Annotated in this window: 54 protein-coding genes (2 of these 54 cut by a window edge); 29 read left to right on the forward strand and 25 right to left on the reverse strand. The window is 38.6% G+C overall.

From position 1 onward, the window contains the following. Nucleotides 1-378, forward strand: partial view of a hypothetical protein gene (locus tag LEP1GSC203_RS08680; RefSeq protein ID WP_002974013.1) — the 3' portion only. Its footprint begins 114 nt before the window's first position; the window shows 378 of its 492 coding nt (coding positions 115-492); its start codon lies off the left edge, out of view; its stop codon occupies nucleotides 376-378. Between the two features lie 48 nt (nucleotides 379-426). Then, nucleotides 427-1,524: a redox-regulated ATPase YchF gene (gene ychF, locus LEP1GSC203_RS08685; RefSeq protein ID WP_002974488.1), complete on the forward strand. Its 1,098-nt coding sequence runs from the start codon at nucleotides 427-429 to the stop codon at nucleotides 1,522-1,524. A 136-nt stretch (nucleotides 1,525-1,660) separates the two neighbouring features. Here the strand turns inward: ychF and LEP1GSC203_RS08690 are convergent, their stop codons facing one another. The 6 genes from LEP1GSC203_RS08690 to LEP1GSC203_RS08715 form a co-directional block, all read right to left on the reverse strand. Further along, on the reverse strand, nucleotides 1,661-2,194 hold the full coding sequence (locus LEP1GSC203_RS08690) for a hypothetical protein (protein ID WP_002973726.1): 534 nt from the start codon (nucleotides 2,192-2,194) through the stop codon (nucleotides 1,661-1,663). Between the two features lie 18 nt (nucleotides 2,195-2,212). Then, nucleotides 2,213-2,782: an RNA polymerase sigma factor gene (locus LEP1GSC203_RS08695; protein WP_002974383.1), complete on the reverse strand. Its 570-nt coding sequence runs from the start codon at nucleotides 2,780-2,782 to the stop codon at nucleotides 2,213-2,215. Then, complete coding sequence (locus LEP1GSC203_RS08700; protein ID WP_039937858.1) at nucleotides 2,779-3,648, reverse strand: hypothetical protein; 870 nt, start codon at nucleotides 3,646-3,648, stop codon at nucleotides 2,779-2,781. The genes LEP1GSC203_RS08695 and LEP1GSC203_RS08700 overlap by 4 nt, the downstream gene beginning before the upstream one ends. A 155-nt stretch (nucleotides 3,649-3,803) precedes the next feature. Next, nucleotides 3,804-5,141: a CHAT domain-containing protein gene (locus tag LEP1GSC203_RS08705; protein ID WP_002973613.1), complete on the reverse strand. Its 1,338-nt coding sequence runs from the start codon at nucleotides 5,139-5,141 to the stop codon at nucleotides 3,804-3,806. An 11-nt stretch (nucleotides 5,142-5,152) separates the two neighbouring features. After that, nucleotides 5,153-6,283 carry a cysteine desulfurase family protein gene (locus tag LEP1GSC203_RS08710; protein ID WP_002974487.1) on the reverse strand — a complete coding sequence of 377 codons (1,131 nt, stop codon included), beginning with the start codon at nucleotides 6,281-6,283 and terminating at the stop codon, nucleotides 5,153-5,155. Beyond that, entirely contained in the window at nucleotides 6,261-7,517 is a 1,257-nt protein-coding gene (locus tag LEP1GSC203_RS08715) for a hypothetical protein (RefSeq protein WP_002974285.1), read from the reverse strand. Before LEP1GSC203_RS08715 ends, LEP1GSC203_RS08710 begins: the two co-directional genes overlap by 23 nt. 38 nt (nucleotides 7,518-7,555) lie before the next feature. Here LEP1GSC203_RS08715 and LEP1GSC203_RS08720 point away from each other — a divergent pair, with 38 nt between their 5' ends. From LEP1GSC203_RS08720 to LEP1GSC203_RS08730, 3 genes are read left to right on the forward strand one after another with little or no spacing between them, the layout of a single operon-like run. Continuing rightward, nucleotides 7,556-9,556, forward strand: coding sequence for a tetratricopeptide repeat protein (locus tag LEP1GSC203_RS08720; protein ID WP_002974153.1), 2,001 nt, complete (start codon nucleotides 7,556-7,558; stop codon nucleotides 9,554-9,556). Beyond that, a complete protein-coding gene (locus LEP1GSC203_RS08725; RefSeq protein ID WP_002974309.1) occupies nucleotides 9,553-10,341 on the forward strand; it encodes a hypothetical protein in 789 nt (262 codons plus the stop codon). The genes LEP1GSC203_RS08720 and LEP1GSC203_RS08725 overlap by 4 nt, the downstream gene beginning before the upstream one ends. Beyond that, nucleotides 10,342-11,490 (forward strand): CapA family protein, encoded by a 1,149-nt coding sequence (locus LEP1GSC203_RS08730; protein ID WP_039937641.1) that lies wholly within the window; start codon nucleotides 10,342-10,344, stop codon nucleotides 11,488-11,490. It begins immediately after the preceding gene. Here the strand turns inward: LEP1GSC203_RS08730 and LEP1GSC203_RS08735 are convergent. Beyond that, nucleotides 11,445-12,227: a hypothetical protein gene (locus LEP1GSC203_RS08735; RefSeq protein WP_002974379.1), complete on the reverse strand. Its 783-nt coding sequence runs from the start codon at nucleotides 12,225-12,227 to the stop codon at nucleotides 11,445-11,447. The genes LEP1GSC203_RS08730 and LEP1GSC203_RS08735 overlap by 46 nt on opposite strands. A gap of 92 nt (nucleotides 12,228-12,319) precedes the next feature. On the opposite strand from LEP1GSC203_RS08735, the gene rpsF reads away from it, so the two are divergent. The 14 genes from rpsF (at nucleotide 12,320) to LEP1GSC203_RS08805 (ending at nucleotide 25,973) form a co-directional block, all read left to right on the forward strand. Continuing rightward, nucleotides 12,320-12,595: a 30S ribosomal protein S6 gene (rpsF, locus tag LEP1GSC203_RS08740; protein ID WP_002973803.1), complete on the forward strand. Its 276-nt coding sequence runs from the start codon at nucleotides 12,320-12,322 to the stop codon at nucleotides 12,593-12,595. Next, nucleotides 12,588-13,025, forward strand: a complete 438-nt coding sequence (locus LEP1GSC203_RS08745) for a single-stranded DNA-binding protein (protein ID WP_002973691.1) — start codon at nucleotides 12,588-12,590, stop codon at nucleotides 13,023-13,025. The genes rpsF and LEP1GSC203_RS08745 overlap by 8 nt, the downstream gene beginning before the upstream one ends. Nucleotides 13,026-13,088: 63 nt before the next feature. Then, the gene (gene rpsR, locus LEP1GSC203_RS08750; protein ID WP_232225885.1) at nucleotides 13,089-13,382 is read left to right on the forward strand and encodes a 30S ribosomal protein S18; all 294 of its coding nucleotides are present in this window, start codon (nucleotides 13,089-13,091) and stop codon (nucleotides 13,380-13,382) included. Nucleotides 13,383-13,391: 9 nt separating this feature from the next. Next, entirely contained in the window at nucleotides 13,392-13,838 is a 447-nt protein-coding gene (gene rplI, locus LEP1GSC203_RS08755) for a 50S ribosomal protein L9 (RefSeq protein ID WP_002973859.1), read from the forward strand. A 21-nt stretch (nucleotides 13,839-13,859) separates the two neighbouring features. Then, complete coding sequence (gene dnaB / locus LEP1GSC203_RS08760; RefSeq protein ID WP_039937644.1) at nucleotides 13,860-15,203, forward strand: replicative DNA helicase; 1,344 nt, start codon at nucleotides 13,860-13,862, stop codon at nucleotides 15,201-15,203. A gap of 12 nt (nucleotides 15,204-15,215) precedes the next feature. Next, nucleotides 15,216-17,021 (forward strand): aspartate--tRNA ligase, encoded by a 1,806-nt coding sequence (gene aspS / locus LEP1GSC203_RS08765; protein WP_002974537.1) that lies wholly within the window; start codon nucleotides 15,216-15,218, stop codon nucleotides 17,019-17,021. A 1-nt stretch (nucleotide 17,022) separates the two neighbouring features. Then, entirely contained in the window at nucleotides 17,023-18,030 is a 1,008-nt protein-coding gene (locus LEP1GSC203_RS08770; RefSeq protein WP_002974416.1) for a PhoH family protein, read from the forward strand. After that, nucleotides 18,027-20,393: an HD family phosphohydrolase gene (locus LEP1GSC203_RS08775; RefSeq protein WP_002973782.1), complete on the forward strand. Its 2,367-nt coding sequence runs from the start codon at nucleotides 18,027-18,029 to the stop codon at nucleotides 20,391-20,393. The genes LEP1GSC203_RS08770 and LEP1GSC203_RS08775 overlap by 4 nt, the downstream gene beginning before the upstream one ends. Beyond that, the gene (gene ybeY, locus LEP1GSC203_RS08780) at nucleotides 20,390-20,860 is read left to right on the forward strand and encodes an rRNA maturation RNase YbeY (RefSeq protein ID WP_002973669.1); all 471 of its coding nucleotides are present in this window, start codon (nucleotides 20,390-20,392) and stop codon (nucleotides 20,858-20,860) included. The genes LEP1GSC203_RS08775 and ybeY overlap by 4 nt, the downstream gene beginning before the upstream one ends. Further along, entirely contained in the window at nucleotides 20,861-21,610 is a 750-nt protein-coding gene (gene recO / locus LEP1GSC203_RS08785) for a DNA repair protein RecO (protein ID WP_002973991.1), read from the forward strand. After that, nucleotides 21,607-21,861: a hypothetical protein gene (locus tag LEP1GSC203_RS08790; RefSeq protein ID WP_002974464.1), complete on the forward strand. Its 255-nt coding sequence runs from the start codon at nucleotides 21,607-21,609 to the stop codon at nucleotides 21,859-21,861. Before recO ends, LEP1GSC203_RS08790 begins: the two co-directional genes overlap by 4 nt. A 3-nt stretch (nucleotides 21,862-21,864) precedes the next feature. After that, nucleotides 21,865-23,640, forward strand: a complete 1,776-nt coding sequence (gene argS / locus LEP1GSC203_RS08795; RefSeq protein WP_002974126.1) for an arginine--tRNA ligase — start codon at nucleotides 21,865-21,867, stop codon at nucleotides 23,638-23,640. A gap of 7 nt (nucleotides 23,641-23,647) precedes the next feature. Further along, nucleotides 23,648-24,904 carry a nicotinamide-nucleotide amidohydrolase family protein gene (locus LEP1GSC203_RS08800; RefSeq protein ID WP_002973745.1) on the forward strand — a complete coding sequence of 419 codons (1,257 nt, stop codon included), beginning with the start codon at nucleotides 23,648-23,650 and terminating at the stop codon, nucleotides 24,902-24,904. 1 nt (nucleotide 24,905) lies between these two features. Beyond that, a complete protein-coding gene (locus LEP1GSC203_RS08805) occupies nucleotides 24,906-25,973 on the forward strand; it encodes a hypothetical protein (protein WP_002973896.1) in 1,068 nt (355 codons plus the stop codon). A gap of 56 nt (nucleotides 25,974-26,029) precedes the next feature. On the opposite strand, the gene LEP1GSC203_RS08810 is transcribed toward LEP1GSC203_RS08805, so the two are convergent. Genes LEP1GSC203_RS08810 through gap form a run of 7 tightly spaced genes read right to left on the reverse strand, consistent with a single transcriptional unit; the run spans nucleotide 26,030 to nucleotide 32,108 of the window. Continuing rightward, nucleotides 26,030-27,043 carry a response regulator transcription factor gene (locus LEP1GSC203_RS08810; protein ID WP_002974077.1) on the reverse strand — a complete coding sequence of 338 codons (1,014 nt, stop codon included), beginning with the start codon at nucleotides 27,041-27,043 and terminating at the stop codon, nucleotides 26,030-26,032. Further along, complete coding sequence (locus LEP1GSC203_RS08815) at nucleotides 27,040-28,185, reverse strand: LIC_12097 family sensor histidine kinase (RefSeq protein WP_002973700.1); 1,146 nt, start codon at nucleotides 28,183-28,185, stop codon at nucleotides 27,040-27,042. Before LEP1GSC203_RS08815 ends, LEP1GSC203_RS08810 begins: the two co-directional genes overlap by 4 nt. Nucleotides 28,186-28,187: 2 nt before the next feature. Beyond that, a complete protein-coding gene (locus LEP1GSC203_RS08820) occupies nucleotides 28,188-28,856 on the reverse strand; it encodes an LIC_12096 family protein (RefSeq protein WP_002974312.1) in 669 nt (222 codons plus the stop codon). Next, a complete protein-coding gene (gene secG, locus LEP1GSC203_RS08825; RefSeq protein ID WP_002974121.1) occupies nucleotides 28,816-29,148 on the reverse strand; it encodes a preprotein translocase subunit SecG in 333 nt (110 codons plus the stop codon). Before secG ends, LEP1GSC203_RS08820 begins: the two co-directional genes overlap by 41 nt. Before the next feature lie 9 nt (nucleotides 29,149-29,157). Then, nucleotides 29,158-29,907: a triose-phosphate isomerase gene (gene tpiA / locus LEP1GSC203_RS08830; RefSeq protein WP_002974535.1), complete on the reverse strand. Its 750-nt coding sequence runs from the start codon at nucleotides 29,905-29,907 to the stop codon at nucleotides 29,158-29,160. Nucleotide 29,908: 1 nt separating this feature from the next. Further along, entirely contained in the window at nucleotides 29,909-31,099 is a 1,191-nt protein-coding gene (locus tag LEP1GSC203_RS08835; RefSeq protein ID WP_002974405.1) for a phosphoglycerate kinase, read from the reverse strand. A gap of 1 nt (nucleotide 31,100) precedes the next feature. Then, a complete protein-coding gene (gene gap, locus LEP1GSC203_RS08840; protein ID WP_002973650.1) occupies nucleotides 31,101-32,108 on the reverse strand; it encodes a type I glyceraldehyde-3-phosphate dehydrogenase in 1,008 nt (335 codons plus the stop codon). 139 nt (nucleotides 32,109-32,247) lie between these two features. Here gap and LEP1GSC203_RS08845 point away from each other — a divergent pair, with 139 nt between their 5' ends. Beyond that, nucleotides 32,248-33,945 carry a GAF domain-containing sensor histidine kinase gene (locus LEP1GSC203_RS08845; RefSeq protein ID WP_232225852.1) on the forward strand — a complete coding sequence of 566 codons (1,698 nt, stop codon included), beginning with the start codon at nucleotides 32,248-32,250 and terminating at the stop codon, nucleotides 33,943-33,945. On the opposite strand, the gene LEP1GSC203_RS08850 is transcribed toward LEP1GSC203_RS08845, so the two are convergent. The 5 genes from LEP1GSC203_RS08850 to LEP1GSC203_RS08870 are packed head-to-tail and all read right to left on the reverse strand — an operon-like array spanning nucleotide 33,942 to nucleotide 39,303. Further along, a complete protein-coding gene (locus LEP1GSC203_RS08850; protein ID WP_002973634.1) occupies nucleotides 33,942-34,448 on the reverse strand; it encodes a GDYXXLXY domain-containing protein in 507 nt (168 codons plus the stop codon). The two genes, LEP1GSC203_RS08845 and LEP1GSC203_RS08850, sit on opposite strands and share 4 nt — an antisense overlap. Beyond that, the gene (locus tag LEP1GSC203_RS08855) at nucleotides 34,445-35,383 is read right to left on the reverse strand and encodes a DUF4401 domain-containing protein (RefSeq protein WP_002973911.1); all 939 of its coding nucleotides are present in this window, start codon (nucleotides 35,381-35,383) and stop codon (nucleotides 34,445-34,447) included. Before LEP1GSC203_RS08855 ends, LEP1GSC203_RS08850 begins: the two co-directional genes overlap by 4 nt. Then, complete coding sequence (locus LEP1GSC203_RS08860) at nucleotides 35,383-36,291, reverse strand: DUF2157 domain-containing protein (protein WP_002973778.1); 909 nt, start codon at nucleotides 36,289-36,291, stop codon at nucleotides 35,383-35,385. The genes LEP1GSC203_RS08855 and LEP1GSC203_RS08860 overlap by 1 nt, the downstream gene beginning before the upstream one ends. Then, entirely contained in the window at nucleotides 36,285-36,815 is a 531-nt protein-coding gene (lepB, locus tag LEP1GSC203_RS08865; RefSeq protein ID WP_002973989.1) for a signal peptidase I, read from the reverse strand. The genes LEP1GSC203_RS08860 and lepB overlap by 7 nt, the downstream gene beginning before the upstream one ends. Continuing rightward, nucleotides 36,808-39,303 carry a methyl-accepting chemotaxis protein gene (locus tag LEP1GSC203_RS08870; RefSeq protein ID WP_039937649.1) on the reverse strand — a complete coding sequence of 832 codons (2,496 nt, stop codon included), beginning with the start codon at nucleotides 39,301-39,303 and terminating at the stop codon, nucleotides 36,808-36,810. Before LEP1GSC203_RS08870 ends, lepB begins: the two co-directional genes overlap by 8 nt. Before the next feature lie 74 nt (nucleotides 39,304-39,377). On the opposite strand from LEP1GSC203_RS08870, the gene uvrC reads away from it, so the two are divergent. Genes uvrC through LEP1GSC203_RS08890 form a run of 4 tightly spaced genes read left to right on the forward strand, consistent with a single transcriptional unit; the run spans nucleotide 39,378 to nucleotide 47,130 of the window. Beyond that, entirely contained in the window at nucleotides 39,378-41,219 is a 1,842-nt protein-coding gene (gene uvrC / locus LEP1GSC203_RS08875; RefSeq protein ID WP_002974376.1) for an excinuclease ABC subunit UvrC, read from the forward strand. A 36-nt stretch (nucleotides 41,220-41,255) separates the two neighbouring features. Next, entirely contained in the window at nucleotides 41,256-44,087 is a 2,832-nt protein-coding gene (locus LEP1GSC203_RS08880) for an LIC11755 family lipoprotein (protein WP_002973975.1), read from the forward strand. Further along, nucleotides 44,084-45,511 carry an LA_2168 family protein gene (locus LEP1GSC203_RS08885; RefSeq protein ID WP_002973644.1) on the forward strand — a complete coding sequence of 476 codons (1,428 nt, stop codon included), beginning with the start codon at nucleotides 44,084-44,086 and terminating at the stop codon, nucleotides 45,509-45,511. The genes LEP1GSC203_RS08880 and LEP1GSC203_RS08885 overlap by 4 nt, the downstream gene beginning before the upstream one ends. Next, nucleotides 45,508-47,130: a phospholipase D-like domain-containing protein gene (locus LEP1GSC203_RS08890; RefSeq protein ID WP_002974194.1), complete on the forward strand. Its 1,623-nt coding sequence runs from the start codon at nucleotides 45,508-45,510 to the stop codon at nucleotides 47,128-47,130. The genes LEP1GSC203_RS08885 and LEP1GSC203_RS08890 overlap by 4 nt, the downstream gene beginning before the upstream one ends. On the opposite strand, the gene LEP1GSC203_RS08895 is transcribed toward LEP1GSC203_RS08890, so the two are convergent. The 5 genes from LEP1GSC203_RS08895 to LEP1GSC203_RS08915 all read right to left on the reverse strand — a co-directional run bounded on the left by LEP1GSC203_RS08895 (nucleotide 47,131) and on the right by LEP1GSC203_RS08915 (nucleotide 51,143). Continuing rightward, entirely contained in the window at nucleotides 47,131-47,316 is a 186-nt protein-coding gene (locus tag LEP1GSC203_RS08895) for a hypothetical protein (RefSeq protein WP_002973852.1), read from the reverse strand. Nucleotides 47,317-47,359: 43 nt separating this feature from the next. Continuing rightward, nucleotides 47,360-48,601, reverse strand: a complete 1,242-nt coding sequence (locus LEP1GSC203_RS08900; RefSeq protein WP_039937654.1) for an MFS transporter — start codon at nucleotides 48,599-48,601, stop codon at nucleotides 47,360-47,362. A 59-nt stretch (nucleotides 48,602-48,660) separates the two neighbouring features. Next, nucleotides 48,661-49,644, reverse strand: coding sequence for an LBF_2017 N-terminal domain-containing protein (locus LEP1GSC203_RS08905; RefSeq protein WP_002974495.1), 984 nt, complete (start codon nucleotides 49,642-49,644; stop codon nucleotides 48,661-48,663). A 7-nt stretch (nucleotides 49,645-49,651) separates the two neighbouring features. Continuing rightward, complete coding sequence (locus tag LEP1GSC203_RS08910) at nucleotides 49,652-50,440, reverse strand: FecR domain-containing protein (protein ID WP_002974483.1); 789 nt, start codon at nucleotides 50,438-50,440, stop codon at nucleotides 49,652-49,654. A 148-nt stretch (nucleotides 50,441-50,588) separates the two neighbouring features. Next, complete coding sequence (locus tag LEP1GSC203_RS08915) at nucleotides 50,589-51,143, reverse strand: NUDIX hydrolase (protein ID WP_039937859.1); 555 nt, start codon at nucleotides 51,141-51,143, stop codon at nucleotides 50,589-50,591. A 120-nt stretch (nucleotides 51,144-51,263) separates the two neighbouring features. Between LEP1GSC203_RS08915 and LEP1GSC203_RS08920 the strand changes: the two genes are divergently transcribed. The 5 genes from LEP1GSC203_RS08920 to LEP1GSC203_RS08940 all read left to right on the forward strand — a co-directional run bounded on the left by LEP1GSC203_RS08920 (nucleotide 51,264) and on the right by LEP1GSC203_RS08940 (nucleotide 57,179). Next, nucleotides 51,264-51,863 carry a glutathione S-transferase family protein gene (locus LEP1GSC203_RS08920; protein WP_002974060.1) on the forward strand — a complete coding sequence of 200 codons (600 nt, stop codon included), beginning with the start codon at nucleotides 51,264-51,266 and terminating at the stop codon, nucleotides 51,861-51,863. Nucleotides 51,864-51,928: 65 nt separating this feature from the next. Beyond that, complete coding sequence (locus LEP1GSC203_RS08925; RefSeq protein WP_039937861.1) at nucleotides 51,929-53,944, forward strand: ATP-dependent helicase; 2,016 nt, start codon at nucleotides 51,929-51,931, stop codon at nucleotides 53,942-53,944. Then, complete coding sequence (locus LEP1GSC203_RS08930; RefSeq protein ID WP_002974130.1) at nucleotides 53,944-54,636, forward strand: LIC12587 family lipoprotein; 693 nt, start codon at nucleotides 53,944-53,946, stop codon at nucleotides 54,634-54,636. The genes LEP1GSC203_RS08925 and LEP1GSC203_RS08930 overlap by 1 nt, the downstream gene beginning before the upstream one ends. Before the next feature lie 63 nt (nucleotides 54,637-54,699). Further along, complete coding sequence (locus LEP1GSC203_RS08935; protein ID WP_002974346.1) at nucleotides 54,700-56,826, forward strand: LIC_12586 family protein; 2,127 nt, start codon at nucleotides 54,700-54,702, stop codon at nucleotides 56,824-56,826. Continuing rightward, nucleotides 56,811-57,179, forward strand: a complete 369-nt coding sequence (locus LEP1GSC203_RS08940) for a hypothetical protein (protein WP_002973569.1) — start codon at nucleotides 56,811-56,813, stop codon at nucleotides 57,177-57,179. Before LEP1GSC203_RS08935 ends, LEP1GSC203_RS08940 begins: the two co-directional genes overlap by 16 nt. Here LEP1GSC203_RS08940 and lpxB read toward each other — a convergent pair. Further along, on the reverse strand, nucleotides 57,153-57,671 hold the end of the coding sequence (lpxB, locus tag LEP1GSC203_RS08945; RefSeq protein WP_002974144.1) for a lipid-A-disaccharide synthase. It continues 693 nt past the right edge of the window; 519 of the gene's 1,212 nt are visible here — the last part of the coding sequence; its start codon lies beyond the right edge, outside the window; it ends in the stop codon at nucleotides 57,153-57,155. The genes LEP1GSC203_RS08940 and lpxB overlap by 27 nt on opposite strands.

Raw genomic sequence — 57,671 nt, forward strand, 5'->3', positions numbered from 1 at the left:
TTTAGTTCGAGTTATACGGCAAGTCCCCTCATTGTGGTAATCAACTATCTTGCCATCCTCACCAGTTTTTCTGGAATCATTACATTCAAATACTTTGAAATCCCCACTCTCCTTTTGGCTGTTTTTACAGAGGGAAAGTCAGCAGAGTTTTTCCAATTAGGCCCAGAGCAAAAACAACTCATTTGGCGAAAGGCAGGACGTGAAGATGTTTTGCCACCAGATCCTACCGCGGAGTTTATCAATACAAACCTACATTTGTATGATCGTTATCCTTGGAAACGAATCGGTAAAATTTACTCTGTGGGATATTTGGTTGTGATTCTCACATCCATTTTCTATTTAACTTCCGTATATCTCGAGACCGGATTTCAAAACTAAGAAAGCAATTTTCCTTGTCTTACGGTCTCTGGATAAAAACCTATCCGTATGGCTTTGAATTGTGGAATTGTAGGTCTCCCGAACGTCGGTAAGTCGACTATTTTTAATGCACTCACTAAGGCAGGAGCGCAAGCTGCCAACTATCCGTTTTGTACAATAGAACCCAACACTGGTGTTGTGGAAGTTCCGGATGAAAGGCTCAACCGTTTAGCGGAAGTTTACAAACCAAAACGAACGGTTCCCACAATGATAGAGTTTGTAGACATTGCAGGCCTTGTAAAAGGGGCAAGCCAAGGGGAAGGACTTGGAAACCAGTTTTTATCTCATATCCGGGAAGTGGATGCCATTTGCCATGTGGTACGTGCCTTCCAAGATGAAAACATCACACATGTTCACGGTAAGGTAGATCCTATCGAGGACATCACCGTCATCAATTATGAACTCATCCTTGCTGATTTAGATAGTTTAGAAAAACAACAACAACGTGTGGCAAAAACTGCAAAAACTGGAAACAAAGAAGCGACGGAAATTTTGGCTGTGATGGATAAAATCCTCGATGCATTAAAAAAAGGGAATCGAGCTTCTACAGTTGAACTTGGGGATGAAGAACAAAAAATTGCCAAAAAATTTAATCTAATTACCATAAAACCAGTGTTATATGTTGCAAATATCTTAGATACTGATATAAAAACGGCAGAAAACCCTCTTGTAAAAACTATTATTGATTTTGCTTCCAAAGAAGGAGCACCTGTCGTTGTGTTATGTGGTCGGTTTGAAGAAGAAATATCTGGCTTAGAAAAAGAAGACCAAATTGCCTTTTTGGAAGAAATTGGGGAAAAAGAATCAGGACTTTCCAGAATGATTCGTGCTTCTTACAAACTCCTCGGGCTTTTGACCTTTTTTACAGCGGGTGTGGAAGAAGTAAGGGCTTGGACCACCCACCAAGGAAGCACGGGGCCTGTAGCAGCAAGTGTCATTCATTCCGATTTTGAAAAAGGATACATCCGAGCCGAAGTCATGCGATATGAAGACATCGACCGTACCGGGGATGCCACCAAAGTCAAAGACGAAGGAAAACTCCGAGTAGAAGGGAAGGAATACATTGTCCAAGACGGGGATGTCATTTACTTCCGTGTAAACGCATAAAAAAAATCCCGACTTTCGCCGGGGTTTTGAAGTGTGAACTAGTTTGGAAAAGAAAGTATGTTCCTAAAAGTAGGAACGTTTCTTAGATTATTAATGGCTTCACACTCTCTGTTTATTGCATCCTATTAGAAAAAAATTACGATTGTAACATAAAATGATACCGGCCGATTTCTTTTCCGGATTCAAAAATGGCCAGCTCCGGACTTGAATCTAGAGTGATGGGGGAATCGAACATGGACTGGGAGCCAAGTTTCGGAAGGGTTTCCACCGGGGCTCCGTCCAAAAAGAGTTTGGCCGAGAGGAGATCCGAGTTAGAAGCTTCAACAGAAAGGAAAACTTGATTTTTTTCTGCATTGGGTTGGAAAACAAAATCTAAATCTCTGCCTCCGATCTGTCTGTGGACACGAAAGGCACCTCCTGAATTTCCAGCCCCCCGGAAGGCAAGTTCCGCCGAAACGAGGCTAACATTGGCAATATCGCTCGTCAGAAGCTTTAGTTGGTCTTTTACAAACTGCAAGTAGATTTGGATCGTAGGGGTGCTACTGGGGAGGACGGTTTGTAAGATCCGGTCGACCGTTGGTGAGTCCGCATCTTCCCCTTGGGACATGAGGTATAGAGCTTCTTTTAATTTGAGTCGGTTCATAAATTCATTCGGATCTTTTGGTTCCATAGTATTTATTTCCCCCCGCTAAGGCTTTATTTCCTTTGTAAGGATTTTTTTTATCTTTTCTTTCGCTCGGTTGGCCCGAGCCAGTACTGTTCCTAGGGGAACATTGAGAATTTCGGCAATTTCTTTGAATTTGTACCCTTTTAACCTTAGGATGAGGATCTCTTTATGTGTTTCATCTAAACCTTCGATGAGGTCGTAAAACTCTCGTTTTTCTTCCCAAGCAAAAAAGACATCCTCTTGGTTTTGTCTATCATCTAAAATATCGATGCTCAAATCCAAAGAAATTCCCTCTCTATACTCATACCGACGAATAGATCTTGTCTGAGACATACTTATATTTTTAGAAATTTCACTTAAATAAACAATAAATGCAGGAAGGCTGTCTCCCTTGAATTTTCTGAGCAGGTGGTAATCGTTTTCTGTAAGTTTAAGGTATACCTGTTGGGAAGTATCGGTGACTTCTTCTCTCGGAACATAGTGAGCACAAGTTCCAATGATGAGCCGATGGAATTTTCGAATCAACTCTTGCCAGGCAGCACTCTGTCCCAGAAGGCAATTGTCGATTAACTTGCGAATCTCATCACTCATAGTTCTTTTATCGATTGGACGGAATTTTTACAAGATGTCAGTACATTTTCTAATCTTTTTTGAAAATGATGAGAACGAAAAAGAGTTTGTCTGATGTATCTTATGCGAGATTGGTTTGTTTGCGAAAATGACAATTGGTCTTTCGTAGTGAACCGACCATAGTCACTGAAAAAACCAAAAAATCCTAATATACGAATCCTTTGATTTGTATTTGGTATTTCTTCCAAACAACTTTGAAATGCTTTTAAATCATTCAGTTTGTCTGGATCAAAATCAGGATCTAAAATCCATTCATTGATTAAAGTGAGATAGAATTTTTTTGATTCAGAATTTTCTTCGTTTAATGTAGATGCAGACCATGGATTTTGTTTTGAATAATAAAACAGTTGGTAAGTATTTTTGTTTTGTTGTTTCATATCCTGCAAAAGTCTTAAAACTAAAGTTTTTCGTCTGGTTTCTGGCATTTCGGAATATAATACTCGGTTGATAGCGAGAGTATATTCTCTTTCTTTTCCTAAAAATAAAACTTCATGAGATTTATATAAATTGGAAAATACATAAATAGTTTTTTCCCATTCCATTCTTAGTTCGGCAACAAGTGGAATCAGTTCTTCACTTATAATTTCTGATTCTAAAATTTCAAATTTTGGTAATACAATCAAATCGAAGATTTTTTTCTTAGTTTGTTTTTCGATTTGCATTAAACCATCTTTTGATGATTCAGAACATTGTCTCACAGTCAGAATAGCATCATAAAAAGAAATAAAACGCAAAATTTGTGACAAATCCTTGATCTCTGGATGGCCACAGGCTTTCCAATAATATAAAAAATCTTCTTCTTCCGACTCCGTTTCAGTCCGGATCATATCACGAGTTTGAATTCCGTAGGCTTGACTAAATAAATTTTGTTTTGAATAATAAGACATCCATAGATCATCAAAGGATTTTGATTTGGGAAACCATTGCGCTGTGAGAGGTAAGGAACTAAAACTGAGGAGGAGTAAAATGGATTTGTATTTTTTCAAAATCCACTCCTAGTTTTAAATTCGTAAAACATTTTTTCTTCAGAACTGTCTTTGGAAAGGATAGAGTTTAATAATTCTCTTTTTTGGGAATCATCCAGTAGCTCGTGTTTGGTTTTTAGAAAACTGTCTGCCATTTTGCGAAATTCTGAATTTTGAATTCGGGAAATACGATCCAGAATAGGGTCCTTTGCTGAAATGGATTTTCCTTTTTTCTCTGTAACTATTTTAGATTCAGAAAAAGTGGAAATCTCTCCCCTGTTAGGTTCTTTTTTTTCGCCGGAAAAAACAATGAAAAAAAATAAAAACAATAAAACAAAGGTTATGCCTAAAATTTGTTTGAATTTTGGTTTAGGTTTTTGAGTCGAAAAATGAACTAAACTGATCGCAGTGATGATTTCTATGGAAGTTCCTTTGTATAGGGTTTTTCTAATTTTGGCTAGCGTATTGTGCGAATCTTTTGTTTTTAAATAGAACTCCCAAAATTTGATTCCAATTTTTTTTGCCATAACTGTTTCTACTGGAAATAAAAATCCAATGACTTCTTTAGCACCTGCTTTTAAAAAACTGGTTGTGAGTCCAGAATGTTCAATGGAATCAAAGGAAGAATGACAGCTATTGAAAAAAACGAGATCTAAGTTAGGGAAAGAGTGTCCTGCAATTTCATTAGAAAATAAATAATCATTAGCTCCGAGTGGGATTCCTTTTTTTTCTGTATGTCCCGCATAGTGTAGATACTTTGCGGAGCTCATTTCCTCAATTAGTCTTACTCGTGTTAAGTGATTGTCTTTGAGAATGCGAAGGTTCAGTTTTTTTTCAAAAATCGGATAAAGAATGCTACATTCTTCTTTTACTGTAGCAACTAGGTTTGGTTTTACGGGATTACAAATCAGTAGGATCGAATTTTCTTTGGGTGTATTTTCCTTTTGGATTGTATCGATTCGGATTCCTCTTCTGTATTCTTTGTCTTGGAATAAAAATCCTTTGTGAGTCCTTAAAATTTCCCATGGGATGGGTGAAAATTCTGGATCAATGAGAAGTTGGATGGATTCTTGGAATCCAGACTTTCTCCAAAAGGGCAAAGTTTTTCCGAATACAATTTGTTCTAAACTATCTGATTTTTTGCCCAGTTTTTCAAGGAATTCCTCTTTGTTCGGATTTTGTGAGAGAACTCTCTCTACAAAAAGTGCCCAATCCTTTTGGAATTCACTGAGTAACTTGCCGGAGAACTTCGTCGTTCGTTCCACTGTTCCAAACTGGTCTTGTTTTTCCTCCCAAATGCATTCGCCATCAGTGAGTTCTTCTCTGGAATATTTTGCAATAATTCTAAGTTTCATCAGCTTTGACTTTATTGGAATTTTTGAAGTAAATCTTCTATCGTGGTTAGTAAAGCATACACTTCTTCTTCTTTTGTGAAGTAACCTGTAGAGATACGTATGCAACGTAAGGCTTCTTCTTCTGAATAACCCATATACAGAAGTGATTTGGATGCTTCTCTCGCTCGGGACTTACAAGAACTTCCCGTGGAAACTAAAATTCCTTTTTCTTCCATCCCTAATAGGAAAAAATCAACTGATTGGATGGGAAGAATAACAAAGCTTGTGTTAGGAAGTCTAGGCGAAGATTTGGCAATGATATGACAACCCATTGCCTCCAATTTTTCTTCTATTTGAGATTGGAACTTACGGAGTCGTTTGTTTTTTTCTTCCAATTGGTCCAATTGGATTTCCGTTACTCTTTTTAAACATTCAATTGCAAATGTATTTTCTGTTCCGGCCCTATGTTCATTTTCTTGGTTACCACCACCAAACACTTGGAAGTGGGGGTTGACCTTGGGAAGATAAGTAACGGATGCACCCATTCCAGCTCCAATTTTATGTCCAGAAAATGTAAATCCATCAAATAGAGAGTAGGGAACCTGGACTTTACAAAATCCTTGCATCAAATCGCTATAAAAAACTTGTCCGTATTCTTTGGTTAGTTTGTGAATTTCTTCTGCAGGTTGGATCACACCTGTTTCGTTTCCTGCATAAAGACAGACCACAGGCCTTGGGTTTTCCTCTAGTTTGTTTTCTAGATCCTTAAGGTTGATGATTCCTGTTTTGTTTGTCCCAATTAGATTGGGAGTAAATCCATAAGATTCTAGTGCTGCATACATACTGGAATGTTCGAAAGGTGAGACAATAACAGAATCTAACTTTGGATAAAGCACTCGTAAACTTTGGATGAGAAGGTAATTTGCTTCAGTTCCTGTTGCTGAGAAAACAAATTGTTTTTCCTGACCTTTGGTTATAGAGGCAAAATACTTTCTTGTTAGTTCTATTTTTCCTTGATTTTTTAAGGAAAAACGAGTGATTCCGGAAGGATTATAAAATCCTTCCAGATAATCTGCCAAACAAGTTTCCAGAATTTCGGGAAAAGGAGGGTGTGTGGCATTGTAATCAAAATACTTTATATCATTCGTTAAATGGGATTTCATCGGCTTCTTCGTAGCGACCCAGTTTGCGAAGGACGGATCTAGTTAAATTATGATAAGGTTTTAGGATGTCATCTTTTTTGCCACCTACACTTCGTTCGTCGACATTACGCAGTTTTGGTTTTAATGCATCCAAAATCGCAAGGCTTTTTGCATTTTCTTTGAGTTTGTGGTATGACTCTGCTTCTTTCATTTTGGATTCAAATTCATGAACTAGAAGAGCAGGAACATTGATATCTTCAATTTCAGCTGCAAGTTGGATGTTCGCAGCTTCCTTAAATTCAGTGGCAGCACGTTTGTAGTATATTTCTTCTTCTGAACCCAATTGGAAAAAAAGTTCACCTCGACGGAATTTGAATTTAAGATACTCTCTTTCATCTGACCCAACAAAATAAAGAATCCTTTCATAAATATCATCCATCTCTCGTGGAGAAAAGTTTTTCATCCCTGTGAGTAGGATTTGCCGGAGTAACGATTCTAAATAATCGTTTGCAGAAACTTCTGAAAAATCACTGCGTTTGATGGAAGATAAAACTACACTTCGTTTTTGTACGGCACTGAGTCCACTGGGAACCTTTTCTAGTTCGGTAAGTTTTTTTAAGACAAAACTTTCCGTTTCCAACATATGGGTTTTATAACCTAAAAGAATTTCACTGGGGCGACAACTGGCCCAAGCAACCGATTCAATTTTTTTAGGAGCAATGAGTTCGGGGCCGGAAAAACGTAACGCGCGTTTGTAGTAGTCTAGGGCCGTGAGAACTGCTTCTATATGGGAATTCCAATAGTCTTTTGGATTGGGGCCAAGCGTGAGTTCTCCTTGCGGAGCCATTCTAAGGAAGAGCGGCGAACCCCATTCCTTCGCTTTTTCTCGCCATGTAAGTTCTAAAAAATGATCTTCGACATGTTCTTTACTTCGGAAATACAAACATGCCTTTTCCATAAGAGCCAAATCCAAGGGAAGGATTGTTCCTTTGGTATTTTCTTCAGAACTAAAGAATTGGCTTATGGTTTGGAGGACGTCTGTTCCTCCGTCTTTTCTTCCTTCCAGCACTGCATCACCTTTGGCGATGAGTTGGTGCGCAATCCGGGGATTGGGGTAACCAAAAAACGAATTATAGGCGAGGGTGAATTTGGCAAGGAGGGTGTCCTTGTTTCTCAGAATCCATGGGAAAGTGATTGCCCACACGATGAGAACAGCCAGGATGTATTTTAAATTTTCTCGGAAGATTTGGTTCAAGGATTGTCCCTGTTCCCGATCTTTGCCGGAATCTACTGATGTTTCAAGCAATTAAAACTCCAAACCATCCTTTCCTCTTTGTTTTCTTTTGTTTTCTTTCACTTTCTCTGTTTGCAGCCGAGCCAGGGACAAGAACCAAAGAATGTTCTCTGTTAGAACCTGGAGTTCCCGCAGAGTATTTCCTTTCTCGTGCCCTTCGGGAACAGGTGGATGGATTTCAGGCGAGCCAACGTCGAAAACCCGAGGATTCCAAACTTTCCTTCGAACGCTCCGTTTCCTTTTTAGATTCTTACCATCTTTGTCTGAAGGAAGTGGGAAAAGATCCAAGTGCTCTCAGTTCCGAGACCCAAAGTTTAAATTATCTAGAGCTTGGGAGTTTGGAGAAGGCTTGGGAATGGTCGGAAAGTGCCATCGGTAAATCACCGGAAGTCTCTAAAGATTTAGTCCTTTTGCAAACAAGAATTCGAATCCGACAAGGAGAACTTGCGAAAGCTTCGGATGTATTAGAATCCTCTCTACATAAGTTTCCGAATGATCCAGATTTTTTATACCTTCTTGGAAATATTAATTTTGAAAGGAAGTTATGGAACCAATCGATTTTGTATTATACGGCTTTATCCTTTGTGATCGAAAGAAGAGACAATCATTCCAAATATAAATTTTTAACAGCCAAAGCACTCGGCGAACTTAATTACAAACTAGATTACCCAAAGATATCTATCAAACGATACAATGAATATACTACCGCTTATAAAAACGATATGGAAGTTTTGTTTCGGTTGGCTCAGATTTATTTCGTGTTAGGTGACTTTAAACACTGCCGCCAATATCTTGAACAGATTCGAGAAAAAAATCCAAGAGACCTAGACGCCTCTCATATGCTTGCTGAAATTTATTTTATGGATGCAAGAGATCTTGCACCTACATATTTCGCAACGCTGAAAAAAGAAAAAAAAATTCCGAAAGAGGGGATTGTATTTTTACTCGATAAACTTGTTTCTGGATCCAAAACCGGACTCGAAGCAAAATTAAGAACATATATTCAAGAAAATCCAGGTAGGCTTTCTCCGCGCGTCGCTCTTTTGGAACTTGCAGAAAAGGAAAAACTTCCTGATTATGAAATCCTAAGTGCAGATACAGCGCAGTATGCTTATGAGTATAGACAATACCTAACTGCAGAAAAAATCCTACGCAGAGGGCTTTCTCAAATCACGGCAAAAGAAAATGCTTTTGAGGAAAAGTCTTTGTATTATGAAAAGATATCCTCTTGCCAAGAAATGCTCGGTCTTTGGAACCATTCGATCTTATCCACAAGAGAAGCACTACGGCTCACCAAAGAGACAGAAAAATCTTTGCGATTGCGTTTTCGTTTGGCTTACCTTTACCTCCAAGGCAACCTAAAGAAAGAATCACTTTCCGTTTCTGTTTTATCTGAAACGATAAAAGAAAATCCAAATCCTACTCACTATTATCTCCGAGGTTTAGCGTATTTTCAATTGTCAAAATACAAAGAAAGTGTGAGTGATTTTAGTGAAGCCATCAAACTAGATCCTAAAAATTTTAATTATTATTTTTATCGAGCTACAGCTTTTGATAAACTAAAACAGTTTAGTGATACAGAATCAGATTTAAAAACTACAATTTCTCTCAATCCCAATGCTTCCAATGCAATGAATTACTTGGGATATCTTTATGCAGAAAAAGATATGAATCCGGAGGAAGCAAATAAACTTCTTAACCAAGCAGTATCTTTAGAACCGGACAATCCTGCTTTCCAGGATAGTTTGGGTTGGGTGTTGTATAGAAAAAAAGATTTTAATCGTGCCTTACTCCACTTAAACTTTGCCGCCTCCCTAGCTTTGGAGAGAGGATTCGAAGATCCAGTGATCTATGAACATTTGGGTGATGTGTATTTGGCTAAAAAGGATCCAGTAAATGCTTTGCAGTTTTTTAAACTATCCGAATCCAAGTTAAAATTAGAGTCTAACAAAGACTTAGTGGCAAAAATTAAAAAAGTGCAAAAGGAAATTTCTGAATGAAAAGGACCTTATTCTTCATTAGTGTTTTATTTTACGTTTATTCTTGTCAGTCGGCAGAAGTGGAAGATCCCAATTTTATTGGCCGAGACAAAGAAAAATACCAATCTGCAAAAGAGGGGGAATCAAAGACCCTTTTAAAGGAAATTTTAGAAAAACAAACAGATTTTCCTAGTTTTAAGTCCGATTTTTCAATGCAGATCCAAACCTTTGTTCCTAAAAAAGATAATGTTTATCTAGATGGAAAACTTTATTTTTCGAAAGAAACCAAACAGGTGAAAATCCAACTAATGGACAGTTTTTTTGGAATGATATTTACCGAGCTCATTGCTGATCCAAACCAAATACAAATCAAACCTACAAGTACAAAAGAGATACAAACCTTTCCGATGGGGGACATCCTCATACAAGATCCAAATACGGGCAAAAAATTTGCCATACCATTTCCTGTGATTTATGAATACTTAACAGGAGCTTACGTTACTGAAATCCAAAACCCAAAGGCAAAGTTCAATACCAAGGATTCTCGGATCGCACTTACTAAACCTGATGGGGAATATGAATATTTTTTTAAACAGGGCAACCTGGACCGATTGGAACTTGCAAGCACCAAACGTGGATTAAAGGCAATTGCATTGGTCAAAACAAAACCAGATCAAATCCATCCACCTAAAGAAATTACCACTAAGGTGATTAGTTTAGATACGGAAAAGGAAAACGTTCTCATTTTAATTAAACTTAAAAAATCACAAATTATGGAAGTGCCCTTGACCGTATTTCGATTTTAAATGTATATGTTTCGTTTGTATTTTTTATTGATTCTGTTTTTTCCGCTATTTGTATTTTCAGTGGACTTGCCAGAATCTGCGGAACCACAATTAGAGTTACCGATAAATGATCTTTACCATTTTCGGACAGAAACAGGGGAAAACATCCAATATCCAAAGTCCACAAAACTCTGGTTTGGTGGGGATGTGATGTTCAACTGGGGAGTTAGGGATTCCATGCGGTCGGAGGATCCCTACTTTCCTTTTCGCAGTTTTTCTAGTTTTCTAAAAACTTTTGATTATCGTTTCTTAAATTTAGAAACACCCATCTTACATAAAGCCCCATCCGTAGACCAAAGAAAGTCCTATGTGTTTTTCGGAGAAAGAAGGGACCTTACGGTTCTTAGACTTCTCGGTATCGATGGGGTGTTTCTTGGAAACAATCATACTATGGACTTTGGAGAGAACGGTCTTTTTGATACATTGGAGCTTTTGGATGAGTTTGGTATCCGTCATACAGGTGCAGGAAAGGATACAGACGAGGCTTTAGTTCCCATCACAGTCACCAAACAAAACACAGACTACCGCATCTTTTCTTTTTCTGATACGGGAGAAACCAGGCTTTTTTCAGGACCAAAGGCTCCCGGAGCCGCATACTTTCGAGTAGGGACTGCAGAACGGATCATTAAAAAAACAAAGCCAGGCCAGGTAAATATTTTATCCGTTCATTGGGGTGTGGAATACAATCCGTTTCCGATGGATACGGAACGAAATGCCGCTAAATACTTGATAGGTGCAGGATACAAAGTGATCATTGGCCACCATCCACATGTTCCTCAAGGAATTGAAGTGTTCCCTAAGGGAGTTGTCATTTATTCTTTGGGAAACTTTTTTTTCGGATCCAAAAATCAATACTTAAAACACAACATTTCTGTGGTTATACATTTTGAAGGTGATAAGCTTTTGTTTGTGGAAGTGATTCCTGTATTTGGAAAACACCAAGCTCTTCCAGGAGATCATTATTTTTTTCCTTTGGGGCCAAAAGAGGCAGAGAATTTTTTAAAAGAATATTCTATTCTTTGTAAACAATTGGGAACAGAACTTGTGATTTCAGGGGGAAGGGGTTACGTCTTTTTAGATAAGGAACTAAAAGCCAAACTAAAACCGTAATGGAACCAACTGCAAACAAGTCCTATTGCAAAAAAAGGAAAACTGAGTTCTAGTAAATTGGTTTTGAAAATAGAAAACAGTTGCAGAAAAAAACCTGTAAAAAATAAAACAGAAGCCGTTCTTAAAATCCAGCTTTTTTCGTATAACCAAAAGTATACGGAAACGATTGCTGCATAACCAAACAAACAAAACCATTTGAGTTGTGATGTAGGTTTTAGATATTCGAGAGAAGGGGTCATCTCTTCTGGCGTTTTTGCATCCAAGACATTGAGAATTAAAATATTTTCGATAAGGTCGGCAAATCCAGCGATCACTAGAAGTAAAACCATCCCCATAAAGATTTTCAAAAAGATGGGCCGAACTTTTCTTCCCGCATAATGGCCTGTATACGTGAGAAAGGCTAAGTAACAGAAGATAAATCCAAAGTCAAAATAGTGAACCTTTCGGTATTCGGAAGATAAATTGAAAAAGTCGATGGTATCTGGGATTCCGATGAGATCTTGGACTTGTTTTGGCGTTTCTGCCATTTCAAGGCCTAGGAGTGTGGATTCAAATCCGGAGTGGTTGTCGAGGGCCGGTTCTTTCGGTGTGATATGGTTTAAAAAACCAGCATAGAGTGCTAAAAATAAGCCAAGGCCTAAGCCCCAGACTTCTGGAAAATTTGATTTTTCACCCATAAAAATGTTAGAAATTACATGGAAATGGAAGGGTTTGGGAACTCCAAGAAGAAATTCCATTGACCCCGGCCCCCATTGGCAAAACCCTAGTGGAAACTAACAAATTCTTCTACCTACAAGTGTTTCTATGTAGGTATACCCATAGGAGAAATATGAGAAACTACGAAATCACGAATATTCTTCGTGAAGGTAATGTAGAAGAGACGAAGTCTGCAGTCAAAGACTTACTCTCCAAATACAACTTCACGATCCAAGGCGAAGAGGATTGGGGTTCTAAAAGACTCTGGCATCCCGTTGGACAAGACGAACAAGGCCACTTCACACTCATCAAGTGTTCCGGATCCCCTACAGAAGTATCTAAGATCGAACATGAGTTTAAACTCAATGTAAACATCTTAAAAACCCTAGTAATCAGGGCCAATGGCTAACGATCTAAACAAAGTACTACTCATCGGTCGAATGACCCGTGATCCGGAATTTAAATCGGTGAACGGAAGTTCTGTTGTCAATTTCTCAATTGCAAATAACAGAGTTTATGTGACTAACGGTGAAAAGAAAGAGGAAACTCATTATTTTGACTGTGTTGCATGGGGCCGACTTGCTGACATATTAAAACAATATGCTGGCAAAGGGAAACAAGTAGCGATTGAAGGCAGACTGCAACAACAGTCCTGGGAAACTCCCGAAGGTAAAAAAGCTACCAAAATCCGAGTCTATGTCGAATCCGCACAATTACTGGGCGGCCAAGGACAAGGTGGTGGATCGGGTGACCGTTCAGACAGTTCAACTTCTTATGATTCCGGCGTAAGTAGTGGTTATGATGATTATCCAGCCGGTGATGACGACATTCCTTTTTGATAGGTTATGACAATGAGCGAAACAGCAAATATTGATGATACAAGAACAGATTCCCGCGAGAGTATGGACGGGTTGGAAGACGACGAAAAAGGCGGTTTCCGTGGTAAAGACGGAGAAGGCAAATTCGGTCGTAAAAACGCAAAATATAAAAAGAAAGTATGTAAGTTCTGCGCTGACAAAGCCTTACTTGCAGGACTTGATTACAAACGAGTAGACATCTTAGAAAGATTTGTTACCAACCGTGGTAAAATCATTCCAAGAAGAATTACTGGGACTTGTGGCAAACACCAAAGAGCACTAGCTCGTGAAATCAGAAAATCCAGATCTATCGGCTTATTGCCGTTTAAAGTTCTGTAGGAGTAACGGATGAAAGTTGTATTGCAAAAAGATGTATTGAATCTTGGTGATGCTGGTGATGTGAAAGAAGTTGCTGATGGTTATGCACGTAACTTCCTCATTCCTAGAAGATTTGCAGTCCGTGCAAATGATGGAAACACAAAAGCTGCAGTCCACCAAAAGAGACTTGCTGAACTGAAACGCGACAAACGTGTGAAGGTGATGAAAGAACTTTCTGCTTCTATCGAAGGTAAAACTTACGAGATAAAAGTGAAAGTGGGTGAGAACGACAAACTTTTCGGATCTGTAACAGCGAATGATATTGCACTCGCAATCAAAAACGCTGGAGTAGAGCTCGACAAACGCAAACTAGATTTAGGTGAGCCGCTAAAAGCAGTGGGCGAATATAAAATTAAAGTTCGTTTGGCTGAAGGTGTTGTTCCACAAATCATAGTGAAAGTCGTCGGCCAAGCATAGTTTTACGCTTCCGCTTTTTCGATGAATTCTAACCCCCTTCAGGAGATAGAGTCTGAGAAGAACTTAATCGGTTATTTACTCATGAGAGGGGTAGCCGGGCAGGAAGACTTAGGTCTAAGCCCGGATGATTTCTACATGGACAGCCACAGAAGAATTTTTGAGGCTGTCACAGATCTCATCAGTGAAGGGATTTCCATTGACTTGGTAACTGTCACAAACCAGATGCGGGAAAAACATCTTTTTAAAGATGAATCTCGCGACTTGGAATACATTACTTCCCTCTACAAAGATACAGTTCCCTTTCAACCACTAGACTATTATGTTCGGCGAGTGAAACGTGTTTCGGATCGTCGTAAGTACGTCGAAGCACTAAACCAGGCCATTGACAAAGTAAAAATTGAGCCTGGAGAAAACGATTCTGTATTCAGTCTCGTAGAACAGTCGCTTATGGATATTTCTCGCCAAGAGAGATCCAAAGGTTTACGAAAAGTAAAAGATGATGCCAATGCCCTGATTGATTATATCAAAAATGTGGTGGCGGCAAGCCAAAACGGAACCGGTGGAATCAATGGATTAAAAACTCATTTCACTGGTCTTGATATGGCAACGACTGGTCTTAAGTCACACGAACTTATGATCCTTGCTGCTCGTCCTGGAAATGGAAAAACAACATTTGCCTTAAACATTGCTGCCAATGCGGCTTTGAAAGAGCGTAAAACGGTGGTTATCTTTTCACTCGAGATGAGCCGGATTGAACTCCTCCTCAAACTCATCAGTGCGGATGCAAGGATTGATTCTTACGCACTCAAAGCGGGAACTCTTACTTCTGCACAAATGACGCAACTAAAGGACAGTATTGGAAACATTACTTCCGCAAGTCTTTACATCGATGATTCTGGGTATTTGACCATCCAAGAATTTTCGGCAAGACTACGCCAACTTCGAACAACTGAAGAAGTGGGGCTTGTGATTGTAGATTATTTACAACTTATGAGTGATCCAAAGGCGGCTATGGGGGGAAGGCAACAAGAGGTTGCCAATATTTCTAGGGGACTCAAACAAATGGCAAGGGAAGTGGGTTGTCCCATCATCGCTTTATCGCAGATGAACCGTTCCATTGAAAACCGCTCCAAAGACCAAAGGCCACAACTTTCCGACTTACGGGAGTCAGGTGCCATTGAGCAGGATGCGGATATTGTATGTTTTATATATCGAGAGGAAATGGTGAAACCTCCCGAAGAGCTAGACCCGAACAAACGGGGAATGGCTGAGATCATCATCGCCAAAAACAGAGCGGGTGCTACGGCCGATTTTCCATTGATGTTCAATCCGAAGATCAGCCGTTTCGACAACGTTCCATTATAAAGAGGTTTTCAATTGAATCAGTGGGTCACGTCAGAATATAAAAATAGAATTAGCGCAACAAGTGTATCGGATGCATCTGTCGGTAAAACTTTATTCCTATCTGGATGGGCATTCCGTTACCGCGACCAAGGGGGAGTGATCTTTATCGATCTTCGTGATCGTTCAGGAATTTTACAAATCGTTGCACGTAAAGAAATCCTTGGTGAAGACTTCACAAAAGTAGAAAAAATTCGTTCTGAGTTTGTGATTGCCGTAAAAGGAAAACTTTCCCTTCGCGATGCCGAATCAGTAAATCCTAAAATGGAAACCGGCAAATACGAACTTATAGCTGAATCTGTAGAAATTTTAAATACATCCAAAACTCCTCCTTTTACTTTAGATGAGTTTGATCCTTCTGGGGAAGAAATTCGTTTGAAGTATCGTTATCTGGACATGCGTAGAGAAGAACTTCGGGATCGTTTGGTTTTACGTCACAAACTAACCTTTGCTCTTCGTGAGTATTTGGACAGTAAATCCTTTTTAGAGATTGAAACTCCTATTTTAAATAAATCAACTCCCGAAGGTGCTAGAGATTTTCTTGTTCCGTCTAGGTTGAATGCTGGTGAGTTTTATGCTCTACCACAATCCCCACAACTTTTCAAACAAATTCTAATGATTGGGGGAATGGAACGTTACTTCCAAATTGTAAAATGTTTTCGGGATGAAGACCTTCGTGCCGACCGCCAACCTGAGTTTACACAACTCGATATGGAGTTTTCTTTTGTCACCGAAGACGATATTCGTACTGAAATTGAAGCCATGTGGGCTTATGCCTTAAAAAAAGTTTTTAACTTAGAAGTCAGTGCTCCTTTTATGACTATGCCTTACCATGTGGCCATGGAAGAATACGGTTCGGACAAACCAGACATTCGTTTTGGAATGAAACTGGTCAATGTTTCGGAAATTGTCAAAGACGCAGACTTCCAAGTTTTCAGTGCTGCAGTTTCTGGTGGTGGGGTAGTCAAAGCCATTTGTGTTCCTGGTGGTTCTGTCATTTCTCGTAAAGAAATTGAAGACTTAACTGCTTGGCTTTCGCGAGACTTCCGAGCCAAAGGCCTTGCCTATATGAAACATGGGGCAAACGGACTTGAGTCCACCATCACGAAACGTTTCACTCCAGAGGCACTTGCGGCCATTGCAAAAGCAGTTGGTTCCAAAGAAGGGGATATGGTTTTCTTTGGAGCGGACTCTTCTAAAATAGTGAATGCATCACTTGGGGCATTACGTTTGAAATTATCTGAAAAATATGATCCACCTAAGGTACCTTATAGTTTCCACTGGGTAGTGGATTTTCCAATGTTTGAATTGGATGAAACTACCAAAACTTGGACCTTCCTCCACCATCCTTTCACTTCCCCTAAAGAGGAAGACTTTGACAAACTTAGAGATTGGAAAGCTGGGAAATCAGTTGACCTTTCTTCGATTGGTGCTAAAGCTTATGATCTAGTTTTGAATGGAACAGAAATTGGCGGTGGTTCGATCCGGATTCACAATCCAGAAATCCAAAGCCTGGTTTTGGAAGCGATTGGAATTGGGGAAGAAGATGCAAAATCCAAATTTGGATTTTTACTGGATGCCCTTTCCTTTGGAGCGCCACCTCATGGGGGGATTGCTTTTGGTGTGGATCGGATTATGATGTTACTCACAGGGGGAACTTCCATTCGTGATGTCATTGCTTTCCCAAAAACTCAAAAAGGAACTTGTATGATGAGTGAAGCACCAGGTCCAGTCGAAGCAAAACAACTAGAAGAACTAAAACTCAGGGTAGTCACTATCTAATATGGATGAAAGTTTTACATTTCAGGAAGAGTCCCTCTACCAAACGGTATGTGGGATTGGAGACAGCAAACTCCCGTTATGGGAAAGTCGACTCAATGTAAAACTCATCCCTAGAGGTAAATCTCTTATCATTCAAGGTAGCGAAGACCAAGTTCAGGTTGCTTTGGGTACCTTCCAGAAAGTGGAAGAAAATTTCAAACGGAGACCAGATAAGTCTGAATATTCTTTTTTTGATATTGATTACTTAGTGAATAAAGTAAAGGACTCAAGTGGCGGTTGGCCCACTCCTGGTTCTTCTGATTTCCAAAAGGAAGGAGAAACTTGGACTCCCCGAGATAAAATTTTTGTTACCTTCAAAGGAAAACCTATTTTCCCAAGAACCAAAAACCAGGAAAGTTTTGTCGATAGCCTTCATAAAAACTACATCACCATCGCTATGGGTCCTGCAGGAACTGGTAAAACTTTTTTATCGATCGCCACGGCCTGTCGAATGATGCAAACAGGGGAAGTGGATAGACTCATTCTCACAAGGCCTGCAGTAGAAGCAGGCGAGAATTTGGGATTTTTACCCGGTGACTTAACACAAAAAGTAAATCCATACCTTCGTCCCATCTATGACGCATTACACGAATGTATTGGTTTTGAAAAAACCACAGAATATTTACAAGTGGGTAAAATTGAAATTGCTCCCATTGCCTTTATGAGAGGAAGGACACTTTCTCATTCCTTTATCATTTTAGATGAAGCGCAAAACTGTACCTTACCTCAATTAAAAATGTTTCTCACTCGGTTTGGAAAAAATTCAAAAATGGCAATTTCTGGGGATGCCACACAAATTGACTTGGCCCATGGCCGGTCGGGACTGGAAAAAACAGTGTATACCCTTCGCAATCTAAATGGGATTGAAACGATTTTTTTTGGCAGAGAAGATATCACACGCCACCCCATCGTCGAATCTATTGTCAGACGATTCGAAGAGAACGAAAGTTTATTCTCTAAAAAACCATGAAAGCAATTTTAGATTCCTCCATGACAAAAGTGACAGACTTCCTAACTAAAGTTAGGCCTGTATCGGTTGTCAGAAACATCCAAATCATTTTAGTATCACTGACTTTATTATTTGTGACCTATGTACTTTCGATTCCTTTTTTTGGACAAACGAGAGTCAATACCGATCCAGATGGTTTGTTTTCGGAAGGAAAAATCGCACCAGAAACCATCCAGTCGGTAAAAGAATTTTCTTATGAAGATACTGAAAAAACTAATATGGAAAAACAAAAGGCAGTCGCCAATGTTCCTTTTGCTTTTGATAAAGACTTCGGAATTTTAGTTGCCGGTATAGATACCAATCTTTCAGAAGATGTAGAATTACTTAGAAGTATCGTCGTAGAAGGAAAGGGAACTCCTGCCATTGTGAAAGACAGAATTCCAAGATGGCGTAACCGGACCAATGAGGAAATCCAAGCCATATTAGATTACCCAAAAAAAGAAAAATTAAAAAACTTTATCGGACAATATACCAACTTAATTTTTTCCAAGTATTGTATTGTAAAAGAAGACCTCCCTTTTGCAAAAGATTTGGACAAAGCAGGGGCAAAAATCCGTAACATTGGAACCCAAGACCAAACTTCTATCATTGATGGAAATTTAGTCATTCCAAGGTCGCAAATTTATAAGGAAGGACCTGTCGCCTCCGTACTATCTAAGTTAGCTTCCGAAAAATTACCAAATGTTTCTGAATCACTCCTAAAGGCTGTGTCTCGTATTGGATTATACTATGTATATTCATATCCTGCTTGTAATTACAATCCGGAAGAAACTGAAAACGCAAGGATGCGAGCGACTAACTCCATTCCCATTCAAAAAAGTAGAATCCAAGCAAACGAAGTGATTGTCCGAGCTGGAGATGTAATCACTCCAGAAGTAAAGTTAAAATTAGAGATGATGAACCGGTATGCTACAAGGGCCAATTTAGCATCCATTGTATCTATATTTCTCACTCAATGTGTACTCATTGTCATTGTCGGATTTTATCTCATTCGGTATCGTCCTAATCGTTTGAACGACCTTTCCAGTAACTTAATTATCTTTTTTACACTTTGGATAGTGATTGCATCCATTTATCTACTTTCAAAAATTTTTTATGCAACTGACAGTGATTTGTCGGGAGTGTATTATTTTGGAATGTTTGTTCCAGTTGGGATGTTGTGTTTGTTACTTGGCTTTGTTTATGACGAACAACTTTCTATCGCCATTGGATTTTTCCTTGCCTTTGCAGTATTTTTTGCCTCTCGTTACAACCCAACCTCGTTTATGTTGGCCTTTACCGTTGCGGTAATGAGTTCTATTTATGGAAGACGCCTTCTCAAACGAATCGATTTTTTAAAGGCAGGTTTTTTGCTTACCTTTGTCCAAATCCTCATCACAACTGCTGGGTATTTGTTTGATGGAAGAGAGTTTTATGTATCCACGGGAGCAGGTTTTTTTCGAGACCTAACTGATTCTAATCTCTTCCGAATTACGGTGATGTGTTTTATCAATGGTTTTGCCAGTGCCACAGCCGTTCAATTTTTATTACCACTGTATGAATATGTTTTCAATATTCCGACTCGTTTCAAGTTGATTGAACTAGCGGATACAGGACACCCGCTATTGCAGCAACTTTTGACGAAAGCTCCTTCTACTTATACCCATACCTTTATGGTGGCAGCCTTGTCAGAACGTGCCGCTCAGAATCTAAACTTAGATAGACTTCTTGTGCGTGTGGGCGTTTATTTTCATGATATTGGAAAAATTCCTAATGCAGGTTTTTTTGTCGAAAACCAACATCTAATTCCAAAACCAGAACATATTGATAAAAATAATCCTGCTCTTGCTGCAAAAACTGTCATTGATCATGTGTTAGATGGGATCGAAATGGCCAAAAAAGCAAGGCTCCCCAGGGAAATTATCAGTTTTATTCCGGAACACCATGGAACATCCACTATGGCTTTTTTCTATCACAAGGCATTGCAAGAAATATCACCGTCTGCTAGAAAAAATATCAATAAACGCGATTTTCAATATCCGGGTCCAAAACCTCAAAGTAAAGAAACCGGGATTGTGATGATTGCTGATTCATTAGAGGCTGCCTCGCGTTCGTTAGACGAAGTCTCTCCCGAGAGTTTAGATGAACTGATTCGTAAGATTGTTAATTCTAAACTTGCAGAAAACCAATTGGATGAAAGTGGACTAACGATCGGAGATTTGGAAATTATTAAATCTAGTTTTAAAGAAGTTTTACTCTCTAGTTTGCATCAAAGACCAAAATACCCAAAACCAGAAGATACCAAAGCATTGGAAGCCGCCGGTACGAAAAAAAATAAAAAATGAATTCTTCGCTGATGGTTGTAACCCATTGGAATGACCAGTGGGGACCAAGTAAAAATGAAATCGATAGTGAATTGGTTTTAGAAAACTGTGAACGAGTTTTAAAATACCTAAGCCCCCCGTTTTTACAATCTTTAGAACTATCGGTCCTGCTTGTGGACGATATGTTAATGAAAGAAATAAATTTTGAGAGAAGGGGGATAAATAAAACCACCGATGTATTGTCCTTTCCACTTTATTCAGATTCCCCACCTATCCCGTTTCAAATCTTAGGCGAAGTTGTGATTTCTATGGATACTTGTGTTCTCCAAGCAAAAGAAATTGGGCATAGCCTCATTGATGAATTTTATCGTCTGCTTGTTCATGGAATTTTGCATTTGTTTGGGTATGACCATGAAACAAATGAAAAAGATGCAACGCTAATGCGTAAAAAAGAAGATGAGTGTTTGGATTTGGTGTTTGAACAATAGATGGCCATTCGAAAGGAGAAAGGGATTGTCATTCAAAGTCGCGATATTGGAGATAGTGACAGAGTCATTAGTCTTGCAGGCGAAACACAAAGTAGGATGAATTTTTTAAGTAAAGGAATTCGTAAGTCCAAACGTCGCGCCATCATTACTACTGAAATTGGTTCCCTAGTGGAACTTGATTATTACGACCAACCAGAAAAGGATTGGAAGTCAATAAAGGAAGTTCACCTAGTCAATCGGTATGATGATTTAAAGTCGGACTACCTAGGCACACTTTTCGTCTTGTACCTAACAGAACTTACATCAATGATTTACCCCGAAGGAGAAAGCCATCCCTTTCTGTTTCAACTTCTATTGGGGAGTTTGGATACTTGTAATGAAAAAGGGTTTCAGATACAAATCCTTCCCTTTTTTAAATTGCGGGCTCTGTCCCATATGGGCCATTTCCCTTCAGAATTCTATTGCCACACTTGTGGAGAAGAAGTCCTTTCTAAACCTGCTGCTTATTTTTCCGTAGCGGATCGTGAATTTTTATGTTCAGACTGCCATCCTATTCCTAAAGATCATTTGCCTGTTTTGAAACTATTTCATACTATGTTATCAAAGAAATTTTCAAATGTAGTGGGTATGTTCCCTCGGGAATCTGAGTATAGGGATGGGGATCTGATTCTTAATCAGTTTTTACGCTCTCTCTTCGGTAAAGAGTTAAAATCATACTTCGAGTTTTACAAAACTATAGGGTATTTATGAATTCTATTACGAAAACAATTTTACTTTGTATGACTCTTTCAGTTTTTTTTGCTTTGTTCCAACTTTTGCTTAAAGGTGAGAATTTTCGGAAGAACGGAAAAATTCAAACCGGTAAAGAACAAAGAGAAACTTTTCAAACCACGCTTAGGGATGAAAAAGAAAGTATTCCTAATTTTGTGTCTAGGTTCAAAGCTAAAAGTTTTGAACTTTGGCAAAACTCTGACAAACTAAAGATGGAAATCAAATATTAAAAAATGAATGTAAATCAATTATTAAAACAACTTGTATTAGCAGAATTAGAGAAGGCAGTTGATCTCTATCTAAATAAAAAAAATCTTACATCTCTTAAAGATTCCTTAAAAATTAGAATCGAATATTCGAGGGATGAAAAGTTCGGAGATTACTCTTCTCCTTTTGCTTTAGAAAATAAAAATGTACTGAATCTAAATCCAAAAGAAATTGCAGATGCGGTTCTTCTGGAAATTAAAAATGATTCTATGTTTGAATTTGTTAGTTTTTCTCCACCTGGTTTTATTAATTTTCGAATTCATACTAGTTTTTTAAATCAATATGTTGCCTCTGTCATGTCGCCGCATGTACAATTTGCTGAGACGCTAAATAAAGAAAAAATCTTACTTGAATTTGTTTCTGCCAATCCGACGGGACCTATGAATATTGTTTCCGCTAGGTCAGCAGCTTACGGTGATGCGCTTGCAAACTTACTTGCAAGTCTTGGTCACAACGTCAAACGCGAGTTTTATGTAAATGATTATGGAAACCAAGTTTATTTACTCGGTGTTGCAGTTTTACTGCGAATTTTTGAATCCAAAGGTGAGACCATCAGTTTTCAAGAAGAAGAATCTGAGGAATCAGTTATTGATCTTATCAAAAGAAGAATTTTACCTAAGGAAAGTTACAGAGGAGATTACATCAAAGACATTGCCCTCCATTGTTTAGAAGACCAAACTAGATCAAGTTTTGTCTTTGATTCAGTTTCAAATGAAAAATGGGATGAGGTAATTGACTTCCTTTCTCGATTTGCAGTAGAATACAATTTAGCGAAGCAAAAAGAAGATTTAGCTCTCTTTGGTGTGAACTTTGATTTATTCTTTAGTGAACGTAGCTTGCATGATGCAGGCGATGTGGAAAGGGTACCATCGATACTTAAAAAAGAAGATGTTACCACCATTGATGGAAAACTCCATTTCCTTTCGACCATTTATGGAGACGATAAAGATCGTGTGATCCGAAGAGAAGATGGGCGACCAACCTATCTTATGGCAGACATCGCTTACCATTACAATAAATTCCAAAGAGGATTTGATACTCTAATCGATATTTGGGGCCCGGACCATTACGGATACATTGCCAGATTAAAAGGAGCAGTGAAATCTTTTGGTAAAACAGAAGAAAGTTTTCGTGTTCTTATTGCTCAACAAGTCAATTTGATTGAAAACAAAGAAAAAGTCAAAATGAGTAAACGTTTAGGAATTTTCCAAACCATGAGAGACTTACTTTCTTATTTGGGGAAACAAGGTCGGGATGTGGGAAGGTATTTTTTTCTCATGAGAAGTTCTGATGCTCCACTTGATTTCGATTTGGATTTAGCCAAAGATGAATCAGATAAAAATCCAGTGTTCTATATCCAATATGCTCATGCACGGATCTGTTCCATCTTTCGGGAATTACAAGTCCCTATGGAACTCAAACCTTTGGAGTCAGGAATATCTGTGGAATTTTTAAATCAAGAAGAAAGAACAAGGCTTCTCTTTTGGGTGGCAAGACTCCAAGAAGAAGTGTATGATACCGCTTCTAGTTTTGAACCCCATAGACTTACGAACTATCTTCAATCCTTAAGTAAATCATTTACAAAGTTTTATTCTCAAAAAGACAATCGGATCAAAGACAAAGTAGGGAATGAAAGAGATACTCTCCTTATCCTTGTATTGTATACCAAGTTGGCATTAGAAAGTGGATTGAAACTCCTCGGGATCTCGGCTCCAGAGAAGATGTCAAAAGAAGAGACGTAAAAAGAAAATGAAAGCTCCATACATTGTGATTATCTCAACTGGTTCAGAGATTACCGCTGGGCGCAGTGTGGATACAAACGCAGGTTGGATGGCAAACCAACTTTTTGAACTTGGTTGGAAGGTAAAAAAAATCATTGGTCTTCCTGATGATCCTGATCTCATTCTTTCTGAATTACAAACCCTAAAAAAACTCGCAGAAACAAAACCTGTCCTTGTATTGATGACCGGTGGCCTTGGCCCCACAGAAGATGATTACACCTTAGAAACAGTGTTAAAGCTTAACGGAAAAAAATCATATTCAGTTGAGAAGGCTAAGATTCGCTTGGTGAGTGTTTATGAATCTCGGGGAAAACAATATAGTGATATATTGCCAACAGTCCTTCGTCAGACCCATGTTCCGGAAGATTGCAAAACTTTAGACAATACGGTGGGAATCGCAGTTGGATTTGTAGAACCTATGGGAACCAATTCCTATTTAGTTTGTATGCCAGGTGTTCCAACTGAGATGAAGGAGATGTTTCGCCGTCGGCTTGTTCCGGAGCTCAAACGAATTTATCCCCGTGAAAACTTGGTCCAACGAACTAAGTGGTTGTGGAATATCGGAGAATCTTTATACCAAAAGGATTTTGTGGAAACCCATAGAGAGGAACTGTTTCAAAATGTAGAATGGGGTGTTACGGCAAACAGAGGTTATATTAAATGTATCTTCCAGTCTACTGATGCAAACCAATTAGATACAATCGTTCAAAGATTGGAAACTCAGTATCCAAATATTATTTCTGATGATGTATTCGACTTTGTTCACGAACATTTGCTTTCCGAAAAGTTGACTATTGCTGTGGGAGAAAGTTGTACAGGTGGCCTTCTTGGAAAAAAACTAACTGACACTGCGGGATCAAGTTCCTACTTTTTAGGTGGTTTTTTGACCTATTCCAATAAAATGAAGGAATCTTTGTTAGGTGTATCAAGTGAAACATTGCAACAATTTGGAGCAGTCAGTAAAGAAACTGCAGAAGCTATGGCAAAAGGAATCTTTGAAAAAACTAACGCTGATTATTGTATTTCAATCACTGGGATTGCAGGGCCTGATGGTGGGACAGAACTGAAACCTGTCGGAACTGTTTGGATTGGTTTAAAAACTCCTGATGGTTCTATCCAAACTCACTCCTATCTTTTTCCTGGTAACCGAGAAGGGATTCGAGAGAATGCTAGTAATACAGCATTATTTTTATTGAACCAGTCATTAAAACAAAGGAACGTTTAACATGTGGCAAACGATCATCTATTCATTTGGTTTTTTTCTCTTATTCTTTTTTAGTTGGGACGTGGACTTAGATTTAGTTCCAAATATTCGCGAAACTTGGGTCTGGAACAGTGAAGGAAAATTTGGAACTGCTTCTCCAAAAATTGGGGAAGATCCTTTGAAGACAATCAATGGTTACAAAGTCGGGGGTAGGTATTATTCCTTTCGCACAGGAAAATTTCTTGAAATGGATCCTAAGTATCTAGTCGACTTCCCATTACTTGCTAATGGATATTTATTGTATGAAAAGATTGGTGATGAGGTAAATTTTTTCTCTGATACAGGAGAACTTTTCTGGAAAAAACCAATCAATTCCTATCCGAGAAGTGGATACTTTGCATCGCCTGTAATGTATTTATCTGGAGATAATAACACAGTGTTTCTTATGGATGAAAGTGGAAACCGCGTCGGTAAATCAGAGTTAAATGGAAGATTTTTAACCGATTACCAATTTGATTCTAAAAACAAAGGGGTCATCGTTTTGTTTTCTGGTGGTGAGTTGTATCGTTTGGATGAAAAAGGAAATGTTCTTTTTGAAAGAGAATTATCGAAAGAGAAAAAGGATTCTTTTTTTAAATCTGTATCACTTTCACCCGATGGAAAGTATTCTTCGATTCATTATTCGCTGTTAGATAAGGATTTTATCGAAGTATTGGATGAAAAAGGAGAAACTGTAGAAGAGTTTTCATTGCCTAAGTTTTACCCGCATAAACTCTATTTTGTCACAGGAAATGATGGTTCTATGATTTTTAACTTACCCGATTCTTTATCGTTCTACAGGGATGGTAAGATGGTTTGGGAAAAGACTAAATCCAAGGTAGGCGGAGTATACCAATCTATTTTTGCATTAGATACTGTATTTGTTGTTCTTTCCGAATCTGAAATTCTATTCTACAATACTAACGGAAGTTTGATTCGCTCCAAACGAATCCCCCCTTCGGAATTGCCAGTGAGGTTCTTTCCTGGAAAAACAAATTCCGCATTTTATATGCAATCTAAATCTGATTTGATGCAGTTCCAAATTTTTTAAGTGCCGCTAAAACTAGAGAAGACCATACGAATCAAGCGATTTAATACAAATTGGATTTAATTTGATTTGGGTTTTGGATCCACTTCATAAATTGAAAGTGATTTGAAACCGGTTCGACCTTCTCTGTTGATCATGGCTATCGTTTCTGTGCAAATTCCTGGTTCAATATTGAAGATGAGTTGGTCAGAAATCTCTCGGCAAATATAAAGCCCACGTCCATGGCTGTCTTCTAATCCCTTCGGAAATCCGGTAGATTCATCAATACTAATATGTCGATCCAACCTGTGTAAAATTTCTTCCTTACGAAGAGAGCCAAACTGATCGCGAACGACAATAAAAATTGTACTTTCTGTGGCACCGTAACCAATTAAAAAATAATCGTCTGGCATGAGCTGGATGTTGTCGAGAGGAACTACCATGTCATGGCTCGGGATTTCGAATTGGTATTTGTATTCTCCTTCTTGAGTGCGAGGAGCTCGAATCATAGCGTTTGAAGTTAGTTCTTCTAACACTTGTTGGATGGCTTTAGGAGCTCCTAATTGGATCAGGTTTTTTGATATTTTTCCACAAAGTATGGACCGGTCTTGGTCTGATTTGATTTGTTTGTATATGATTCCGTTTGTGGGAGCTTCTTCAAACTCACTATTTATATTTTCGTTATAAACTTTAAAATCATTGGTAAAGTATTTTTCAATCCCAAAGATATCATTGGAAAGAAGTTTTTCTACCATTACCTCAATAAGGTGGATATCCAAAAAGCTGTATTTGGGAATGATATTCCAAATCTGAAGGTCTTTCGCATATTTAATGTATTCGTTAATATTGTAAGCCGTCATCAAAGCATACAATACATGAGGAAATTCTTTTTGGATCAGTTTTACTAAATCAATGCCTGATTTTCCTGGCAGGCGGATATCTGTAATGGTTAAATCTATCTTTTCGTTGGTGAGATACCAGACTGCTTCTTCGAAATGTTCAGCACCAAAAACATTAAATTTTGTGCTAAGTAAATCCATAATTGCTTCTCGAATGGAGTGGATGTCTTCAACAATTAAGATTGATTTTTTCATGGATTTTGCTCCGTGATATCGTTCGTGAGAGGAAAGGAAATGGTGAAACGAGTTTTTCGTTCTATGGACTTCACTGAAATATTTCCATCATGTTCTTTCACTATCGAATGGCAGATGGATAGGCCAAGACCTGTTCCTGTTCCTGATTTATTACTCGTAAAAAATGGATCAAAAATCTTTTGGATGATGGCATCTGGAATCCCACCCGCATTGTCTTCGACAATGATATGTAACCAGTTTTTAGTTTTTCTAAGTTCGATTGAGATTTCGCCTGGCCTATAGTCAAAGGCTTGCAATGAGTTGCGAAATAAATTCATAAACAGACGTTCCATTTTCCCTGGATGAAAAGGAAATTGGTATTCATGATCGCAGGAGATTCGCCAAACAATGTTTTTACTTAAGTGAGGATAAAGACGAATGACGGTATCTTTGGCTCGGTTGATAGTTTCCACTATATCTCCGAGTGTCACTTTGACTTTATCTGTTTTTGCAAACGAAATGATATCAGAAACAATAATAGCAGCTCTTGAGATATCGTTTTTGATCATATCCAATCGTTTTTCGATTTGTTCTGGCGGTTGGTTTTGCCAGTTGGCTTTTAAATTTTGAAGAGTAAGACTAATTCCCGTTAGTGGGTTATTTAACTCGTGAGCAATACCTGAAATTAAAATTCCTAGTGAAGCTAGGTTACGCATCCGAAATGATTCTTCTTCTTTATCTCTTTGTTTGGTGACATCAGAAATTTTTTCCACCATCCAAAATAGATCTTCTTGTTTGGGGTAAGGATAAAATTCGAGTAGCAGAGTTTGTTTTTTATCTTCTGAACGAAAAAAAATTTCTCTAGTGATTGGAGTGGAATATGTCTGGTTTTTGTCTTTGGCCTTGACGTTGATTTTTGGACAATAAGGGCAAATGTCACTACGTTGGTACAATACTTCGTAACATTTGCGATCTAATAATTCATCGTATTTATTGTTTTTGGCAAATAGGATAGTTGCCAAATTTGCCCTTTGGATATTGAAGTCTGAGTCAATGAGGACTAGAGGGTCTTGGACCACATCATAAATTGCTTCTAGTTCCCGAGCTTTTTCTGCAACTTTCTCAACAGAGGCAGAATCGCTACTTTGTGAATTCTCAGGCAAAATCAATACCCCAATGACTGGTTCAATTGTTTGAACATGGATTTTTGATTTTTATTACCACCTGTTTTTTGTAAGGCGGAAATGGATGCCAACTGGCTATGAAAATCTAAAAGGAATTTGATATAAAAATTTTTTTTAAAATCGTTACGTTCCTCTTTGGTATCGTCATTACGAAGAGAGGAAAGTGGAAAACTATCACTACCATCAATTCCTGAAAAACTAATGACCATATCATTTAATGAAGCATCGAGAGGGGTAGTATCCGTGATTTTTGTTTTTGTTTTTTGTTCGATTTCTGTATCTTCAGTAACCACTAGGACTTCCACTTTAGAAAGAACCGATCCATTGAATTCGAGAAGGATGGATTTTTCTTCAGAGTGTTTGATTCGGTTTTTGTTTTGCGGGTCTGGATCTACTTTGTATTTACGGATCCGAATTCCTGTCCGATTAGGATAGGTTCCTATAAAACTAATTGTAGTGTTTGCAGGTAAGGAAGTTAGGTGTTCGTAGGTAAGAAGTTCCCTAGCTTTAGCGATTTCTCGGTAAAGGCTAAGGATTTCCTTATCGAACCTACTTTCTTTTTCGGAAATCTCAGGCTCGGCGAAAAGGCTGAGATTTAGCGAGAAAAAACTAAGGAGTAGTAGGAGCCGGTACTTCGGAAGGTGTTCCATCAGTTTCTACCGGAGCTTCTAAACTAGGTTCCACATCAGGAACCAAAACTTCGTCTTTTTTAGCAAAAACAAAAGAAAGAGCCAAAGAAAGAACGATGAATAGAATCGCTGCGACTCTTGTTGTTTTTGTCATCACATCAGCAGTGGAGGCACCGAATACCGATTGGCTCGCGGTAGACCCACCTAACATTCCTGCACTTCCGCCTTTTCCTGTTTGGATCATGACGAGAAGGATAAGAAAGAGTGAAAGTAGAATAAAAAGTGTGAGGATGGTTCCTGCAAAAAATCCCATAATGTTTCCTTATTTCAAAAGTCCTAAAAATGATTCTAATTTTTGACTGGCTCCTCCCACGAGGCCACCGTCTATGTTTGGTTTGGTGAGTAGATCTTTGATATTATCCGGTTTTACCGAACCACCGTAGAGAATTTGAATTTTCTCAGAGATCGCACTGGCACCTACAAATAAATTTCCAATTTCCTTGCGGATAAAGGCATGGGCTTCTTCCGCTTCTACGGGAGTTGCTACCTTACCTGTTCCTATGGCCCAAACTGGTTCATAAGCGATTACCAGGTTGGCAAATAGATCACTCGTAATGTCTTTGAGTCCCTTTCTGATTTGGTCTTCTAAGACAGAGAATGTATTTCCTTTTTCACGTTCTGCCCAGGTTTCCCCCACGCAGTAAACCACTCGAAGTCCTGCTTTTAAAAAGTAGGAAATTTTTGCCTGATCAAACTCTGAAGTTTCGCCGAGGAATTGGCGTCTTTCGGAGTGACCCACAAGAACTGTTGTGATTCCCAGCTCTGCAAGTTGCACGGGAGAGATTTCTCCCGTCATCGCTGTGAGTCCAGATTGGTAAGCGTTTTGCGCTCCCACAATGAGTTTAGATCCTTTGGCGATTGACGCAACGGATTCCAAGTGAAGAGCACTTGGGAAAATCATCACTTCGTGAGCTGAAGTTTGGCTTGCAGAAACCAGTCCCTGGGCGATGGCCACTGCCTCTGCCAAAGTGAGGTTCATTTTCCAATTCCCTGCAATGATTTTCTTTCTCATTTTATTTTCCTTCCTTAGGGAGTAAACATTCCACACCCGGAAGAGCACGTCCTTCTAAAAATTCTAGGGAAGCACCACCACCTGTAGAAATATGTGTGATTTTATCGGCGACTCCCGCTTTGTTCACAGCAGCAATGGAATCCCCACCACCCACAACCGTTTTGGCTTTGGATTTACTGATGGCTTTGGCAATTTCTATGGTTCCTTTGGAGAATTTATCCATTTCAAATACACCCATGGGGCCATTCCAGAGAATGGTCTTGGCTTCTTTGATTGCCTTTACATAGTTATCAATGGTTTTCGGCCCGATGTCCATTCCCATCCATCCGTCTAAAATTCCCATTTTATCTACGGACTTGGTTTTGGCATTGGGATCAAAGGCATCCGCAATGATATGGTCTACGGGAATTTGCAGGTCAACACCTTGGATTCCGGCGCGGTCAATCAGTTGAAAGGCTTGGGATTCAAACTCAGGTTCTACTAGAGATTTTCCTACGGGAACTGCTCTGGATTTGAGGAAGGTATAGGCCATTCCTCCCCCAATGAGAAGGTGGTCTACTTTCTCGAGAAGGTTTTTTAAAATTGCAAATTTGGAACTGACTTTGGAACCACCAACGATTGCCACAAAAGGGCGTTCTGGTTTTACCAGAAGTCCACTTAAGACTTCAATTTCTTTCCGCATCAAAAGTCCTGCAAATGCGGGAAGTAGGTGTGCCACACCTTCTGTGGAGGCATGGGCACGGTGAGCCGTTCCAAAGGCATCGTTCACATAAACATCAGCTAGTTTGGCCAGCTCTTTGCAGAATCCGGCCTCATTTTCCTCTTCTTCTTTGTGGAAACGAAGGTTTTCTAAAAGTAAGATTTCTCCTTCCCCCAGTTCATTCGTCAATTTCACCACACTCGAGCCAATCACAGATTCCGAAAAACTGACTTTCGTTTTGACAAGTGTCGTAAGAACATCAAACACCGGTTTCATGGAGTATTTGGCCTCAGGTCCACCTTTTGGGCGACCTAAGTGGCTTCCTAGAACGAGTTTCGCTCCTTTGGAAATCAGAAGTTCCAAAGTGGGTAGGGTTTTTTCAATCCGAGTTTTGTCCGTTGCTTTCCCATTTTCCACGGGGACATTGAAGTCCACACGAACAAAGACTCGTTTTCCTTTTAGATTTTGTTCTTCAAGAAGAGGTAATTTCATCTTAGCCTTTTTTTGCCATGTAACGTACGAGGTCGAGCACTCGGTTCGAGTATCCCATTTCATTGTCATACCAAGATACTAACTTGAAAAAGGTGGAGCTAAGTTCAATACAAGCATCCGCGTCAAAGATAGAAGAACGAATGTCTCCAAGGAAGTCGTTAGAAACTACCATATCTTCTGTGTAACCAAGGATTCCTTTCATGGAACCTTCACTGGCTTCTTTCATTTTCTTTTTGATTTCGGCAAGGCTTGTTGGCTTTTCTGTGCGTACTGTTAAGTCCACAACAGACACGTCTGGAGTCGGAACTCGGAAACTCATACCAGTCAGTTTTCCGTTCACTTCAGGAATACAAAGTCCTACTGCTTTGGCAGCTCCCGTAGATGCCGGGATGATGTTTTGTGCGGCACCGCGTCCACCACGGAAGTCTTTTTTAGAAGGTCCGTCAACAGTGGGTTGGGTGGCTGTCATCGCATGGATGGTCGTCATGAGTCCTTCTACGATTCCAAAGTTGTCAAGAACCACTTTAGTGATCGGTGCCAGGCAGTTTGTTGTACAAGAAGCGTTAGAGACTACGTTGTCTTTTGCAGAATCATATTTTTCATGATTCACACCCATTACAAAAGTAGGGATGTCTTTGTCTTTGGCAGGAGCGGAGATGACCACTTTTTTTGCACCCGCTTTGATGTGTTTTTCAGCACCCACACGGTCAGTAAAAAGACCAGTAGATTCAATCACAAAGTCCACTCCGAGTTCTTTCCACGGAAGTTTTTCTGGGTCTCTTTCTGAGAAAGTTTTTACTTTTTTGCCATCGATAATGATTTCATTGTCTGTGTGAGATACTTCACCGTCAAAACGACCATGAGTAGAGTCATATTTGAATAAATAAGAAAGGTTGTCCGGTGTAACTAGATCGTTGATTGCAACGAATTCTAAATTGGGATCTTTGATTCCGGAACGAAGCACCAGTCGTCCGATGCGACCAAAACCATTGATTGCGATTTTTACCATGAGTTTCTCCTAAAAGGCTCGTATCTAGAGATGAAACGATTTTTTAATTACAGAATTTCGAATTCGGGGTCTCTGTCACTCATTTTAAGATCGAAAGTTGCGTAGAAGCCTTAAGAAATTGGGAAATTCGGGGGGCTATGTGAATCAATCCCAGGTGGGTTTTCCGTCCAATAGGGCATACCAGATGATCAAAAAAGATATAAAAGGCGAGCTAAACCGAGCAAGGGTAGAACAAAAGATTCTGGCCCAGGTGTCCTCACATCCAGCGGTTCGCTCGGGAGAGATTCTAACTCTTTCCTCTTTCATTACTGCCTCTGTAGCAGAACTTCTAGAAATCGAAAGAGTAGGTGTCTGGTTATTTAATGAAAGAAAAGACGAACTTCATAATGTTGATACTTATTTTTTATCTAAGGAAAAACACGAATCTGGCGCCATTTTGAAGGAAATTGAATTTAGAGAAGAATTTAAATATTTAGTTACAGAAAAATATGTCGATGCCAGTGATCCCTATACGGATCCAAGGACCAGAGGATTTATTGAATTCTATTTAAAACCAAATAACATTACTTCCATGTTAGACGGTGTAATTCGTATGGGAGAGGAACTCATCGGAACAGTTTGTTTCGAACATGTGGGGAAATCGCATATTTGGACAGAAGATGAAATTATTTTTTCTAGCCAATTGGGTGATCAAATTGCACTGACTATCAGTAACTTAAGAAAAAATATAATCTATGAAGAATTAAGAGCTCGAGAAAAAGAACTAAAAGAACTGAATGAAAGTTTAGAGAGACAAGTAGAGGAAAGAACAAGGAAATTACAAAGTTCAAATGATGAATTGGAAGTTGCAATTGATAGATTAAAAAAAACTCAAACTCAATTAATTTTATCTGAAAAAATGGCAAGTCTTGGGCAATTAGTTGCAGGTATTGCTCATGAAATCAATAACCCCATTGCTGCCATTCATGCTTCGACACATACTTTAAAAGAGGCACTTTTCGAATCGGATTTGTCATTGTTTCAAAAGGAACTTCGGGGAGTCATTCCTTCGATTCAGAAACAAAAATTATTCCTCAATTGTTTGGAAGTTTTGAAATCTAGGGTAGAACTGGTAACTGGAAAAGAGAGGATTCGTCGACGTAAAGAAATTGAAGGATGGCTTATTGCAAAAAAAATACCAAAAGCTTTTTCAAATCACTTAATTGATTCTGGTTTTGATTTGAATGTATTGGAAGAATTTGAAATCTTGTTTCAGGATTCTGATGTATTTTCCGTTGTATCTTTGTTAGCTGAGGAGATAACTGTTTATCAGTCATTAAGTATTATTCAATTGGCCGTAGAACGAGCGAGTAAAATGACTTTTGCATTAAAAAATTTCTCACGTTTTGAAACTTCCACATGTGCAGTTAAATTGAATTTGTTGGAAAACATTGAAACTGTAATCACTTTATACCAAAACCAATTCAAAAAGAATGTTACTTTGATCCGTGAATACGAATCTCTCCCCATAATAGAAGGTTATCCAGAAGAGTTATTGCATGTATGGACTAACCTAATCTATAACGGACTACAAGCTATGCTTTTTCAAGGAGTGTTAACGATTCGAACTGAATCATTGGATTCAATGGTTCGGGTTACAGTCGAAGACAATGGGCCTGGAATTTCCGAGGAAGTGAAGGATCGAATTTTTGAACCTTTTTTCACAACCAAACCATCTGGAGAAGGAAGTGGTTTGGGACTAGATATTTGTAGAAAAATCGTGGAACGACATAATGGAAAAATTCATTTTGAATCCGAACCGGGAAAAACAAAGTTTTTTGTTTATTTGCCGCATTAGTTTTTTCTCCCTAATAAATGTTTGTTTTTGTCATACAAACCTACTAATAGTTTGTCTCCGTTTTGGTTTTTTTCCATAAAACGTATCCCCGCAAACTTAGCTTCTGCATAGAGGTCAGCATCTCCCTCTTGGAAAAAATAGGACTCGGCACCAATTTTCAGATCATATTCACTTCGATAGTATTGTAAACAGAATTCGGAAACTTTCAGGTCAGTGAAAGATGATTGTAATCGAACAGGCACGAACAGTTCTTCTTCAATTCGAAAGACAAGACATCCGCGTCTCGGCGCTTTTACATTCTCTTCTTTTTCCAGGAATGTCCAATCATAATTAAGAATCATATAGTCCCCTTGCATTAAGGACCTAGGGTCTTTGGGTAATAGTGGTAAAAAAATCAAATGACCTTCAGCACGGATTTTCTCTTTTTTTAAGACAGCCTGAGTAAGAAAACCAAATAACAATAGTAAGTTTACAAGAAGTATAAGAGTTGTTTTTTCTTTCATCTTTTTTTACCCAGGGGAGAGAATCGAAGACAAACATAAGTTACAAAAAAGAGTAAGGAGGAAGTTAACATCATCTTAGATTTTTCTAGGAGAGAAGTGTCTAAGTCGTAATAAAAACCAAAATAAAATAGAATTAAAAAACACCATGCTAAATAAGATAGGAAATGGTAACCCCTTGCAAAGGCAATGAGGAGGAGAAAAAAAGATGCCATGATTCCGGGTGTTTCCAGAGTCGGAAAAAAAATAAGTCCAAAAAAAAGAATCACAGATACAATGGTAAGGGAATTTGTTTTTGTATCTAATTCCGTATAAAAGAGAACACAGCCGGCAATAAAGATGATTATGGATTGGATTTCCGAAATTTCTGGCGTCTGTTTGAATTCTGGGAAAAAAGAAAACCCAGCCAAACACAAAAGCGAAACACTAAGAGAATAGGGAAGACTTTCAAATTTTTCTGGTAATCTTTTAGGTAGAGTATAAAAATACAATAAAGACAAACAAACTGTTGTTAGTAAAGGAGTGAATAGTAAAATTTTGTATTCAAAAAGTAAAACTCCCGAAAATACAAAGACCAAAATGGGTGATAAAAATCTCTGGATGGGGTTGGAAAAGAATAAAAAGAAAACCAACTGAAAACTAACGATGGTCCAGAGAAACGATGTATCTTCCGGCTTAAAAACTTTATATACTCCGAAAAGAAATAAAACAAATCCTTGGTTTAGGAAGGAAAAGAGGACAGGCCTAGAACTTTCTTTTTTATCTTCATTGGGAACAAAGGTAAGGATAGATACTAAGATTATGATGAGAAGACCTAAAAATAAATCTAAATATTCATAATTTAAGAGTCCAAGTACAGCCAAAAAGAGTAAAAAAAATCCTCCAGCAAGGAGTGATCCAAAAAAACTTAAGAGTTCTATATACCAAACGGATTTCATTAGTATCCTTCTTCGATGGATTTTGGCTTTCGTAGGTTTTGTAAATGCGAAACCGCCCAAATTGTATAACCTATGATGAATAGTCCAAACTGTAGAAAACTAACTCCTGAACTATAAGCCCAAATTTGAAAGATGTCAGAGGATTTTAGGATCACTTGACTGAGACCAAAAAGTAAAATAAAACTTAGGTTCATCAATCGAAATCGAAACCATCGATAATAGGAATAGAAAACGCTATAAAGAACGAGAGGTAGTAAAATTTGACAAAATAAATAAGAATGGCCAGATTCTATTTCCTTATGATTTCTAAACAAATTTAAGTTTGCTAAAAGAAGAAAACCTAAAGACAGGAAAAGCCCAAGACCAGAAAGAAACGATTTAATTTTCGGAGAATATCGATCGATTTGGTACCAATCAAAAACGATTATAATTCCACCAAAGACAAATGAGGTGATTGCAAATATGATAAAATTTGAATGATTTGTTGAAACCTGCTCTGTGTACAAATAAACTGTAGCGGAACTAAGAACCATCCATAGGGCGACCACCACTCCTCTTCGAGAAACTGGAAGTAACAAGAGAGATAAAACGGACCAACCTAAAAATAGATCATACACATCGGCTCCTGTTTGGTATATCTGTCCAAACACAAGAAGAGCCGACCCAGTGAGAAAAAAAATAAGGGTAAGACCAATTTCAAAATAAAATTTTTTTTTTCGGAATAGAATGGTTAACGCATACGAAAGCAGGATTAAAAAACAAACGAGTCCTAGTTTTGAAAATCGATCGAGTAAGTTCCAATTGAAAGCAACAAGGAAAAAAATTCCAAAAAGAAAGAGTGCAGTTCCAATCCAAAGTAAAGAGTCTTCAAAAAACTGAACCCAATCCTCTAAACTTTTTTTTACCATAAGGTCGCTATTACTTGGCTTTCTTGGATCACACCTAAGGTTCTTGAATCTACTCCGAGTTCTCTGTTGTCAGCTAACAAAAAAAACGATTTTTCTGGAACCGTAAGTTTTGGCATATCATCTGATTCTGTTTTCCCCTGGGGAATAAGGGGAATGTCATTTGAAGCAGATTCAGGAAAACTTGTGGGGTCGAGAAGGGTACCATTGCGAAAGACCATACGCTTTTGCACATAAATACTGTCTCCTGGTTTCCCTACTATCCTTGCAATCAATACGGACTGGGGATCGAGCGGAGAACGAACCAATACAACATCACCAATTCCTAAGTTTTTGGATCGAAACAAACGGTTGAAGTAGGCGGTGGATCCATTTTTTAATGTGGGTTCCATAAACTGGTTTGGAATGTGAACAGGAGTAATGATATAGTATTTGACCAAAATGGCTGATATTAGTCCTACAAATAGCGGAACAAAAAATGCGTATAATCTGGTTTTGAAGGGAACTTTGTTTTTTGATTTAGACATGGAAATAGTTAATCTCTCTTCGTAGACTTTCTGATAGTTGGTTCATGGTTTGAGAACTCGATTTGGTTCCTTCACTGGACATAGCAGTGGTTTGTGCGTGGTTGTTGATTTCTGCCATGGACCTCGAAATTTCGAGCATCGCCATTTTTTGTTCGTCCGTGGCTTCCTTGATCATTTCGGAAAGTTCACGAATTTGAGTGACACCTTCGTTGACTTCCTCGTTGGTTTCAATTTGTTTTCGTACGACAGAACGAATTTCTTTTGTCATTTGGTTGATCGAGTTTACTCCCGCAATGGTTTCACTTAAAATCACAATGGACTGGTCAATTTTTTCCTGGCCTTGTTGAATCTCACCTTCGTTTTGTTTGATGAGCTCTTCAATATCATCAATTGACTTTGCAGTTTTATCTGCAAGTTTAGAAATTTCGTCTGCAACAACGGCAAATCCTCTTCCGCTGGCTCCAGCTCTCGCGGCTTCGATGGCAGCATTCAGTGCGAGTAAATTGATTTGTTCTGAAATATTATGAATGATTTCAACAACATTTGTCATCTCAGAAGAAGACTGGAAAATTTTATCCATGGAAAGTTTCATCTCTCCGAGTGACTTCTCACCTAACTTGGCATCGTTTGTGATTTCTTCTACCCTTACATCAGCAATTTGGAATTTTTTGTCAATTTCAGAGACGGCCCCGTTAAGTTCAGTCATCTTTTTCATGAGGGAAACCAGAGTAAAAGATTGTGTTTCTGTTCTTTGGGCGACACTTTCAATTCCTGCTGTAATTTCCTCAACAGAAGCAGAAATTTCTTCACTACTTGCAGCTTGGTTTTGTGCGGCATCGGAAAGTGATAACATGGATTCATAAATTTCAGAACTAGTGTTGGTGAGTTCATTGGAAACAGTTTGTGTTTGATTTACAATTTGTCGTAACTTAGTTTGAAAATCGTACATGGCGTTTGCCATACTTCCTATTTCATCGCGGCTAGAGTCATAAAAATCAGACTGTAAGTTTCCTTTGACCATTTCTGAGATTCTTATTTTAATTCTTTCTAACGGCTGCAATTTGGATTCGATTACGAGGACTGTTACGATTCCAATGAGTAAAACAACTACAATGGAAATTCCTAGAGTGGTGAAAAGGCTTGTCAGTGTTTTTTCATATAATTCAGCATTTTCGAAAATACAATAGATAATGTAATTAAACTCAGGGTTTTTAACATAAAAAATTCTTTTTAAGGTTCCATCCTCTGTGGAGTCGACAAATCCAAGTGCTTCATCTTTTTGAAAGGGAACATCAAAAACTAACTTTGTTTTGGCGTTATTTCCAATTTCTTTTTTATTGGTATAGTATACAATGGTGCCATCACCGTCAAAAAACCCGACTTTCCCCGATGTTCCAATTTTAATATTTCCTAATATAAAACTAGAGAGTTTGCCAATATTTAAAAAACCACCAACATAACCTAAAAATTGATCATTTTGGTAAACTGGGAGTGTATAGGGAGATACTATATCTCCCGAAATACGAGAACGAATGCTTGTATGGCGAAGTGGTCCTTGTCTTGCAAGTTCTACATCTTCTATATAAAATATGGAACCTGTTTTGGAACGATCGTATTCATTCGTGGACACAAAAATTCCTTCTTCCGGTTTGTAATAGAAGAGAGCTTCCACGGCATGGTTTGTACTTTTTAACTGGATTTCATTTAAGACCGTGCGGATCCCTTGGAGGTCTTTACGAACGATTTGATCTTTTAGTTTGTTTTCTGCAAAGATCGAAAGAGTGAGTCTATCACGGAAATCTACAAGAGTGACCCGCATCAAAGACTCGGAATCCATCGCGGCTTGTTCCATACTAGAATGGACTAAGTCCAACTCTTGTTTGAAATTCATTCGGTAGTTAACGATAAATAATACAAGGATTGCCGCAAAAAAGGAAAGCACCGTTTGGAATCCCAAATTTCTGGCAAGTTTTCTTGTATTGATTCTTTTGGTATGATCATTTCTGATTGAAAGAAGAATTCCTTTGATATTGAATTTGTTTTCTACATGATCGATGAATATTGACTGGAAGATGACAGTAAAAGCAAGAGTTAAAAAGAGGCCAATTGCCATTTCACTCATAAGAACAAAGTTTTTGGATTTTAAGTAGAAGAGTAGCGCGCCAATCACAAATAAAAAACCAATGGCATAACGAATGATCATATCGATGATTGCCACTTTTCCCAAATGGTCTAACCAAAAATAAGCCAGTTTATGATCTCGTTTTGTGACTTCTGGTCTTCCAATCCGAGAGACGGGTGCAAATCGAATCCAATAAAAGGTAATACAAAAACCGAGTATAAAGAAAACTGCAATAGAAGTGGAAATTAGAATAGTTTGAAATTCTTCTCCCGACCATTCTGTGAAAAAATAAATATAACCGAGGAGAGTGGGGACACCGATTCCGTAATTAAAACCTTCAAGACCAAAAATTATAAATTTGATCATTTTACGCATATCCATACCCTAGGGATACAGATCGTCTAAGAATTGTAAACGTAAAATTCCCATAAGAATCCGTAATGAAAGACTCACTAGTTCTAAAAACCATCCAAGAGAAGATTAAAAATTTAGGAAGCCTTCCTGGATGTTATCTATGGAAAAATGAGGAAGGGCATGTCATCTATGTAGGCAAGGCACTCAAATTACAGTCAAGAGTCAGGTCCTATTTAAATCCTAACCAAAAAGACAGGAAAACAAGGGCTCTTTATGTGGAATTATTCGATTTAGATTGGATCGCCACGACAACAGAAAAGGAAGCCTTACTCCTCGAAGCCACACTCATCAAAAAATACAATCCTAAGTTTAATGTTAGGCTTAAAGATGACAAAAAATATCCCTTTCTTTGTGTCTCCACTAGTGAAGACTATCCTATGGTTTTTCTGACAAGAAAGATCAAAGACAATGGAGATCGTTATTTTGGACCCTTTACCGATGTCAAAGCGGCCCGTGATACTTTGGAATTGATACATAGAATCTTTCCAATTCGTAAAACAAAACTAAAACTTCCCCTGGCAAAACCACAAAGGCCTTGTCTTAACTTTCATATGGGGCGTTGTCTTGGACCTTGCCAAGGAAATGTAACCAAAGAAACCTACTCCGAGTTAGTGGATGAAATTTTAAGTTTTCTCGAAGGCAAAAAAGAACGATTGGTATCTGGATTGAAATCTGCAATGATTCAAGCCTCGGAGAAAATGGAATATGAACGGGCTGGCTTTTTAAAAACTAGAATTGAAAAAATCATTCAAGTTCGTGAAAAACAAACTGTCGTTAGCATGGACGGAGGAGATGAAGACATCCTCGGAATTAGTAAAAGGGATGATGAAGGACAAATGATCATCCTAGAAGTACGCGGTGGGAGGTTGGAAGGAAAAAAATCTTTTCCACTCACTGGCCTTTCCTTTTCAGATGATGAAGAAGTTTTCACTTCCTTTCTTCGAGATTATTATTTGAATGTCACACTTCTGCCGAGTATTGTTTTTTTACCTCCTTCCGCGAAAGGCAATTATGATGTTTTTCTGGAAGCCATCACAGAAAAATTTGGAACTTCGATTAAATTAAAATTTCCGGAAATGGGACCAAAGAAGTCACTCCTTCGTTTGGCAGAAAAAAATGCAGATTTAAGTTTAACAGAGAGAATTCTTGCGACCAAACTTAGGGACCAATCTGTGGCGATGAAAGAACTCCAAGACAAATTAAATTTGCCTGTGTTACCAAGGACCATTGAGTGTTATGATATTTCTCACTTTCAAGGTTCTTCTCCTGTAGCCAGTGGGGTGATGTTTGTGGATGGAAAACCGTATAAGGCGGGTTACCGGCATTATAAAATGCGTGGTTATGAGGGGATCAATGATCCAGGAATGATTCATGAAGTAATAGCAAGAAGGCTCAGTCATTTAGTGAATGAAGAAGAACCCCTTCCTGACCTTATTGTGATTGATGGTGGATTGACTCAACTTTCGCGAGCGGCTGAAGCTGCCAATGCATTAGAATTAGGCCACATTCCCATGGTGGGACTTGCCAAAAAAAGAGAGGAAATCTATTTCCCTGGAGAAAAACATCCTTATAGTTTTGATATCCATTCGCCTATGATGCGCCTCCTTCGGAATTTACGTGATGAGGCCCATAGATTTGGTGTTACCTTCCAACGAGTGCAGAGAAAGAAAAAAGCTCTAAAAACCATCTTAGATGGGATGGAAGACATTGGAGCCAGCAGACGTAAAAGTATATTATCCTATTTCCAGTCTAAAAAAAAGGTAACCGATGCTACAAAGGAAGAATTAATGGAAGTCCCAGGCATTGGGCCTGTGCTTGCAGAGAAAATCTACAATGGCATCCAATCACTTAAAAAAATAGAACCATAAATTCTACTCTCTCACCCCAAGTTTATGAGGTGGGAGATGCGTAAAGTTACCTTAGTCTTTCTATTGTTTCTCTTTGGTTCTTGCCAAAACAAAGAGAATCCCCCCTTTATCTTGTTTGGTGATTCTTACAGCGAAACTCCAAAACTGGAGTTTCAATATGGAATCAAGGAGGATGTCGGGGATTTACTTGAAAACACAAATTATACAAGTTATGATTCCGGTATTCTTTGTATCCATTCCCTACCAATTTCCTTATACAGGCAAGAGTTAGGTGGTAAGTTTCGCATTTGTTGGAAAACCGATGAAGCCGTCTTGGAAAAATGGAAAGAGGGGTTTTCTCTTTTGGGTATTGAAAAAACGGAATATCCTTCCTGGAATTTAAGAGGCAAAGATTGGACTGCTTTTTTTACAGAATATGGAAAGTGGAAAAAGGAATCAGACCAAGTGGGTTCCCTCTTGGAATGGGATTCTCAAATTTGGTCGACTGGACTTGTCACATATCAGACGTTTGCATTACCTCATCCGATATTTTTACAAAGAACAAAAGAAGTTTGTGAAGTTGTTTTTCCAAGTCAGATTCTGGATGGTTCGCCAAACAAACAATCTTTGTTATCTATGGAACTTCCTTGTCCTGATCTCGGGGAGGTGGCAGAAAAAATTGTTTCCCAAAATGAAGAATGGCTAAGGCAATGTGAACCGACAGGTCCTGCCGTTTCTGAGGTCTTTCGACATTCTGAATCCTCATACCAAAGATTTTTGGAATGGGAGAATCCAAAAGACTCTGTGATTTGCCCAAACACACAATCTTTGGATTGGGAGAAGGATGGAAAAACCTCCTCTTTTCACTCGGATCTTTTTTGGAAACGAACGCGGGTAATTCTTCCGGGAGCCACTCTCCTTTTTTCTGACAATGAAAAATTCAACGCCATTCCCATTCCTAAAGATTTCCTTTTCGATTTGGGAACACAAACGATAGTTCGGTGGGGAAATTCGGAATATCAAGATACTGAATTTGTTTTTCGTCAAGGAAATGAGTTTTTTTCTAATCAATCGAATCCGGTCTCTTGTCGGGACCAATTTCAATTTTGGAAAACCAAAGATTTGTTTTGTGGGAACCCGGGTCTTCCGAACCGGATGGAAAGAAAACTAAAAGAAGATAGTCTCCCTGGCTGCCAGTCCGAACAAATCCAAATCACTGAATTTTATCCAGGAAACCATTTTGATTCAGAGATGCCTCTACCCGCTTATTTTGAATTTCAAAATACAGGAAAACCATGTGATGGTTCTTCTCTCCATTGGATATATGAAAATACAGTCTATCCTCTATCAGCTACAGAATGGATTTTAGATTCTGGTTCTAGCTTTCTTATCACAAGAAAACTTTGGTCTGGTTGGGATTTATTAGAAAAGGAAAAACCCTTTTCCATTCCCAAGGTTGTATTTCAAATACCTTCGTTTGTATGGGAAGAGAGAAAGGGAAAAGGTAGAAACGAATACCAATCGAATCCATTGCTATATCATTTGCTTCGTTTGCAAAATCAAAATCGTTTCTCTGTAGTGGTTCATTCTGGAAACGAATATCCTCATGGAAGAACAGATGCTTCTACCGGTTTGTTGTCCTATGGATTTCAATTGAGTCCTGGATCAGTGAACAAGAGTTTTGTGGAGATTCTTCCCGCAGAAGTTTTGGAATACAATCCAAACCAATCTCCATTTTTAGACTTTGGATTCACAGAAGTTTTAGAAGGAATTGTTTCTTTTGAAAGGGAAAATGGAAACCGCTATCAGTTTTGGAAACCGAATGGGATTCGAATTCAAACTTTGGCAACATATCCCTCCCTTTGTAATGGAGAGAATTTTTACCAGTTACCAGATGAATTTTTTTCAGAAACATTTCGATCACTTCGTTACCTAGGTAGACAATCGGGAGAGCCTGTATCTCTATTTTTTGATCCGAAACTAGTCAAAGAACGAACCTTAGGGGGTACTAGGTCCCTACATCCAGAACCAAACCCGATTCTTTTTTCTCGTTCCCTTTTTTCGTCTCCACTTTGTTTTGGTGATTTTCGGAGTCCTGGTTCTACTAAAAATCGCAGTTTAGAAGTAGAGAAATTACCATCTGTATTTACTTATCTCACAAATCTTCCCTTCGGAAATCAAACCGAAGTTAGATTAGGAAATGGAAGCAGAACCATTGCCTTAAGTTTACAGACGCAGGAACCAAACATATATAAGGCGATTTATGAAAACTCATTGCCCTTTTTCCCGGGAGAACAACTGTATTCCTACTTTTCCGATCCCGCTCTCCTTGCGCCAAAAAGTTTTTTGGAGCAAAAGGGTCCTATCCAGATTGAAGCTGTATTTCCTAATCCACAACAATCGCAAAATGAATGGATTTATCTTTGTAACCGAACCAATAGTCCAGAGGATTTAAGTTCTTACTTAGTCGAAGACGAGGGAAATACTGATGAATTAGTCGCATTCCAAACCCGTTTTCCAAGTCTCACACCAAATGGGAGAGACGGTCAAAGATTCCAATACAACACAACTTTATTAAATCCAGGTGCTTGCGCTTGGATTGTGGATCCCGATGGAAAGGATTGGTTTTTCCCCATCTTCCAATCAGAGTCGGATTTACTTCTGACAGTAAGATCAACTCAAACCATCGGAAATGGAATCTCTTCTGGTGAGTCCATTCAACTTCGGAAAAAACAAGGGCTCGGTTCCATACTTATTTCTTCTATGGGCCACAAGGAAAGTCATTCTAGTTTTCGAATCCCTGTGGCGACAGGTGAGTTTCTTTGGCTGAAGTTAGGTACTTCAGGAATGTCGAGCCTTGACTATGAAATCTTTCGTGAGGAACTTTGAATTTTCATTCAAAACTACTTCTTAGCTTAGGATTTTTTTTCCTTAGTTCAGATCCTAAATACGCTGTGGGATTGGAAGTTGGGATTTTGGGTTATGAACTTTTTTTAAAAGAAACAAATACCAGAGATACTTTTCATCCACCTAGTTGGGATTTACAAATGAGTGGGAACGGTCAGGACTTTCAAAAAATAGCCTATTTGAACCGAGTATCCGGCGAATCTATGTTTGTAGGCCTAAGTGACAAAAATAAGAAAAATAATTTTGTTTGGGATTTGGACATCAAACTTACCACCGGAAAAGAAACGGGATTAAAACCATTTTACCTTGGAAAAAATAACTATATAGGTTTTGAGACCTCCAAGTTTCTTATCGGTGTTGGTCGTCGGGAGCATTTGTTTCGTCCAAAAAGTTTTCAAACAAGTTTTGATGGAGGAGAGGGGCTATTTATCGAGTTTTTACCCGAAAAAAATTTAACCTTACAATTTTTCCTTTGGGATCGTTACTCGGGTTCACTACTTTTTGAGAAAGACAAGTTCCGAAAGGTATTACAAAATCCAACGGAACCCAAAGTAGGTTTGTCCGAAGAATCACTAGTAAACGAAAGCAGTCGAAACCACCACCGGAGGCATGCCTTTGGTCTTCTCTATGGAGATTACTTCAAACTTCGTATGGGAATCCAGTATATAGAATTTGGAACTTGGGGTCGGTATGGAAAGGATAGTCCCAGGGAAACCAAAATCTCCGGTGCCGATGGTGATTCTCTACTGAATGGGAATTTTGGTCTTGGTTATGATGCAGATATTTTTGAAGTCCAAATGGATTTGTTATGGGACAAAGGAAATGACCGAACCAATTCTAAAATTGCAAGTAGACCTGGTTCTATTCCTATATCAGGAGAAGCAGTTCAACTAGGAGCTGAACTCCGATTAGGTGATTTTTTAGTTCGTAGTTCTCATTTTCTGTCTGACAGAGATGAGACAAATAATAAGAACCAAATCATTCGAGAAGGGTATGTATCTTTTGGTTCACATCCTGCACAAACTCCCTATATTTCCCAAATATTCGGCATTTTTCCTTCCGCCGCTGTGACTGAATCAGGGTTTGAAAGAAACTTTGCTTTGCAGGAAGGAAGGTGTTTTGGGTATTTGAATGAACTGGTCATAAAGTTCACCTACCATCAGTTTGTTGCAAAAGTAGTAGGTGCTTATTTTTTACCTTACAAAGTGGATCACCCATCTGATGGAAGGATCAGTTTTCAAAAAAGAGATTTCGAAAATTTTTTTATCGGAGAAGGAGTCATGGAACTTTCTTTAAACGAAGATTCCACTTTTGAAATTGGAATTGGAGTTTCGAAGCTTTTTCTTCCAGAATCGTTAGCAATCAAATCCAATTTTGGATATGTGTTTGGGAGAATACAAATATGATTGTTCATAAAATTCCAGTATTGTTCTTTCTTTTCCTTGTTAGTTTCTCCTGTCAAAAGCCAAAATCCAATTTAGACCTTTCTTCCCTTTTATTTTCCAACTCTCCTGCTTCTGAGATTTATTTTTCTTACCCTGGTCGAGACGTAGCGGAAGAGAAAAAAAGAATGGTAAAGGAGGCGTTATTAGCTGAGATCCGAAATGCAAAAATTTCCATTCGCGCCTATTTGTATTCAATCGATGATTATGAGATTTTGACTGAACTTTATTTAAAGAAAAGAATGGGTATTCCCATTCAATTGTTCGGTGATAAAGAGGAAGACTATTCCGAGCTTGAATCATTTGGTTTAGAAATCCAACGTTGGTCAGGTTCTGGTATCCATCACACAAAGATTTGGATCTTTGACGGGATTCGTTTTTTTACAGGAACCGGAAACTTTACCACACATGGACTCTCCACTGACAACAATGTCTTTTGGGCCCAAAACATAGCCCCGGAAGAGGTTTCGGGAATCATTTCTACTCTTGAGGGGAAAAATCCAAAGGGATCTTTCAGGATTGGATCCTTACAGTATTGGACTTCGCCAGAAGCAGGACTAGAAATCCAACAACAACTTCTGGATGCTGTGGACTCTGCGAAACATTCCATTAAATATTTAATCTATTCTCATTATGATCCCGTATTCAGTTTAAAACTTCTAGAGGCTAGTCAAAGAGGAGTTCGGGTGGAAGGAATTTACAATGCTCCAATGAGTTCCAATCCAGAAGGAATCTTTCTAAGTCAAAATTTAGAGTTCCCATCAAAGATTTGGGAAGATGGAAACGTTGATTTTGTGTTCAAGAATGATAGATACTTGGGTGGACTTTTACACCACAAGACTATGTTAGTGGATGATCAGATTGTTTATACGGGATCTTTTAATTATTCTGTATCGGCAAGGGATAAAAACAAAGAGGTTTTTGTAAGGTTTACCCATCCAATCATCACCAAGGAATTCCTCGGGGAATGGAAACGAATCTTATGGAATTCGCAACCAGTCTCGCCTTCATCACTCAGTCTTTCGGCAACAAATTCAAATGGGGAAACCCAATTGCGATTTTATTCCCTGGAACGTTTCCAAAACTCACTTTTCCAAACCAACATAATATTCAATAGCGAAGGTGGCTTCGATTCCAATTCCAATGCTCTTGCGAATGCCTACAAACAGACCTTGGGACTCACTGGTTACATCAGGCCCAAAGTGGGGGATAGGTTTGCATTAATTTCCCAAAGAACGGATCCGATTTGGGAAGAAAGCGAAGGATCGAATCTGACTTTACATTTGCAAAATTATTTTTTAGGAACAAAGCTGAGTCTTTCGAATGGAGAAAAAATTATATCACTCGCACTTTGGGATGGAGCTAAACCAAAAGAAAAATATGTCTTAGATTCCAATTCAACTATTGTGGGTCAGACAGATTTTTGGAGAGGAAAGAACTTATGGTTTTGGGTTCAAACAGAAACGAGGATTCTTTCTTTTTGTCATACGAAAGAAAGATTCAAAATACCGGAATGGATGATTTTTATAATGAATCGATTGGAAGTAATGGGGAAAAAACTTCCAATTTGTATTTATGATTAATCATTCCATTTTGTCTTCAATGATCGGAACTAAAATTTTTGCAATTTCATCTTGGAGTTTCATATAGTTATTGATTCCTAAATGAGTGATTTGTTTGTTCACATCGTTTAACATCGTTTGTATGAGAAGCACGAGTATGTGTTTTTTATCTGCAGGAAGTTTGGAATCATGGATCAAATCTGACATGGCTTGTCCAGTATTCCCTAGAAAAGAGATTTTCCAAGCACTTTTAAACCCAGTTTTTCAGTTCTAACTCTTTCAGTTTAGGAGATAACCGGAAAGTAAAGAATACGATGAGTATGGTCATGGTGGCACCAAAGACAACAGAGCCAACCGGTCCTAAAAATTTTGCGGAAACTCCTGACTCAAACGCTCCTATTTCATTCGAAGAACCTATAAACACTTTATTGATCGCACTGACCCGGCCTCTCATCTCTTCGGGAGTCATAGTTTGCATAATGGTCGAACGAACTACGACCGAAACACTGTCAAAAACTCCCGATAAAAATAAGGCAGCTAAAGACAAAAGAAAGGAATGGGAAAGTCCAAACACTAACATACAAACTCCAAATCCAAAAACGCAGAATAATAAAACGCGTCCTGATTTTTCAAGAGGTGGTTTGTAAGTTAAATAGTAGGCCATAAGTAGCGCACCCAAGGAGGGAGCCGCACGTAAATAACCTAGTCCTTCGGAACCAACAAAAAGTATGTCTTTGGCATAAACCGGAAGTAGTGCCACAGCTCCACCAAAAAGTACTGCAAACATGTCTAGTGCCATGGCACCTAACATGATCTCGTTTTTCAAAACAAACCGCAGTCCTTTGAGTAAACTTTCCTTTAATGCTTCTTTTTCTTTACGTTCGGGGAGGCTACGTTTGTTTATCCAAAAGAAAAGTAAAAAGGGAAGTCCAATACAAAGCGAGTCAAGACCATATGCCACTTGCATTCCAAAACTCCCGTAAACAATTCCACCAAGGGCAGGACCAATTACGGCACCGGCTTGAAAAGAAGTACCCATCCAAGCTGCAGAATGAGGGTAGTGTTCTCTCGGAACCAGTTGTGTCACAAAACTAAAGATAGCTGGTGAGATAAATCCTCTTGCGATCCCTGAAACCAAAATCACCAAAAATATTGGATAAGCTTTGTATGTTTCGAGTAAAAAAGATAGAGGGCCTGTAAATGCAAATAAGGTAAGAGAACAAAGTAGCAAAAAGAATAAACAAATCACAATGATATTGCGACGATCTCTAAGATCGGCTAAGTGGCCTGCATATAGGGAAACCACAATGGAAGGAACTGCTTCAAAAAGTCCAACAAGACCTAAGTCTAAAACACTACCTGTCAGTTCATATACTTGCCAACCGACAATGGTAGCTTGGATGTTGATGGCAAGGACCATGAAGAACCTTGCAAAGATAAAAAAGCGAAAATCGCGGTGTTTGAAAATGGCTAAAGAAAGGTTTTTCTTCATTTCTCCAACCAATTTTTATTATCGAATTATGGGAGCAATCGACAAACTAAATTTATCTTTCAATTCGATTCACTGCCCAATTGGAAATTTAAAGTTTTGACTGCTTCTTCATTTCCTACTTGGTCTTGAGCATAATAGAATAGTTGAAAGGATCCTTTACAAACTGATTTTAAATCATAAATAGAGATTTCAGCACTATAAGGTTTGAATTCAGTTTGAGTTCCTGATTGACAAGTGTATGCTACAAGAATCTCTTTTGGTCCACTCAATCGATCTTTTGCCGTTAGTTTGACCTTTGTTTCTGGCGATATAAACTTGGTTCTTCCTTTGCCAATGGAATTGGGTCCTACCCATTCCAATTTTGTTTCTGGAGCTGTTACATCTTTAATAAAATCCAAAACTTGCATTGGTTCTTTGTTCCCGGCCTGATCTAAAGAAAAGTATAAAAATTTATAATTTCCTTCTTCTTTGATGGGAACAGCAGTAAGTGATTTTGCAGAATTCCATTGCCCGCCATTGATCTTGTAACGGATTTCAGCAACACCAGAAGCGTCATCAGAAGGATTTAGAGTCAATTGGTCTTTTGTCAGATAACGAATGGATTCTTCCTTTTCTTTTACGATGACAAAACTTTCTGCCGAGATAACTGTAGAGATCTTTTTCGGCTCTGCTTGCGGTACAAAAGTTTTTTTGGCTACAAACTGTTTGGGAACAGAAAGTGGAGAACCGGGATCAACATTCGTCGAAAAAACTTGAGTCCAAAATCCTTTGGCTCCATATTCACCTAACCGGCGAACACGAAAGTATTCAAAATCATCTTTTGGTGTTACAGTGATTCGATTCCCTTTGAACTGAATGGATTCAGGAGGTTTGGGCGCGATGGTATCACCGTTTTCATTTGGTTTTTCTTGCCAAAGTTCTAATTCAAAATTTGCTTCTGGTTCTGCATCAATCAGAACCCGCAGTTCTCGTTTGGGTTTAGAAACTAAAGAACTAAAAACTAGAAAAAAGATTCCAATGCTCAGTAAAAATTTGCGATTCATAATCCTACTATTCTTCTCTAATGCGTGGAGCTTCTGGAATTTTATAAGGTTGAACGGGAGACTTTCCTTTTTCTACAAAAGTTGCCATACCTTGTTTCAACTCGACAGTTTTCCCTTGTGCGGCTACATCTACTACACCTTCAAAACAGGAAATTGTGGAACTGAGTTTTTCATCTAACTCCACACGGAATTCTGTTCCTCTTACTCCCGCAGTAGAAGAGGGGCTTACTATATTGAACTTATGTTCGGTGGTCGGTGGATTTGATTTTGTAACCTTGGCATCGAGACTTCCTCTGAAAAGAGCTACAGTCACTGGTCCCCCTTTTTTGTCTTCACCCTTCACTTCAAAATGACTATTGGTTAAGATACGAACCATTCCCACATTGTTGATGTGTACATCTGTTTTGCCTTTGCCGCTGGTTTTGATTTGGTCATTCGGATGGAGTTCTTGTCCTAACTTTAAAGGAACCCATGGTCCTTTACCACCTGTTCCATTCCATTCCACTTGTCCCATCACAAACTCGGTCACACCCACCACTGCCTTACGAAGGAAAACCGGAACTACAAGAGAAAGACCTGGTTTGATTAAATCCGGATTTGGGATTTTATTGTGTTTTAAAAGTTCCGGCCAGCGTTTCGGATCAGAGAGGTGCCTTTCTGAGATCAGAGAGAGAGTTTCACCCTTTTGGACTGTGATTGTAATGGGCTCTAACGCCTCACCACCTTCCGCATACAGCGAAAACTGGCAGAATATGATGATAAGTACTAGGATTGTTTGCAAAATGGACTTTCTCATAAATAGACAGTCTCAAACTTATGTTTAAATTTCCAGCGATTTCGAAAATCTTGGGGATTTTTCTAAAGAGAGACGCTATTGTCCCTTTAAAAGGCTGTCTGGAATTGACCTGTATTTATCCGATACTGCATTAGCAAAAAGTTCTACATCACTTGGATTTTGCTTCGGAGAGTAAAAAATAAATCCCAAGGGCAGCTACCATATGAGGATGGTGGATGGTTCCATCAAGTAACAACCGTTTCACTTCCTCTGGTTTCTTTAATACAATTTCTATATCTTCCCCTTCATCAAATTCGACTTCATACATTGGTTCCACGTCATAGGCAACATAGGAATAGGACCAATTAGTGAACATGGCTGGGTTACCGGAAAACTTAGAGAGAAGTTTGTATTGGGATTGATTTGTGGCATAACCTGTTTCTTCCCGGAGTTCTCGGATGGCAGATTCCAATTCGGATCCAGGACCTTCTTCGTCTACAATCCCACCAGGAATTTCCAAACTATCTTCGCCGATTCCATGTCGGTATTGTTTAATAAGTAAAATCTCTCCACTCTTTGTCACCGGCACTACATTGACCCAATTTTTAGATTTTAGAACGTAGTATGTTTTTTCTTTCAGAGAACGGGGGAGTTTGATATCAAAACTAGCGAGGGTATAAATGGGAGTGGGGTAGAGGTCTTTCCAGTTCTTTCGTTCTTTCACTTTGGTTTCCTGCATTCACAGGAATTTCCGAATCCAAGAATTGTATAGAGATTTTCCCTTTTTTTGGAATAAGCAAAAACTTACTCTTGAAGGATGAAAGCAAGATGAAACTATCTACATATGAAATTATATGGTAGTATCACTTCTCCGTTTGTAAGAAGAATCCGTTTTCTTTGTTTGGAATTGGGAATTCCCTTTACTATGGTAGATACAATGACAGAGGCGGGTCAAAAAGAACTTCGGGACAAAAACCCTCTTTGGAAAGTTCCTTATGCTGAGATTGACGATGTGAAAATTTGGGATAGCCATACCATCATCGATTATCTTTTTGAAACGAAAGGTCATGGAAATTTTAGACCGAAACCGGGCCCCTACCACTACCGCGAGGCCAATTTACAAACGGCCATTGACCAGGCTCTCGACAATGCCATTCTGATCTTTTACCTAAATAAAGAAGGGATCAAACCCGATGCTGCTCCTTATTTAACCAAAAACGCTTTAAGAATTAGTTCTATTTTGGATTATATCAAACGGGAGTTAAACGGTCATTTTTTCTTTACCGATGGAAAAGTTGGTCTTTCTGAAATTTCTTTATATACCACTCTCGATTGGATTCGCTTCCGCTCCGTTTTGCCAGTAGAAGAAGACCCCGTTTTTGCAGGGTTTTTAAACTTCCATGGGCAGAACAAATCTTGGAAGGAAACCGCTCCTAAGCAATAAAGAACAGCCGTTTTTCACTCGACCGGATCGGATTTCTTTGGATTATGTCCCTTACCGGTCTCCTTATGAAATTAAATGCGGCGCAAATGGAAGCAGTTTCCACCATCCAAGGTCCCTTACTAGTCTTTGCTGGTGCGGGATCGGGGAAAACTCGGGTCATTACCAACCGCATTGCCCATATGGTAGAAGGGGTCAAAATTCCCGCAGGGAAAATTGTTGCCCTTTCGTTTACCAATAAAAGTGCCAAAGAAATGGCCGAAAGGTTACGTAAGATGGTTCCCCGGGAAAAACTGAAAGGGATTACACTTTCCACCTTCCACTCGTTAGGTTTAAAAATCCTAAAAGAACATATTACTAAACTTGGTTATAACGAAACCTTTTTACTATTTAATGGAACCGACCAGGAAGCCTTTGTTTCCGACCTTTTAAAATCCAAAAGACTGGATCCTAAAAAAGTTCCACCTAAAGAAATCCTCCGAAGAATCTCTTATGCTAAAAATACACAAGTGCACCCGGCAGACAATGGTCTTACGGGAGAATTGGATTTAGTGGCAGCAGAAGTTTTTTCTATGTATGAAGAGGGTTTAAAAGAAAAAAATGCCATAGACTTTGATGATTTGATTTTACTCCCCAAGCGCCTGTTAGCTGAATTTCCAGAGATAGCAGCCTATTACCAAAGAAAACATGAATACTTTCTTGTGGATGAATTTCAAGATACCAACCAACTCCAATATGAGTTTTTGTCTTTGTTTCGTGGGAAAAGTGATAACCTTTGTGTGGTAGGGGATGACGACCAAAGTATTTATGCCTTCCGTGGTTCGAATGTACAACTCATTCTCAACTTTGAACGAGAATTTCCCCATGCCAAAGTTGTCAGACTTCTCGAAAATTATCGTTCCACTTCACTCATCATCCAAGCCGCAAACTCTCTCATCCAAAACAACAAAGGCCGAAAGGAAAAAACTCTCTATAGCCGGATTCCATCCGCAGAAAGAGTGGAATACTATGAAACCGCAGATGAAAGAGAAGAAGCCATCTTTGTCGCAGGTAGGATCCAAACCTTACTCATTAAAAATGAATTTAAGGGAAAAGAAATTGCCATCTTATTTCGGACTAACTTCCAATCCCGTCCTTTTGAAGAAGAACTACGTAACCGAAGTATCCCTTACAAGGTAGTTGGTGGTTATAATTTCTTTGATCGTAAGGAAATCCGGGATTGTATTTCTTACTTACGTTATGTGGCAAATCCTAAAGATGATTATTCACTACTTCGCATCATTAATTACCCGAAACGAGGAATTGGTCCCGGGACCATGCAAAAACTCCAAGAGGAAGCCTTCACCCACAAATTATCTTTATATGAAATCTTCCATAAAATGATTGAGAGTCCTGACTATTTGCCCGAAGTAAAAGCTAAGGTACGGCAAGAAATTTACCAATTTGTGGAACTTGTGGATGCTTTTAAGAAGAAGTTTGCGATGTCACCGAAACTAGCACCGGTGCTTCGAGAAATGGTCACCCAAATTGGATTCGAGAGAGAAATCTCCATGGAAGAAACTGAAGAGAAGGTGGTAAAAGCTCGAATCTATAATTTGAGTGAACTTGTAAACATGTTGTCCTTTTTTGAAGAAGAAGAGGGTCGTGAGGGCAAAGCCACCATATTTGACTTTTTGCAGAGGCTTGTCCTCCTGATGGAAGACGAACCAAAAGAGGATGAGGAAGACCGCAGGGTCCAACTCCTGACCATGCACCAGTCCAAGGGATTGGAATACGATTTAGTTTTTTTAGTGGGCCTAGAAGAGGGAATTTTACCGAACTCACGTGTTATAGAAGAAGAAGGGGAAGTGGTCGATGAAGAAAGGCGACTTCTCTACGTGGGTATGACTCGCCCAAGACGAAAATTGTACTTGACTTCGGCTCGTACAAGACGCAAATTTGGGGAGCAAATCGAGAGTGCCCCCTCTCGGTTTTTAAATGAGCTGTCTCAGGACGCTGTTCTTTTTTTCCCTATGGAAACGAAGGATAGAGACACAGAAACTAAGAATTTCTTAGAGGAATTAGACAAACTAAAGGTAGGCTAATGAAATCGATTCTCCCACTAACCCTCATTTTGGCGTTGGTAGTGGCATTTGAAAATTGTGCATCAAATCAGGAAACAATCCGCACGGGAGTTTCCAAAGTAAATACCGGGTCTCATCTGGCCCAAATCGAATCTATCGATGCTGATCTCAAATCCTCTTCTCTATCTGACGAATCCCGAGACAAACTAGTCATCCGAAAAGGAAAACTTTTACTCGATCTTGGAAAATATGATGAAACTATTTCTACACTCAACCAAGTAAACCAGGCCAAGTCCAACCCGGTGCAACTTTCAGAGTGGAACCTCACAATGGGAAAAGCCTATGTGGGCAAAAACGAATATTCTAAAGCCATTCAGTTTTTAAACCAATCTGAAAGATTGGACAAAAACACAAACCTTATGGAACGAAAAAAACTAGTGGTGCAGTCCCTAGTAGCAGAAAGGGAATACTATCCTGCACTCGCTACCCTTACAAAGACTTATACCAAAGGGAACCAAAAGAAAGACGAGTTCTATTATGAAACGGCAGCTAAGACCTATTTGAAAATGGGTTTTGAATATAAGAATACAGGATTTTACCAAAAAGGTTTGCAAGTTGCCAATTTAGGATTGGAAGAATTTCCAAATAACGAAACTCTGAAGTCCATTCAGAAAGAGTGTTTGGAAGTGTTGCAGCCGGAGGGCAAACTCTAAGTTCTTTTGGAACGGATCTTTTCTCTAAAGCGCCTATTTGTCTATAGGCAAATCCTTTCTCAGATGTTCGATAGAATCCGCGAAAACAAGCGGGTTCTATTTTCGTTTTTGGCCCTTGGCCTCATATTTTTCTGTTTTATCCTCTGTTATTATGGTTTAGAATTCTATCTTCGAAACTACCGCATCCCCTTGGTGCAACTTAGAAAAGTAGTTTCTTATACCATCAACAAAGAACTTGGGAAAGCTGTGGACATTGGAGTTTTGGATTTTTCTCTCAGGGAAGGCCTTATCATTGAAGACTTGGTCGTATCAAACGAGGAAGACTTTTCATTTAACGACCATATGTTGAAGGTGAAAAAGGTAACCTTTCGGTTATCGAGTTATTTTAAAGATTCGCCTATCGTAGAACAAATCGATTTTTATAGCCCTCATTTGGTATTGAATGAAAATGCGAGTTTACGTAACCAACTCATTCAATATGCCCAAAAGAGCAAATTAAAAGACATAAGATTTCATGATGCAAAACTCACCGTCAAACAAAACGATTCTACGTTAGTAGATTGGAAAGAAGGTTGGGATATAGTCTTAAAACGTAAAAGTAAAAAATTATTTCTATCATATAACAACGGTTGGTTTTGGATCCCTAACACTACTAGAATTAAAGGAGAAGGTGAGTTTTCTGAAACAAATTTGGATGAATTTCAATTTGAGTTTAAATGGAAAAACTACCCGTCTGAAGAAGCCATCATACTTACTAATTATCTATTTGGTTCTAATGTACATTCAGCAGTACTTTCAGGAGAAGGGAAAGTCGTGCGAGATCCCGTTTCTGGATTTACTGCCAGTGGTGATGTCGAGTTCGAAAATTCATTCATTCCTATCCCATTTTTTGAGAATTATATTTTGGATGGATTTAGGTTTCGAGAAGTATTTCTTTTTACTCCGAGTAAAGAAGAAAGGGAGTTTTTGGGAACGGATTTCCGAATCAAAACTTCAGTAAAAACAGAAACCATCAAAGAACCGCTTCTTTTTAGAAATTTTGAATTTCAAATTGAATCTTTGGAAAATATTGCAGAACGAATATCTGATCTTTCAGGAAATTTTAATCTTCCCTTGTCTGGATCCTTAAAGGGGAATTTAGAACTTTTAGAGTCTGGCGATAAAAACAAATGGTTCCAACTTCAGGGAGAACTCGTCGGATCTGAAATCGAATGGGATTCGAGTTTATTGAAGTTAGAAAAAGGAACACTCTCTTTGAAATTTTTAGAAGGTAACGAATGGAGTCTGAATTTTGATTCATTACTTTTTGGAAAACCTTCCCATCTCTCTGGTTCTGGAGCTAATGTTTGGGGTCGTTCCAAAAAAACAGATGGATCTTATTATTATCCAATGAGTTCTAAAACCAAACTCAATTTCCAAACTCCGGACTTATACGGTAGTGATTGGAAACCACTCTATGAGGATTGGAAACAGGAAACCTTAGAAGAAATTCGAGAACGCCAAGAGAAGTTAATTCCAGAAGAATACTTTTACCAAACCAAAATTTATAAATACTTCTTGGAATCTATGAACTTGGATCTTGGAATTCAAATTGCCAATTATTACCCATTTAGTGGATCTGAAACACTAGGGGAATCGAAAGGGAATGTTTTAGTCAAAGACGGAAGGATGAATCTGGGTTTGAATTTGGGATCTTCCAATTCAAAAGTTTCGATGATTTCTTATTTTGCGAGTAAAACACCAAACTTTGGCTTTAGTCTTATTTTGAATGAATACCCATGGTCTGATCCTTGGATGAATTTTTGTGGTGCTGAATTAAAACCTACCCATGTCAGTTTAGATTATAGTTTTAATAGTATTGGAAGTGATTATTATAGTCTTCATAAAGACGCTCGTACATCCTATTCACTCAAACTATTTGGTGTAAACTTTAAAGAAGCAGATTTGGTTTCAAAATTGGAAATGGATTTAAGTCCTTTGAGAAAACCCTTTCAATTAGAATTTGATTTGAGTCGTTATTCGGATATGGATTATATTTCAAATTTAGTAGTTTCTAGTGAATCTTTGGATTTAAAGGGTTATGGAAATAACAAAAATGGAAACTATGCCTTTACTACTTATGGGCTTGTTGGAGAATCCAGGGGAAGTTTTAGTTTTACAGAAGAGGAAAACAAATGCGTCATCAAATAGTCTCAGTTAGTTTCCTAATATTACTTTCAATCTTTTCTCTTTGCAAAGAAACAAAAAACCCAGCAGATACTGCTCCAGAAATTTCTAAATTACCAGCCTTTGGTGGGGAATGGATTTTAGAGTGGGAAAACAAAATTCATTTCCTAAACATTCAGCCAGAAGAAAACAAAGTCATTTGGAATGGCTCTGGGGATCTCAGTTTGGAATTGGATTCTGTCGGAATGCGGTTACGGCCGAATGACGAAGAAACCATTAAAGGATATTTTTTGTATTCTGACCTTAAACCTAAATCTTGGATTGGCACTTGGGAAAATCGGGTGGTTCGTTTAATTCGTAAGAGTTCTAAGGAGTGATTGGATTTCCTTCGCAGCCTTTTTGGAGGCATTGGTAGTCCCTAGTTCTCTTTCTTTAGCATCCCGAAGGATTCCTTTCATTTTGTTTCTTAATTTTGTATTGGAGAGAATTTTCCATGCTTCTTCAAATATATACTTAGGTTGGCATTCGTTTTGTGTGATTTCCCGACAAACTTCCTCACCAGACAAAATATTGGCAAGACCTATGAATTTAGATCTCATCAGCAGTGAACCTAAAAGATAAGTAAACAAACTCACTTTATAAAGAATCACCATTGGTGTTTCGAAATACAATCCCTCCAGTGTGGCAGTTCCAGAAGCAATCAGGAGTAAATCACTTGTTTCCATGACTCGAAGTGAAGCATTCCAAAGGTAATGGATTTGGATGTCAGGATGGATTTGTTTTAACGCATCAATTTTTTCCAATAGGAAGGATTCTTCCTTAGCATTGATATTCGGAAGAAGGAATACAATTTTCTTTTTCTCTAGTTT

This window comes from Leptospira terpstrae serovar Hualin str. LT 11-33 = ATCC 700639 (genome assembly GCF_000332495.1).
GTDB classification, from domain to species: domain Bacteria; phylum Spirochaetota; class Leptospiria; order Leptospirales; family Leptospiraceae; genus Leptospira_A; species Leptospira_A terpstrae.

Bases quoted from the DNA above. Each gene is read 5' to 3' on its own strand.
- ychF (WP_002974488.1), top strand. From the start codon at position 427: ATGGCTTTGAATTGTGGAATTGTAGGTCTCCCGAACGTCGGTAAGTCG.
- LEP1GSC203_RS08690 (WP_002973726.1), bottom strand. From the start codon at position 2,194: ATGGAACCAAAAGATCCGAATGAATTTATGAACCGACTCAAATTAAAA.
- LEP1GSC203_RS08695 (WP_002974383.1), bottom strand. From the start codon at position 2,782: ATGAGTGATGAGATTCGCAAGTTAATCGACAATTGCCTTCTGGGACAG.
- LEP1GSC203_RS08700 (WP_039937858.1), bottom strand. From the start codon at position 3,648: ATGATCCGGACTGAAACGGAGTCGGAAGAAGAAGATTTTTTATATTAT.
- LEP1GSC203_RS08705 (WP_002973613.1), bottom strand. From the start codon at position 5,141: ATGAAACTTAGAATTATTGCAAAATATTCCAGAGAAGAACTCACTGAT.
- LEP1GSC203_RS08710 (WP_002974487.1), bottom strand. From the start codon at position 6,283: ATGAAATCCCATTTAACGAATGATATAAAGTATTTTGATTACAATGCC.
- LEP1GSC203_RS08720 (WP_002974153.1), top strand. From the start codon at position 7,556: ATGTTTCAAGCAATTAAAACTCCAAACCATCCTTTCCTCTTTGTTTTC.
- LEP1GSC203_RS08725 (WP_002974309.1), top strand. From the start codon at position 9,553: ATGAAAAGGACCTTATTCTTCATTAGTGTTTTATTTTACGTTTATTCT.
- LEP1GSC203_RS08730 (WP_039937641.1), top strand. From the start codon at position 10,342: ATGTATATGTTTCGTTTGTATTTTTTATTGATTCTGTTTTTTCCGCTA.
- LEP1GSC203_RS08735 (WP_002974379.1), bottom strand. From the start codon at position 12,227: ATGGAATTTCTTCTTGGAGTTCCCAAACCCTTCCATTTCCATGTAATT.
- rpsF (WP_002973803.1), top strand. From the start codon at position 12,320: ATGAGAAACTACGAAATCACGAATATTCTTCGTGAAGGTAATGTAGAA.
- LEP1GSC203_RS08745 (WP_002973691.1), top strand. From the start codon at position 12,588: ATGGCTAACGATCTAAACAAAGTACTACTCATCGGTCGAATGACCCGT.
- rpsR (WP_232225885.1), top strand. From the start codon at position 13,089: ATGGACGGGTTGGAAGACGACGAAAAAGGCGGTTTCCGTGGTAAAGAC.
- rplI (WP_002973859.1), top strand. From the start codon at position 13,392: ATGAAAGTTGTATTGCAAAAAGATGTATTGAATCTTGGTGATGCTGGT.
- dnaB (WP_039937644.1), top strand. From the start codon at position 13,860: ATGAATTCTAACCCCCTTCAGGAGATAGAGTCTGAGAAGAACTTAATC.
- LEP1GSC203_RS08770 (WP_002974416.1), top strand. From the start codon at position 17,023: ATGGATGAAAGTTTTACATTTCAGGAAGAGTCCCTCTACCAAACGGTA.
- LEP1GSC203_RS08775 (WP_002973782.1), top strand. From the start codon at position 18,027: ATGAAAGCAATTTTAGATTCCTCCATGACAAAAGTGACAGACTTCCTA.
- ybeY (WP_002973669.1), top strand. From the start codon at position 20,390: ATGAATTCTTCGCTGATGGTTGTAACCCATTGGAATGACCAGTGGGGA.
- recO (WP_002973991.1), top strand. From the start codon at position 20,861: ATGGCCATTCGAAAGGAGAAAGGGATTGTCATTCAAAGTCGCGATATT.
- LEP1GSC203_RS08790 (WP_002974464.1), top strand. From the start codon at position 21,607: ATGAATTCTATTACGAAAACAATTTTACTTTGTATGACTCTTTCAGTT.
- argS (WP_002974126.1), top strand. From the start codon at position 21,865: ATGAATGTAAATCAATTATTAAAACAACTTGTATTAGCAGAATTAGAG.
- LEP1GSC203_RS08800 (WP_002973745.1), top strand. From the start codon at position 23,648: ATGAAAGCTCCATACATTGTGATTATCTCAACTGGTTCAGAGATTACC.
- LEP1GSC203_RS08805 (WP_002973896.1), top strand. From the start codon at position 24,906: ATGTGGCAAACGATCATCTATTCATTTGGTTTTTTTCTCTTATTCTTT.
- LEP1GSC203_RS08810 (WP_002974077.1), bottom strand. From the start codon at position 27,043: ATGAAAAAATCAATCTTAATTGTTGAAGACATCCACTCCATTCGAGAA.
- LEP1GSC203_RS08820 (WP_002974312.1), bottom strand. From the start codon at position 28,856: ATGGAACACCTTCCGAAGTACCGGCTCCTACTACTCCTTAGTTTTTTC.
- secG (WP_002974121.1), bottom strand. From the start codon at position 29,148: ATGGGATTTTTTGCAGGAACCATCCTCACACTTTTTATTCTACTTTCA.
- tpiA (WP_002974535.1), bottom strand. From the start codon at position 29,907: ATGAGAAAGAAAATCATTGCAGGGAATTGGAAAATGAACCTCACTTTG.
- LEP1GSC203_RS08835 (WP_002974405.1), bottom strand. From the start codon at position 31,099: ATGAAATTACCTCTTCTTGAAGAACAAAATCTAAAAGGAAAACGAGTC.
- gap (WP_002973650.1), bottom strand. From the start codon at position 32,108: ATGGTAAAAATCGCAATCAATGGTTTTGGTCGCATCGGACGACTGGTG.
- LEP1GSC203_RS08850 (WP_002973634.1), bottom strand. From the start codon at position 34,448: ATGAAAGAAAAAACAACTCTTATACTTCTTGTAAACTTACTATTGTTA.
- LEP1GSC203_RS08855 (WP_002973911.1), bottom strand. From the start codon at position 35,383: ATGAAATCCGTTTGGTATATAGAACTCTTAAGTTTTTTTGGATCACTC.
- LEP1GSC203_RS08860 (WP_002973778.1), bottom strand. From the start codon at position 36,291: ATGGTAAAAAAAAGTTTAGAGGATTGGGTTCAGTTTTTTGAAGACTCT.
- lepB (WP_002973989.1), bottom strand. From the start codon at position 36,815: ATGTCTAAATCAAAAAACAAAGTTCCCTTCAAAACCAGATTATACGCA.
- LEP1GSC203_RS08870 (WP_039937649.1), bottom strand. From the start codon at position 39,303: ATGATCAAATTTATAATTTTTGGTCTTGAAGGTTTTAATTACGGAATC.
- uvrC (WP_002974376.1), top strand. From the start codon at position 39,378: ATGAAAGACTCACTAGTTCTAAAAACCATCCAAGAGAAGATTAAAAAT.
- LEP1GSC203_RS08880 (WP_002973975.1), top strand. From the start codon at position 41,256: ATGCGTAAAGTTACCTTAGTCTTTCTATTGTTTCTCTTTGGTTCTTGC.
- LEP1GSC203_RS08890 (WP_002974194.1), top strand. From the start codon at position 45,508: ATGATTGTTCATAAAATTCCAGTATTGTTCTTTCTTTTCCTTGTTAGT.
- LEP1GSC203_RS08895 (WP_002973852.1), bottom strand. From the start codon at position 47,316: ATGTCAGATTTGATCCATGATTCCAAACTTCCTGCAGATAAAAAACAC.
- LEP1GSC203_RS08900 (WP_039937654.1), bottom strand. From the start codon at position 48,601: ATGAAGAAAAACCTTTCTTTAGCCATTTTCAAACACCGCGATTTTCGC.
- LEP1GSC203_RS08905 (WP_002974495.1), bottom strand. From the start codon at position 49,644: ATGAATCGCAAATTTTTACTGAGCATTGGAATCTTTTTTCTAGTTTTT.
- LEP1GSC203_RS08910 (WP_002974483.1), bottom strand. From the start codon at position 50,440: ATGAGAAAGTCCATTTTGCAAACAATCCTAGTACTTATCATCATATTC.
- LEP1GSC203_RS08920 (WP_002974060.1), top strand. From the start codon at position 51,264: ATGAAATTATATGGTAGTATCACTTCTCCGTTTGTAAGAAGAATCCGT.
- LEP1GSC203_RS08925 (WP_039937861.1), top strand. From the start codon at position 51,929: ATGAAATTAAATGCGGCGCAAATGGAAGCAGTTTCCACCATCCAAGGT.
- LEP1GSC203_RS08930 (WP_002974130.1), top strand. From the start codon at position 53,944: ATGAAATCGATTCTCCCACTAACCCTCATTTTGGCGTTGGTAGTGGCA.
- LEP1GSC203_RS08935 (WP_002974346.1), top strand. From the start codon at position 54,700: ATGTTCGATAGAATCCGCGAAAACAAGCGGGTTCTATTTTCGTTTTTG.
- LEP1GSC203_RS08940 (WP_002973569.1), top strand. From the start codon at position 56,811: ATGCGTCATCAAATAGTCTCAGTTAGTTTCCTAATATTACTTTCAATC.